The organism is Klebsiella sp. NPDC088457 (assembly GCF_044900465.1).
GTDB lineage: Bacteria > Pseudomonadota > Gammaproteobacteria > Enterobacterales > Enterobacteriaceae > Klebsiella.
Window position 1 is genome coordinate 287428 of record NZ_JBJDNH010000001.1, and the last position, 56137, is coordinate 343564.

Annotated in this window: 56 protein-coding genes and 1 pseudogene (1 of these 57 cut by a window edge); 30 read left to right on the forward strand and 27 right to left on the reverse strand. The window is 56.4% G+C overall.

Annotated elements, in window-relative coordinates; translation table 11 throughout:
• The first annotated feature begins 163 nt into the window (after window positions 1-163).
• Entirely contained in the window at window positions 164-1402 is a 1239-nt protein-coding gene (locus tag ACI2JR_RS01275; protein ID WP_462477649.1) for an MFS transporter, read from the forward strand.
• A gap of 242 nt (window positions 1403-1644) precedes the next feature.
• Window positions 1645-2820: a cupin gene (locus ACI2JR_RS01280; RefSeq protein ID WP_462477650.1), complete on the forward strand. Its 1176-nt coding sequence runs from the start codon at window positions 1645-1647 to the stop codon at window positions 2818-2820.
• A 587-nt stretch (window positions 2821-3407) separates the two neighbouring features.
• Here ACI2JR_RS01280 and ACI2JR_RS01285 read toward each other — a convergent pair.
• The gene (locus ACI2JR_RS01285) at window positions 3408-3890 is read right to left on the reverse strand and encodes a glutathione peroxidase (protein ID WP_132728084.1); all 483 of its coding nucleotides are present in this window, start codon (window positions 3888-3890) and stop codon (window positions 3408-3410) included.
• A 645-nt stretch (window positions 3891-4535) separates the two neighbouring features.
• Here ACI2JR_RS01285 and ACI2JR_RS01290 point away from each other — a divergent pair.
• Window positions 4536-5120 (forward strand): dihydrofolate reductase family protein, encoded by a 585-nt coding sequence (locus ACI2JR_RS01290; RefSeq protein WP_132726318.1) that lies wholly within the window; start codon window positions 4536-4538, stop codon window positions 5118-5120.
• Between the two features lie 479 nt (window positions 5121-5599).
• Here the strand turns inward: ACI2JR_RS01290 and ACI2JR_RS01295 are convergent, their stop codons facing one another.
• Window positions 5600-6655 carry an SDR family oxidoreductase gene (locus tag ACI2JR_RS01295; RefSeq protein WP_462477651.1) on the reverse strand — a complete coding sequence of 352 codons (1056 nt, stop codon included), beginning with the start codon at window positions 6653-6655 and terminating at the stop codon, window positions 5600-5602.
• A 97-nt stretch (window positions 6656-6752) separates the two neighbouring features.
• Here ACI2JR_RS01295 and ACI2JR_RS01300 point away from each other — a divergent pair, with 97 nt between their 5' ends.
• On the forward strand, window positions 6753-7673 hold the full coding sequence (locus ACI2JR_RS01300) for a LysR family transcriptional regulator (protein ID WP_132726320.1): 921 nt from the start codon (window positions 6753-6755) through the stop codon (window positions 7671-7673).
• Here ACI2JR_RS01300 and ACI2JR_RS01305 read toward each other — a convergent pair.
• Both ACI2JR_RS01305 and ACI2JR_RS01310 read right to left on the reverse strand, forming a co-directional pair.
• Window positions 7643-7987 carry a DUF1294 domain-containing protein gene (locus ACI2JR_RS01305; protein ID WP_132726323.1) on the reverse strand — a complete coding sequence of 115 codons (345 nt, stop codon included), beginning with the start codon at window positions 7985-7987 and terminating at the stop codon, window positions 7643-7645. The two genes, ACI2JR_RS01300 and ACI2JR_RS01305, sit on opposite strands and share 31 nt — an antisense overlap.
• 229 nt (window positions 7988-8216) lie before the next feature.
• Window positions 8217-9149 (reverse strand): LysR family transcriptional regulator, encoded by a 933-nt coding sequence (locus ACI2JR_RS01310; RefSeq protein ID WP_462477652.1) that lies wholly within the window; start codon window positions 9147-9149, stop codon window positions 8217-8219.
• Between the two features lie 92 nt (window positions 9150-9241).
• Between ACI2JR_RS01310 and ACI2JR_RS01315 the strand changes: the two genes are divergently transcribed.
• Window positions 9242-9718 carry a GNAT family N-acetyltransferase gene (locus ACI2JR_RS01315; RefSeq protein ID WP_132726328.1) on the forward strand — a complete coding sequence of 159 codons (477 nt, stop codon included), beginning with the start codon at window positions 9242-9244 and terminating at the stop codon, window positions 9716-9718.
• Window positions 9719-9884: 166 nt separating this feature from the next.
• On the opposite strand, the pseudogene alaE reads toward ACI2JR_RS01315, so the two are convergent.
• Window positions 9885-10322: pseudogene (gene alaE / locus ACI2JR_RS01320) on the reverse strand (L-alanine exporter AlaE).
• Window positions 10323-11035: 713 nt separating this feature from the next.
• Here alaE and ACI2JR_RS01325 point away from each other — a divergent pair.
• The gene (locus ACI2JR_RS01325) at window positions 11036-12019 is read left to right on the forward strand and encodes a DUF1852 domain-containing protein (RefSeq protein WP_132726333.1); all 984 of its coding nucleotides are present in this window, start codon (window positions 11036-11038) and stop codon (window positions 12017-12019) included.
• A 27-nt stretch (window positions 12020-12046) separates the two neighbouring features.
• A complete protein-coding gene (locus ACI2JR_RS01330) occupies window positions 12047-13078 on the forward strand; it encodes a methionine synthase (protein ID WP_132726335.1) in 1032 nt (343 codons plus the stop codon).
• A gap of 152 nt (window positions 13079-13230) precedes the next feature.
• Here the strand turns inward: ACI2JR_RS01330 and ACI2JR_RS01335 are convergent, their stop codons facing one another.
• Window positions 13231-14496: a Y-family DNA polymerase gene (locus tag ACI2JR_RS01335; RefSeq protein WP_462477653.1), complete on the reverse strand. Its 1266-nt coding sequence runs from the start codon at window positions 14494-14496 to the stop codon at window positions 13231-13233.
• A 2-nt stretch (window positions 14497-14498) separates the two neighbouring features.
• Window positions 14499-14918 (reverse strand): translesion error-prone DNA polymerase V autoproteolytic subunit, encoded by a 420-nt coding sequence (locus ACI2JR_RS01340; protein WP_462477654.1) that lies wholly within the window; start codon window positions 14916-14918, stop codon window positions 14499-14501.
• 403 nt (window positions 14919-15321) lie between these two features.
• Between ACI2JR_RS01340 and ACI2JR_RS01345 the strand changes: the two genes are divergently transcribed.
• The 3 genes from ACI2JR_RS01345 to ACI2JR_RS01355 all read left to right on the forward strand — a co-directional run bounded on the left by ACI2JR_RS01345 (window position 15322) and on the right by ACI2JR_RS01355 (window position 16542).
• On the forward strand, window positions 15322-15516 hold the full coding sequence (locus ACI2JR_RS01345; RefSeq protein ID WP_132726343.1) for a hypothetical protein: 195 nt from the start codon (window positions 15322-15324) through the stop codon (window positions 15514-15516).
• Window positions 15517-15754: 238 nt separating this feature from the next.
• A complete protein-coding gene (locus ACI2JR_RS01350; protein ID WP_132726345.1) occupies window positions 15755-16045 on the forward strand; it encodes a Bor family protein in 291 nt (96 codons plus the stop codon).
• Between the two features lie 377 nt (window positions 16046-16422).
• Window positions 16423-16542, forward strand: a complete 120-nt coding sequence (locus ACI2JR_RS01355; protein WP_165905644.1) for a small membrane protein — start codon at window positions 16423-16425, stop codon at window positions 16540-16542.
• Window positions 16543-17039: 497 nt separating this feature from the next.
• On the opposite strand, the gene ACI2JR_RS01360 is transcribed toward ACI2JR_RS01355, so the two are convergent.
• On the reverse strand, window positions 17040-18659 hold the full coding sequence (locus tag ACI2JR_RS01360) for an ABC transporter substrate-binding protein (RefSeq protein ID WP_462477655.1): 1620 nt from the start codon (window positions 18657-18659) through the stop codon (window positions 17040-17042).
• A 188-nt stretch (window positions 18660-18847) separates the two neighbouring features.
• On the opposite strand from ACI2JR_RS01360, the gene mpaA reads away from it, so the two are divergent.
• The gene (mpaA, locus tag ACI2JR_RS01365) at window positions 18848-19561 is read left to right on the forward strand and encodes a murein tripeptide amidase MpaA (protein ID WP_132726351.1); all 714 of its coding nucleotides are present in this window, start codon (window positions 18848-18850) and stop codon (window positions 19559-19561) included.
• On the opposite strand, the gene ycjG is transcribed toward mpaA, so the two are convergent.
• On the reverse strand, window positions 19552-20517 hold the full coding sequence (gene ycjG, locus ACI2JR_RS01370; protein ID WP_462477656.1) for an L-Ala-D/L-Glu epimerase: 966 nt from the start codon (window positions 20515-20517) through the stop codon (window positions 19552-19554). The genes mpaA and ycjG overlap by 10 nt on opposite strands.
• Window positions 20518-20620: 103 nt before the next feature.
• Between ycjG and tpx the strand changes: the two genes are divergently transcribed.
• Entirely contained in the window at window positions 20621-21127 is a 507-nt protein-coding gene (tpx, locus tag ACI2JR_RS01375; protein ID WP_462477657.1) for a thiol peroxidase, read from the forward strand.
• Window positions 21128-21187: 60 nt separating this feature from the next.
• On the opposite strand, the gene ACI2JR_RS01380 is transcribed toward tpx, so the two are convergent.
• The 8 genes from ACI2JR_RS01380 to pspA all read right to left on the reverse strand — a co-directional run bounded on the left by ACI2JR_RS01380 (window position 21188) and on the right by pspA (window position 28398).
• The gene (locus tag ACI2JR_RS01380; protein ID WP_165905645.1) at window positions 21188-22258 is read right to left on the reverse strand and encodes an AbrB family transcriptional regulator; all 1071 of its coding nucleotides are present in this window, start codon (window positions 22256-22258) and stop codon (window positions 21188-21190) included.
• 113 nt (window positions 22259-22371) lie between these two features.
• Entirely contained in the window at window positions 22372-23913 is a 1542-nt protein-coding gene (tyrR, locus tag ACI2JR_RS01385) for a transcriptional regulator TyrR (RefSeq protein WP_132726361.1), read from the reverse strand.
• Between the two features lie 198 nt (window positions 23914-24111).
• Window positions 24112-25173, reverse strand: coding sequence for a TIGR01620 family protein (locus ACI2JR_RS01390; protein ID WP_462477658.1), 1062 nt, complete (start codon window positions 25171-25173; stop codon window positions 24112-24114).
• A complete protein-coding gene (locus ACI2JR_RS01395) occupies window positions 25170-26567 on the reverse strand; it encodes a YcjX family GTP-binding protein (protein ID WP_132726367.1) in 1398 nt (465 codons plus the stop codon). Before ACI2JR_RS01395 ends, ACI2JR_RS01390 begins: the two co-directional genes overlap by 4 nt.
• Before the next feature lie 204 nt (window positions 26568-26771).
• Window positions 26772-26990 carry a phage shock protein PspD gene (gene pspD / locus ACI2JR_RS01400; protein ID WP_132726370.1) on the reverse strand — a complete coding sequence of 73 codons (219 nt, stop codon included), beginning with the start codon at window positions 26988-26990 and terminating at the stop codon, window positions 26772-26774.
• 19 nt (window positions 26991-27009) lie between these two features.
• Entirely contained in the window at window positions 27010-27369 is a 360-nt protein-coding gene (gene pspC / locus ACI2JR_RS01405; protein ID WP_132726373.1) for an envelope stress response membrane protein PspC, read from the reverse strand.
• Entirely contained in the window at window positions 27369-27593 is a 225-nt protein-coding gene (gene pspB, locus ACI2JR_RS01410) for an envelope stress response membrane protein PspB (protein ID WP_132726376.1), read from the reverse strand. Before pspB ends, pspC begins: the two co-directional genes overlap by 1 nt.
• 139 nt (window positions 27594-27732) lie before the next feature.
• Complete coding sequence (pspA, locus tag ACI2JR_RS01415; RefSeq protein ID WP_132726379.1) at window positions 27733-28398, reverse strand: phage shock protein PspA; 666 nt, start codon at window positions 28396-28398, stop codon at window positions 27733-27735.
• A 162-nt stretch (window positions 28399-28560) separates the two neighbouring features.
• On the opposite strand from pspA, the gene pspF reads away from it, so the two are divergent.
• Window positions 28561-29547 (forward strand): phage shock protein operon transcriptional activator, encoded by a 987-nt coding sequence (gene pspF, locus ACI2JR_RS01420; RefSeq protein ID WP_165905646.1) that lies wholly within the window; start codon window positions 28561-28563, stop codon window positions 29545-29547.
• On the opposite strand, the gene ACI2JR_RS01425 is transcribed toward pspF, so the two are convergent.
• On the reverse strand, window positions 29538-30929 hold the full coding sequence (locus ACI2JR_RS01425) for an MFS transporter (RefSeq protein ID WP_462477659.1): 1392 nt from the start codon (window positions 30927-30929) through the stop codon (window positions 29538-29540). The genes pspF and ACI2JR_RS01425 overlap by 10 nt on opposite strands.
• Window positions 30930-30955: 26 nt before the next feature.
• Window positions 30956-32125 (reverse strand): M20 aminoacylase family protein, encoded by a 1170-nt coding sequence (locus ACI2JR_RS01430; RefSeq protein ID WP_462477660.1) that lies wholly within the window; start codon window positions 32123-32125, stop codon window positions 30956-30958.
• Between the two features lie 172 nt (window positions 32126-32297).
• Here ACI2JR_RS01430 and ACI2JR_RS01435 point away from each other — a divergent pair, with 172 nt between their 5' ends.
• Window positions 32298-34385, forward strand: coding sequence for a helix-turn-helix transcriptional regulator (locus tag ACI2JR_RS01435; protein ID WP_462477661.1), 2088 nt, complete (start codon window positions 32298-32300; stop codon window positions 34383-34385).
• Here the strand turns inward: ACI2JR_RS01435 and ACI2JR_RS01440 are convergent.
• Entirely contained in the window at window positions 34366-35229 is an 864-nt protein-coding gene (locus ACI2JR_RS01440) for a helix-turn-helix transcriptional regulator (RefSeq protein ID WP_462477662.1), read from the reverse strand. The genes ACI2JR_RS01435 and ACI2JR_RS01440 overlap by 20 nt on opposite strands.
• 97 nt (window positions 35230-35326) lie before the next feature.
• Here ACI2JR_RS01440 and ACI2JR_RS01445 point away from each other — a divergent pair, with 97 nt between their 5' ends.
• The 8 genes from ACI2JR_RS01445 to sapF all read left to right on the forward strand — a co-directional run bounded on the left by ACI2JR_RS01445 (window position 35327) and on the right by sapF (window position 42816).
• Window positions 35327-36217 carry an SDR family oxidoreductase gene (locus ACI2JR_RS01445; RefSeq protein WP_462477663.1) on the forward strand — a complete coding sequence of 297 codons (891 nt, stop codon included), beginning with the start codon at window positions 35327-35329 and terminating at the stop codon, window positions 36215-36217.
• A gap of 143 nt (window positions 36218-36360) precedes the next feature.
• On the forward strand, window positions 36361-36675 hold the full coding sequence (locus ACI2JR_RS01450; protein WP_462477664.1) for a PTS sugar transporter subunit IIB: 315 nt from the start codon (window positions 36361-36363) through the stop codon (window positions 36673-36675).
• 170 nt (window positions 36676-36845) lie between these two features.
• On the forward strand, window positions 36846-37130 hold the full coding sequence (locus tag ACI2JR_RS01455; RefSeq protein WP_132726400.1) for a hypothetical protein: 285 nt from the start codon (window positions 36846-36848) through the stop codon (window positions 37128-37130).
• A 400-nt stretch (window positions 37131-37530) separates the two neighbouring features.
• Window positions 37531-39174: an ABC transporter substrate-binding protein SapA gene (sapA, locus tag ACI2JR_RS01460; protein ID WP_132726403.1), complete on the forward strand. Its 1644-nt coding sequence runs from the start codon at window positions 37531-37533 to the stop codon at window positions 39172-39174.
• Window positions 39171-40136, forward strand: a complete 966-nt coding sequence (sapB, locus tag ACI2JR_RS01465; RefSeq protein ID WP_132726406.1) for a putrescine export ABC transporter permease SapB — start codon at window positions 39171-39173, stop codon at window positions 40134-40136. Before sapA ends, sapB begins: the two co-directional genes overlap by 4 nt.
• Window positions 40123-41013, forward strand: a complete 891-nt coding sequence (gene sapC, locus ACI2JR_RS01470) for a putrescine export ABC transporter permease SapC (RefSeq protein ID WP_132726408.1) — start codon at window positions 40123-40125, stop codon at window positions 41011-41013. Before sapB ends, sapC begins: the two co-directional genes overlap by 14 nt.
• The gene (sapD, locus tag ACI2JR_RS01475; RefSeq protein WP_132726411.1) at window positions 41013-42005 is read left to right on the forward strand and encodes a putrescine export ABC transporter ATP-binding protein SapD; all 993 of its coding nucleotides are present in this window, start codon (window positions 41013-41015) and stop codon (window positions 42003-42005) included. The genes sapC and sapD overlap by 1 nt, the downstream gene beginning before the upstream one ends.
• A 1-nt stretch (window position 42006) precedes the next feature.
• A complete protein-coding gene (sapF, locus tag ACI2JR_RS01480; protein ID WP_132726413.1) occupies window positions 42007-42816 on the forward strand; it encodes a peptide ABC transporter ATP-binding protein SapF in 810 nt (269 codons plus the stop codon).
• A 38-nt stretch (window positions 42817-42854) separates the two neighbouring features.
• On the opposite strand, the gene ACI2JR_RS01485 is transcribed toward sapF, so the two are convergent.
• Window positions 42855-44282: a purine-cytosine permease family protein gene (locus tag ACI2JR_RS01485; RefSeq protein WP_132726416.1), complete on the reverse strand. Its 1428-nt coding sequence runs from the start codon at window positions 44280-44282 to the stop codon at window positions 42855-42857.
• Window positions 44283-44535: 253 nt separating this feature from the next.
• On the opposite strand from ACI2JR_RS01485, the gene ACI2JR_RS01490 reads away from it, so the two are divergent.
• The 7 genes from ACI2JR_RS01490 (at window position 44536) to osmB (ending at window position 51149) form a co-directional block, all read left to right on the forward strand.
• Window positions 44536-45084, forward strand: a complete 549-nt coding sequence (locus tag ACI2JR_RS01490; RefSeq protein WP_462477735.1) for a HutD family protein — start codon at window positions 44536-44538, stop codon at window positions 45082-45084.
• Between the two features lie 220 nt (window positions 45085-45304).
• Window positions 45305-46093: an enoyl-ACP reductase FabI gene (gene fabI / locus ACI2JR_RS01495; RefSeq protein ID WP_132726419.1), complete on the forward strand. Its 789-nt coding sequence runs from the start codon at window positions 45305-45307 to the stop codon at window positions 46091-46093.
• A gap of 196 nt (window positions 46094-46289) precedes the next feature.
• Window positions 46290-47447, forward strand: coding sequence for a CMD domain-containing protein (locus ACI2JR_RS01500; RefSeq protein WP_462477665.1), 1158 nt, complete (start codon window positions 46290-46292; stop codon window positions 47445-47447).
• Between the two features lie 80 nt (window positions 47448-47527).
• Entirely contained in the window at window positions 47528-49462 is a 1935-nt protein-coding gene (locus ACI2JR_RS01505) for an exoribonuclease II (protein ID WP_132726424.1), read from the forward strand.
• Between the two features lie 160 nt (window positions 49463-49622).
• Window positions 49623-49805 (forward strand): YciZ family protein, encoded by a 183-nt coding sequence (locus ACI2JR_RS01510; protein ID WP_131050198.1) that lies wholly within the window; start codon window positions 49623-49625, stop codon window positions 49803-49805.
• 73 nt (window positions 49806-49878) lie between these two features.
• Window positions 49879-50628: a DNA-binding transcriptional regulator YciT gene (locus ACI2JR_RS01515; RefSeq protein WP_462477666.1), complete on the forward strand. Its 750-nt coding sequence runs from the start codon at window positions 49879-49881 to the stop codon at window positions 50626-50628.
• A gap of 302 nt (window positions 50629-50930) precedes the next feature.
• Window positions 50931-51149 carry an osmotically-inducible lipoprotein OsmB gene (gene osmB / locus ACI2JR_RS01520; RefSeq protein WP_026612282.1) on the forward strand — a complete coding sequence of 73 codons (219 nt, stop codon included), beginning with the start codon at window positions 50931-50933 and terminating at the stop codon, window positions 51147-51149.
• Window positions 51150-51247: 98 nt separating this feature from the next.
• Here the strand turns inward: osmB and yciH are convergent, their stop codons facing one another.
• From yciH to pgpB, 5 genes are all read right to left on the reverse strand, one after another.
• On the reverse strand, window positions 51248-51574 hold the full coding sequence (yciH, locus tag ACI2JR_RS01525; RefSeq protein ID WP_132726430.1) for a stress response translation initiation inhibitor YciH: 327 nt from the start codon (window positions 51572-51574) through the stop codon (window positions 51248-51250).
• Entirely contained in the window at window positions 51574-52311 is a 738-nt protein-coding gene (pyrF, locus tag ACI2JR_RS01530) for an orotidine-5'-phosphate decarboxylase (protein ID WP_462477667.1), read from the reverse strand. Before pyrF ends, yciH begins: the two co-directional genes overlap by 1 nt.
• A gap of 193 nt (window positions 52312-52504) precedes the next feature.
• Window positions 52505-53674, reverse strand: coding sequence for a lipopolysaccharide assembly protein LapB (lapB, locus tag ACI2JR_RS01535; RefSeq protein ID WP_132726436.1), 1170 nt, complete (start codon window positions 53672-53674; stop codon window positions 52505-52507).
• A 6-nt stretch (window positions 53675-53680) separates the two neighbouring features.
• Window positions 53681-53989 carry a LapA family protein gene (locus ACI2JR_RS01540; protein WP_004861050.1) on the reverse strand — a complete coding sequence of 103 codons (309 nt, stop codon included), beginning with the start codon at window positions 53987-53989 and terminating at the stop codon, window positions 53681-53683.
• Window positions 53990-54124: 135 nt separating this feature from the next.
• Complete coding sequence (gene pgpB, locus ACI2JR_RS01545) at window positions 54125-54892, reverse strand: phosphatidylglycerophosphatase B (protein ID WP_462477668.1); 768 nt, start codon at window positions 54890-54892, stop codon at window positions 54125-54127.
• Between the two features lie 162 nt (window positions 54893-55054).
• On the opposite strand from pgpB, the gene ribA reads away from it, so the two are divergent.
• Entirely contained in the window at window positions 55055-55645 is a 591-nt protein-coding gene (gene ribA, locus ACI2JR_RS01550; RefSeq protein WP_132726441.1) for a GTP cyclohydrolase II, read from the forward strand.
• A 41-nt stretch (window positions 55646-55686) separates the two neighbouring features.
• Here the strand turns inward: ribA and acnA are convergent, their stop codons facing one another.
• On the reverse strand, window positions 55687-56137 hold the 3' end of the coding sequence (gene acnA, locus ACI2JR_RS01555) for an aconitate hydratase AcnA (RefSeq protein WP_462477669.1). The gene runs 2222 nt beyond the window's last position; only the last 451 of its 2673 coding nucleotides appear in the window; its start codon lies beyond the right edge, outside the window — the gene reads right to left on this strand; the stop codon is at window positions 55687-55689.

The window sequence follows — 56137 nt, forward strand, 5'->3', positions numbered from 1 at the left end:
TACAAACATGAAACCTTCTCGTAACTTCACATCTTGAATACGTATGCAAAACATTTCATACCGTCAATAGTTCCGGAGAGAACAGGAGTCGCCCAAAGGATTGAACCGGTAAACGTCGTACCTGGCTGGTTATAACCCATTACTTTTTAAGAGGTTCAGAACCATGTTTCGAGCACTGTTACGCCGTCGGGAAGCCCGGCTCTTTTTTATCATCAGCGTCCTGTTCTATATCTGCATTCACAGCATCGATGCCTTCCTTGCCCCGATGATGATCAACCAGGGCATCGAGCCACAAATCATGGGCATCATTATGGGTGCGTCCGGGCTGGCTACACTGCTCATTCGTTTCCCGCTGGGTATCATTTCTGATGTGGTAAAAAGTCGGAGGATCTTTATTCAAATCGGTCTGGCGCTGCCGATTATCGCCTGGCCTGTTGCCTGGCTCGAACCGAACGCCGTCACGCTGTATATCGCAAAAGCGGCCGATGGCGTGACGGCGGCGACATGGGTACTGTACAACATCCTGTTCATCCGCTATTTCGACCGCAATGAAGCCCCTGCCGCCGTCGCGCTGCTGGCGCTAGCCGGACCCATCGGTGTGTTTCTTGGCAACTGCATTGGTGCGGTGCTGATCCACTACTTTACTAACAACATCGCCTTTTTCGTCTCCTGCGTCTCTGCGCTGGTGGCATTGTTCCTGACTACCCGCATTCAGGACATTCACGACCCGGTGCAGGCCCCTACCCTGAAAGCCTGTATTACCGGGGCTCGTCAGCAGTTGGCCGACCGTTCCGTCTGGTTGATTGGCATCCTGGCAACTATCGTGATTCTGGTTCCCTTCGCCACCCGTGACACGTTGACAGCCATTTATGCTGAACAGCTCGGCGCACGCGCCGGAATACTGGCGCTGCTCAGCAACATTCATCTTTTGTTTTACGGACTGGCGATCGCCCTGTGCAGTTCCGTTTTTTATCAGCGTCTGGGGCTGGTAAAAACCGCCGTCCTCGGCATCGGACTTCAGGCGATATCTACTTTTGGTATTCCCTTCACCAGCAATATGTATGTCATCTACCTGTGGCAGGCGCTGGCAGGATTCTCCTTCGGGATGGCTTTTGCCGCCTTTATGTCGCTGAGCGTCGTCAATACCACCGCCGATGAGCAATCCACCCGCATGGGGTTATTCCAGACGATTTATTCCTGCGGCATGTTTGCCGGGCCTGTGATGATGGGTGTAATGATGCAACATATTAACCTGTCGTCGGGTTATATCTTGATTGCCGTCCTCTCTGTTATCGCCGCTATCGCCACGCCGCTGTCCGCCCGTTGGGTGTATGCCCGCAAGGCGCAAAAATCAGCCCGGTTGCTAAAAAACGGCGCTTACGCCGCCACGCCGGATCAATAACACATCCTGAAAGGTAACAACTTGTCCCGGTTCGCCGGGAGGGCAACTGACATCTTAAAAAAGTAAGGAGGAACGTATGTCGCGGAAATTAACAACGGCTAAATCCACCGAAGAACGCCAGCAAGCCAACCAGCAAATAAGGGAAAAGGTCCAGCCATGACGTTTCCACAACCCCCTTCTTTTACCCTGCATGGCAAACGTGTGCTGGTCACTGGCGCGTCCGGTTATTAAAAGGAGAACATATGAAAGACATTCATCTTACCCAGATCCAGGCAAGAAGCCGGTTAATCGCTCCCGACGATATGGTGTCCTGCAATCTTGCCTTTATCGATTGCAAGCTGCCCGGCTCACACCTGAAGCAAAACTTTTCGTTTATCGGCCCCGGCGTCACCCAGTCAACTGAGCAGGTAGTGAATATCCCCGAGCCGCACGGGTTTAACATCGGCGCGGCAGCGATGCCAAAAGGGGTGACCAATAACCTGCATCTGCATTTTACGGCGGAGGTGTTCCTGATCCATGAAGGGACATGGCGTTTTCGCTGGGGTGCCAACGGCGAACATGAAGCGGAATTCAGCGCCCCTGCGATTCTCTCCATTCCGACCTGGATCTTCCGCGGATTCACCAACGTCAGTAAAGAAGACACCAGCGGTATGGTATTTACCGTGCTCGGCGGCGACAACACGGGCGGCATCATCTGGCACCCTTCAGTACTCGCAGCCGCCGGTGAGTACGGTATGTATTTGAGCAAAGATAATATGCTAATTACGCAGAAAGCTGGCGACCCGCCGCCTGACCCCGCAACGCTGCTGACACCGCTGTCGGAGGACTATATTGCCGGTCTGCGCGATTACAGCGTTGCAGAGATGCGTAAACGCGCGGTAACCGGCGATGACCGCTGCTGGTCAGCACAGGGGCTGCTGGACTCGGTGCTGCCGGGACACGGCGGCGAAATCGTGCCGGTCATCGGCTTTGGCATTTCACAGGACCGAGATTCCTCCCCTGCCATCACCAGTCCGCACGGTTTTTCCGTCGAATGGCTGCGGCTCGCCGACGATCATGTGGTGGGCCGACACTTATGTCCCGATATTCAGGTGATTATGGTATTTAAGGGCCAACTGGAGGTGATCTGGAACGAGGCCGGCGAAGAAGTTAGCGTCATCGCCCCGGAACGTTCGGTAATTTCCATTCCGGCAAACAGTTGGCGGCGCTACCGCGCGACAGGCGGCAACACCGAATTTATCCTCACCACCCGCGGCGATCAGCGTAAACGTCTCTACTGGGACGAGGAGATCCTGCAACAGGCGAAAAATCATAACCGCTGTCTCGATCCGGATGGTTATGTCGCCGATGCCGACATATTACCCGGCACCGCATGCCGGGCAGGCGCAAAACTGGAAAAATGGCAAGCGGATGCCTGACTGGTCTCATGATGTTAAACACGTTGCTGGCGCAGGTTCTTAACTGCGCCCTTTACATAATAGCTATCGCCGGGATGGCCGGATTTCAGCCAACCTTGGCTCGAATAATGCCACGCCCGCAAAAGCGGTCTTTAAGGGTAAGGGAGAAGAGTGCACCATTGGGGTTGGGAGAGCGTTTTATCAGGTCGCTGGAGTAATAGCCATATTCTACACCACCGCCCCCTTACCGGAGGGCTCATTTGCGTAATGCTCCTGGAAAGTCTTTATACTGTGAATCGAAGAGCGACAAAAGATAGCTTATTCTGACGCAGATTTATTTACGCTTGTGCTTGAGATTCAACTCGCTAATGATGCCAGGAAATACGACATCTACCGGAATGGTAGCATTATTATCATTGCCGCTGGAGTCATCGGCCTGGATAGCCCCATCACAGAGATGCAATCTGCCCGAACATCTATCTGATGCACGAAGAAGAAAGATCTAAAGTGTTGATGTCCACTATGAGCAAGGAGCGGGAGTAATCCTCCCGCGGATAATAAGTTTTTCGCAAGCGCTGAAAAAGTGACTGGTTCGGATGACAAAACACTTAGATTTCAAGTGCAGCAAGGATTGTGGCTTCCATTTTCTCCGGGGTGGTGAACGGTGCAAAACGCTTGAGCGGTTTACCGTCGCGTCCAATCAGAAATTTAGTGAAGTTCCACTTGATCCGCCCCCCCAGCACGCCGGGCAATGCGTTTTTTAGATAACGAAACACCGGGTGCGCGGCGGTGCCGTTGACCTCTACTTTCTCGAACATCGGGAAGCTCACACCGTAGTTAATGTGACATGTCTGCGCGATTTCGTCGGCACCGCCAGGTTCCTGTTTACCGAACTGGTTACAGGGGAAACCAAGCACCACTAAACCCTGGGCGGCGTATTTCTTGTAGAGCGCTTCAAGGCCGCCATATTGTGGTGTGAATCCACAATGGCTAGCGGTATTAACTACCAGAGTCACCTTACCAGCGTAGTCAGCCATAGAAATAACCTGGCCGCCCAGACTGGTGGCTGTCAGTTGATGAAAGGTGGTCATATCGGAATCCTCAAAGCAGAACCAGTTCGACGTCGACATTGCCACATAGCGCGTTGCTGCCAGGGCACCGATCATGGGGAGTAGATCCTGGCCCTGATGACGTGGCAGGTCTGGAATCGTGTGCGATACATCTTTGCAAAGTCGGACGAAAAGAACAACAAACAGGCGACTTTTGGCCTGCTCTTCGTTGATTAACACACCATACTATTAGTTGGGTTCGTTTTGGCACGAAACCAAACATCATGTCATCATCGGACTGCCATGAGCGAAAAGCAGAAGTTGGCACTTATCACACAAATCAGGGTCAATTATCCAATGGGCGTTGTTCCAGAACCGTACTGGTTACTTAGTTCCAGATGTTTCGGGATTAGGGGCTTACCATGGGGAGCAACCAGTTTTTCTCACTGCTTCGTTCTTTTGTTCATCTTGACCCGATACAACTTGAGCGTGCTCAGGAACACCTTCGTCACTACCTCCGGCGTGGTCAGCGGTGGATGGACAAACCAAAGTGACGATACATCTGTTTTTTCCGGATGCGGGAGCACGCAAGATGGCGCTGGTGAAAATTGGTGAGACTGAAGACGGGAACCAAACCCTGGCGCGCCTCGCAGGTTATGCAATCAAAACTTAATCAAAGAGAAAATCATGAGAAAAATAGTTTCCTTTGTCCATGTGTCGCTGGATGGTTTTGTCGCTTCTACCGCCGAGGGCCCGGCAGGTCTGGCCTGGATAAACATAAGCCCCGACTTGTTTGAATACGTGGAGCAGCGGATTCAGCAGACCGACACCGCCTTATATGGGCGTACCACCTACCAGATGATGGAGTCGTACTGGCCAACTGCTGCCGATAAGCCTGACGCCAGCCCGCATGACCATGCGCATTCGCGTTGGTATAAATCTGCCCATAAAGTGGTGTTGTCGAAAACCCTGTTGGAAAAAAATCACCCTAATACGCAAATTATCAGTAACAATTTAAGCGACGAAATCAGCAAGCTCAAGCATAACGCGGGCAGCGAAATCTTAATGTTTGGCAGTCCCTCAGCTACTCACGCGCTAATGGCGGAAAACCTTATCGATGAGTATTGGCTATTCGTCAATCCGATTCTGCTGGGGCAAGGCATTCCCTTGTTCAAAAACATAAAAGACAGAACCTCACTCATGCTGGTGAATAGTAAAGTTTTCCCGTCGGGCGTAGTGTGCCTGCGATACGAGGTGAAACGAAATCAATAATGCAAGGTTCTGATAGTTCTGCAAGAGGAAAAAACCTCCGAACGGCTGCATTTCTGCGAATGAGTGGCCAATCGATGTTTTGCGGTATGTGATCTAACCTAATTGACAGGAGCATCTAAGGGTCAGCAATGTCCGCTTCTGGCACGAAACGGACATGTAACCTGAGCCTAAGGTCCGCCATGAGCGAGAAGCGGGCATTCAGCGTGAAGCCCCTTCCCCACTTCGATACGCTGTATATAAGGGGGCCGTTTAGCCACTCCTTGTGATAATGGCTCTGTGCATAGAGAACATCAATACAGCACCTTGTTACGCCCGCTCCTGACACAAACTATACACATACCGATATGTTTTCTGCTCCGTCTCTGGGTCAAAGCAAATCATGCACTCTCCCCTGACATGCTCTTCTCCGCGCTACGCATCCCTGCCTGAGCCAGGAGCCGGGGATCCACGTCATCGGCAATCCACGGCTCAATGCGTTGTCAGGGGATAATGCGCGCGGCTCTCAGCTGCGTGAACAGGCTGAAAAACATCTCGTCGGTTGCCTGCATACGCGTGAAGCCCGCCCGGCGCAGCTTGCTACCATCGCCAAACATGTCGTAATTCCAGCCAAACACGAAATCGGCAAACTGCCCGTCGTTCAGCTGTAAAATATCCGCTTCCACCAGCCGCTGCCCGGCAAGTTCGCGCCATACCTCACGATAGTCCTTAAACAACTGGTGAAATGACAGCCTGACCGGCGGTGCGGATTCCAGCGCAAACCAGCGCGCGATACGCGGCCACAGCTCGCTCCAGCGCCAGACGTCCCCATTATTCACGTTGAAAGCCTGATTCTCTGCCATCGGCGAGGTCGCTGCCCACAGCGTCGCCTCCGCCAGCAATCCGGCATCAGTATGATCAACGATGCTGTGCCAGGTGTGTTCCGAACCGGGAAAGCGCAGAGGTAAATCCTGAGCCTTACACAGCGAGGCATACAGGGCGATGCTGAGGGCGAGATTCATGGCGTTGCCAGGCACCGCGCTGCCCACTACGCCCGGCCTGATGGCATTCCAGCGCCACCTTTTCCCACGCTGAAAATGGCTGAGCCAGGTGAGCTGTGCGGCATTAAATTCTGCGCCGGGTACGCCGGGATCGCTTTCACGCGCCGGGGTTTTGAACGGACCAAGATGCGCACCATAGACTTTGTATCCCTGCATCAGGCTTACCGTCTGTAGCGGCGCGGTTTGCTCAACGTTACTGACCAGGTTACGCAGCATGGTGACGTTCGGCTCAACCATGTCTGTCCAGTTCGCGGCGTTCACCCAGGCGCTGTAAAAAATATGGCTGATGCCGTTAAGGGGTTGCAATATCTGCGCGCTCTGCCGCTCATCCAGTAAATCGACGTTGACTATCGGAATGTTTGCCGGGTGGGATAGTGCATGGCGACTCAGGCCGATCACCTCCCACTCATTGTCCAGCAGCGTGTTAACCAGCTGCCTGCCGACAATACCGCTGGCGCCGGCGACCAGCGCGACTCTCTGTTGCTGCGTCTTGTTCATGGTATTTCTCCAGATAAGGTGACAGACACAGTGTGATATATTATTTTTTTCACACATATCCCATGAAACTGATGGCACTTATAAGCAGAATCATTAAATGAATAATAAGCTCAATGCCATTGCCACCTTTTTACGCGTCGCAGAAGCCGGCTCCTTTTCTGCGGCCGCCCGCCAGAGCGGTATGAAGCAATCGGCCGTCAGTCAGCAGATAGCCGCCCTTGAGGAGGAACTCGGGGTGGTATTGCTGCACCGTACAACGCGGGTGATGGCGCTGACTGAGCAGGGAGAAAGCTACCGGCGCGATATGCAGCTTTTGCTGGAAGCCATGCGGGAAGCAGAAAGGCGCCTGAACCCTGCCGAGCGCCAATTTCAGGGCAGGGTCCATGTGCAGCTGCCGAGCGGTCTGGGCCAGCGCTTTTTGCCACATCTGCTCGAACTGCAGAAAATGAATCCAGGATTGCACCTGATGCTTTCACTTGATGACCGTATCGCCGAGCTTGTCCCTGAAGGGGTCGATGTCGCGCTGCGGCTGGGCAATGAGCCTCCGCCAACCCATGCGGCGCGCGTGCTGGCGCGTATTGAAACGAGGCTCTTTGCCGCCCCCGGTTTTACGCCGGTTCATTCCGTGAGCGAGCTGGCTGCGCATCCGCACGTGCGTTTCAGCGGCATCGCGCTGGAAGCGCCGCTACGGTTAGTCTCTGCTAATGACACTCTCGACGTGAAAGTGAAGACCGTTTTCCGGGCCAACACCAGTGAAGCGCTGTTACAGGCGCTAGAGGCAGGCATCGGTATCGGTGGCATGCAGCTACCGCTCGCGGTCAAAGCTTTGCAGGCCGGTAGGTTGGTTCCGGTATTACCCGCCTACCGCTTACCTGACCGCTTCCTCTATGCCGTCTATCCCGATGCCCGCTTTATCCCCCAGAGGGTCAGGAGCATCGTCAGCGTGATCGAGCAACTGCTGCCTGAAATCACAGGGAATATCTGTGTTCAGGATGCGGAAAAAGGAGCAAGCTGGTAAACCGCCACCATCGCCGCGATATTCAATAACACACTGACAATAAAGTATGTTTTAAATGGCTGCTTTTGCGTTTTATGGCGAAAGAGCTGTTGACCCGCAATCGCGCCGGCCCACCCACCGACCACCCCAAACAGCAGCAAGGTGGATTCTGGCACTCTGCGCCAGGCCTTACGCGCCGCCATTTTATCCACCCCGTAAATCGCCAGCGTCAGTACGTTGGCGAGCAGGAGCCACATAGCCACGGGATGAGACGTCAAAATACTCCCGATCGCCGCGCAGGCCAGAAGCAAATAACAACAGCGATTGAGATTCATACCATTAGCCACAGCCATTATCAGAAAACGTAGAAGCCGAATTATACGCAATACAGGCAGCCAGAAGAAACCGCTGTACGGGCGCCACAGAAAAGACGGGCATGATTATGATCTGCTACTGCCCCCGGATAATAGGCTTAGCTGGGGATACTGACTCAAACATTACGGTGTCTGCGTCTACGGAGAAAAGCGATGAGTTAACCCCCTGCCCGCTTTAGCATTTCCGCATTCACCGCCCTGACCTGACCTCTGTCGCCAGCGTACGCAGTTTCGCCTTCAGCCAGTTCGTCACGCCTCGCTGGCCGCTCCGTTGATGTGAATAGATCTTCACTTCAAACGGAGGGATCGCGAACGGCAATGAAAAAATCTTGATCTTCGTTGCCACAATCAGCTTCTCAGCGGCAAAACGAGGAATCGCCATCAGCAGGTCGCTTTCCGCAACAATAAACGGCGCGCTGAGCATTGACGGCGTTTTGATCGCTATCTGCCGTGTATACCCCATCTGTTCAAGCTGTAAATCCAGCACTCCCTGCTTCTCATTCCAGGGCGTCACCACGAGGTGCCGCGCGGCAAGATAATCCTCCAGCGTCAGCTGCGTTCGGCGGGTATTGCTGATGGCGACATACTCATCTTCAAACCAGCCGATCTCATCCAGTTCCGGATGCCGGATATCATCCAACGTGCTGAATCCCAGCGCCAGATCCACTTCGCCCGCCAGCAGTTCCGTCAGCGCCGGGCTGTGCGGCAAATAGCATAACTCAAAGCGCAAGCCGGGCGCTTCGTGCTGCAGTTTGTGCATCAGCGCAGGGAAAATACAAAACGCGGTGAAATCCGTAATGGCAATCTGTACACGCTCCGTACTACAGGCGGCTGCAAACTCCGGCTGCGGTGCCAGCTCCTGATTGAGCAATTTCAGCGCCGAAGCAATAGAAGGCGCGAGCTGTGCGGCATACACGCTCGGGGACATCCGGTGGCCTTCCCGGAAAAATAATGGGTCATTGAGAGTGATACGCAGCCGGGACAGCGCATGGCTCAGCGCCGATGTGCTCATCGCCAGTTCATCCGCCGCCAGACGAACGGAACGGTGACGATAAATCGCGTCAAAAACAGGCAGCAGGTTTAAATCAAGGCGCCTCAGCGCCGGATGCATAATATTCATCATTTGGTGATTTCATTGCACTTAATTCTCCTGACAATAACCCTTATGCTTAGCCCCATCAATGTCGACACCATGCAGAAATAACAGGAAAACCAATGAGTATCACAATTCGCCAGGCCCGCCCGGAAGATGCAACGGCAATTTACGATATGATCTATGAGCTGGCGGTGTATGAAAAAGCGCCGGAAGAAGTGGTCACCACGCCGGATGAGATCCGCGAAACGCTCTTTGGCGCCGGCAGTAAAACCGAAGCGTTGATCTGTGAGATGGCAGGCCAGACCGTAGGGTATGCCGTTTTCTTCACCAGCTACTCCACCTGGCTGGGGCGTAACGGTATTTATATGGAAGATTTATACATTTCCCCCGATTATCGCGGCAAAGGCGCGGGAAGAGCGTTGCTGAAAAATATCGCGCAATGCGCAGTAAAACGGCAGTGCGGCCGTCTTGAATGGAGTGTGCTGGACTGGAACCAGCCCGCCATTGATTTTTACCTGAGCATTGGCGCACTGCCGCAGTCTGAATGGGTACGCTATCGTCTGGATGGCGAAGCGCTGCTGAAATTTGCCGAATAAAAGCCTCTTGATATTGCGCCCCCCGCTGAAGCGGGGGGGGGCCTTTTCTGCAATTCCTCACTGCCATTAAAAATGCAGTCTCAGTGATTACTGCATGCAATAATCGGGCGACGTATATTCTGGTTAGTTTAAAGCGCCAATGACCCCTTCCGGCACCAGGCGCCCTTCAGCTGTTCAACGACATAGGTTTACTGCCACCCGGAGGTAAGCCAAACAATTTACGAACCCGGTTAAGAAACGCACCATAAGGGCGTCCGAGAAAGAGCATCATCAAGGCGGCACCGAGAGTGCCCCGGAGCAGGCCGCTTCCCGAAGCGCCGCTGAAAGCAATGATCGCGGCATAGACAGGCACCTAGAAACTGACAAGGGCTACACTGTCCCATAGCAACTGAGACATTCGCCCCTGGCCGGCACGCTTCATTATCCAATCCCGCCATATGCCGTATGGCCTGGCTACCGGAATCATCAGGGCCGCTCCCAACAGGCGGGCATGAAAAACCTGCTCCCACGTCATAGCCGCTATCAGGCGTTCATTAATGATACCCGTTGTCGTGAAAAAGAGGATCAGCGCAACGGTGTCGGCCAAAAATGCCCTCCTGCGCATGGTCTGCTCCTGACGTTGAGGCAAATTACATTTCCTGTCGTTGTGTGGTGATAAACGCGCCCTCACCTAAAGAGAGGCATAAAACTATAGCATACAGGTATCCTTCAGGATGCCCATACCGATGGCGCTTACCATGATTCTAACGGCGCTTTATATCCTTATAATGAGCTCGTTTAAAAAGAAAAAATAGCCACGCAGGTCCGGGGATGTCCGCGGCACTCTTTGGCCTACCGCAGCGTGTCAGAGATTAGTCAAAATCGGAGGTTCCCCCACGCTTTCCCGGATATCCCGTTCGGCTGAAAATGCCACCAGCGCATAGCAAGTTCGCGCCAGGACATCGGGCGGCATAAAAATACGCTGTGAATCTAAGCAATATGAGTAAAACTCAAGTCGCTCTCTTCCAGGCAAGAATGCCCTTCCGGTGACCGGACGCCTGCTCAATTAGCCGCTCCTGCCCATGGATCCCCACGGTGAATCTTACCCGCCGGGCGTTAGCCAACAACGCCACACCGGGTCGCATCCCGGATCATGAAGATGACTCATGTTGTAATGAAATTAAGTCACTTCCACTCATCTAATGACTCAGGCATAAAATATGCATTATCAACTACAGACAATATGAAGATAACTGAATGAGAAAGCCGGAAGAGAAAATCTGGCAAATCAAGAAATAAATTCAGTTTTCCTGGCAGAACTTAGGATACAACATCGCAATGAATAGAAACTTTACATTTACTATTACGCGCAGTGATTTCGATGAAAATTATAACCCTTCAGAAAATACGCGTATTACCACCAACTTTGCCAACCTCGCCCGCGGAAAGAACCGTCAGGAGAACCTGCGCAACACGTTAGTGATGATTGACAATCGTTTCAATACTCTGGCGCATTGGGACAACCCTACAGGCGATCGTTATTCTGTCGAACTTGAAATCATTTCTGTTGAGATGAATATTGGCCTTGAAGACAACGACGCCACCTTCCCGGCGATTGAAATCTTAAAAACTACCATCGTTGATAAGAAAACGAACGCACGCATTGCCGGCATTGTGGGGAACAATTTCTCTTCTTACGTGCGAGATTATGACTTCAGCGTATTGCTGTTAGAGCTCAATAAGAACAAATCCGAATTTAGCGTTCCGGATAACTTTGGCGATTTACATGGCAATATATTCAAACATTTCGTCAACTCACATGAATACCGCGAGAGTTTTAAAAAACCGCCGGTCATATGCCTGAGCGTTTCCAGCAAAAACATCTATCAGCGAACCGGGAATGAGCATCCAGTACTGGGCATCGAATACCAGCAGAATGGTTCTTCTGTGACTGAAAAATACTTCAATAAAATGGGCTTGCAGGTTCGCTATTTCATGCCGAAAAATAGCGTTGCGCCTTTGGCATTTTATTTTTCTGGTGATTTACTGAGTGATTACACCGATCTTGAACTGATCGCTACCATCAGCACGATGGAGACTTTCCAGAAGATTTACCGCCCTGAAATTTACAATGCTAACTCGGCTGCAGGCCAATACTATCAACCAGACCTGAATAACCAGGATCACTCATTGACAAAAATTGTTTATGACCGCGAAGAACGTAGCCAGTTGGCGATTGAGCAGGGAAGATTTACTGAAGAACATTTCATCAAACCCTATAAAACTATTCTTGAGCAATGGTCTGCTAGCTACGCTCTGTGATTAACCCAAAATACAAGGTCATTTATTATGAAAACATTGCTCCCCACCTCAACGGCTGGCAGTTTACCCAAACCTTCCTGGCTTGCGCAACCAGAGACGCTGTGGTCGCCCTGGAAATTGCAAAATGAGGAATTAATTGAGGGAAAACAAGACGCTCTGCGTTTGTCCCTCGAAGATCAATTGCGGGCAGGTATTGATATTGTCAGTGATGGCGAGCAAACGCGTCAGCACTTTGTCACGACGTTTATTGAGCATCTCAGCGGCGTTGATTTTGAGAAACGTCAGATCGTTAAAATTCGTAATCGCTATGATGCGAGCGTCCCGACAGTCGTGGGTGCTGTCGCTCGTCAAAAGCCCGTTTTTGTGGAAGATGCCCGGTTTTTACGGCAGCTCACCAGCCAGCCGATTAAATGGGCCCTGCCAGGGCCGATGACGATGATCGATACGCTTTATGATAGCCACTATAAAAGCCGCGAAAAACTCGCCTGGGAATTCGCCAAAATTCTCAATCAGGAAGCCAAAGAATTAGAGGCTGCCGGTGTCGATATTATCCAGTTTGATGAACCCGCATTTAACGTTTTCTTTGATGAGGTGAATGACTGGGGGATCGCCGCGTTAGAAAGAGCCATTGAAGGGCTGAAATGTGAAACAGCTGTCCATATCTGCTATGGCTATGGCATCAAAGCCAATACCGACTGGAAAAAGACCCTCGGGTCAGAGTGGCGACAATATGAAGAGGCGTTTCCCAAACTGCAGACGTCTAATATCGATATCATCTCCCTGGAATGCCATAACTCGCATGTTCCGATGGATCTGCTTGAACTGATTCGCGGTAAAAAAGTGATGGTAGGGGCCATTGACGTGGCAACCAATACCATAGAGACAGCGGAAGAAGTCGCCAGTACGTTGCGAAAAGCACTGCAGTTTGTCGACGCTGACAAGCTTTATCCCTCAACCAACTGCGGTATGGCCCCCCTGTCCCGTCAGGTCGCTACAGGCAAGCTGCATGCTTTAAGCGCTGGTGCAGAAATCATCCGCCAGGAGCTTGCAACGAAATAACGGCGCTGACTATTCGCTCACGTTTAAAAGAAATTCAGTCCGGGTCAGGCGAGCCGCTCGATCGCCAATTATCCAGCCCCAACCGGGCTGCGCGATTGCCGCGATGAGCGGCAATCGCTGATGAAGAGCGATGAGTCATGAGCTGCGGGTTATCACTTAACCGTAAGCAGCTCGGCATATCGCGTGGTGTATCTCGGCGAGAGCATTTCCCGTTTCATCTGCCATTGCGGCTGAATACCCTGCCCGGCGAAGTAAAGCGTTTCGCGGCCCTCTTTCGCGTTCAGACGATCCAACACCTCCATCAGCTTCTGGCTGTTGTGCCGCGGCGCATTTTCGTCGAACAGATTAAGCTGCGCTACGCCCTGGCTGTAAAAGTCACCCAGCATGACTCCACCTTTCTGATAGCGATGGCCATCTTTCCAGATGGCATCCAGGCAGCGCGTCGCCGCACCGATAATATCCCGGCTGTCCTGTGTCGGCGTCAGCAGTTTAAAAGATGCGCTGTTGCTGTAATACGGATCGTTTTGCGCAAATGGCGAGGTTTTAACAAACGCCGAAATAAAGCGGCAATATTGATGCTCGCTACGCAGTTTCTCCGCCGCCCGGGTGGCGTAGCTGCAAATAGCCTGCCGCATCTCCTCGTATTCCCTAATGTATTGGCTGAAGGAACGGGAACAGATAATCTCCTGTTTTATCGGGGGAAACTCTTCCAGTTCAAGGCATGGCTCGCCGCGTAGCTCCCGCACGGTTCTCTCCAGCACAACGTTGAAATGCTTTCTGATAAACCGAATATCGCTGTCCGCCAGCTGCAATACGGTCTTGATACCCAGGCCTTCCAGTTTTTTCGCGATACGCCGACCGACGCCCCAGACGTCATCAACGTATAATGCCGCCATCAGCTTCCTCTGACGCTCGATATTTGACAGATCCACCACCCCACCGGTCTGCCGTTGCCATTTTTTTGCCGCATGGTTCGCCAGTTTGGCCAGGGTTTTGGTCTGGGCGATACCCACCCCAACCGTCAGATGCGTGCGCTGCAGAACCGTGGCTCTGATTTCACGCCCAAACTCCGCCAGATCGCGACAGTTACGCACGCCGGTGAGGTCACAAAAAATCTCATCAATGGAGTATATTTCGCAGCGGGGAGACATCTCCTCGATAGTGGTCATCACCCGACTGGACATATCCGCGTAGAGTTCATAGTTGCTACTGAAACAAACCACCCCGTGACGCCTGAAGAGATCCTTCAGTTTGAAGTACGGTTCGCCGGTTTTCACCAGAGATTGCGCTTCAGCAGAACGCGCAATAACGCAACCGTCGTTATTTGACAAAACGACCACCGGCCTCCCCTTCAGATCCGGGCGAAATACGGTTTCACAAGAGGCATAGAACGAATTCACATCGCACAGCGCAAACATGATCAGCTCGCAGACTTCACGATGTAGGTCACCACCCCGAAAATGTCCAGACGGTCTTCGCGGCCAATCGCGATCGGCGCATAGGCGCTGTTTTCAGGCTTAAGCATCGCAACGGGATGCAGCAGCAGGCGCTTAACGGTGAATTCGCCATCGACCGCAGCAATAACGATATTGCCATGCTCAGCCTGACGGGAGCTATCCACCACCAGTAAATCCCCTTCGCCAATTCCGGCGTCAATCATTGAATCACCGCTGGATTTCACAAAATAGGTCGCACTCGGGTGCTGAATCATCAGTTCATTCAGGTCAATGCGTCGCTCAACATAATCCTGTGCCGGGCTCGGAAAGCCGCATGAAACAAGATCGCTGAACAAGGGCAATGCCACGATCTGACGTAGCTCGGTAGGTGTGAAAAACGACATGATAATCACCATCAGTAATACTGTATACATATACAGTATTATCGATCGGCGATGGAAATCAAGAGCTGCTTGCGTGATAACGGCGTATCGGTTACGTATGCCGCTGATTTGATAACGACTCTTTTAGACTAATTGCAGGACCAGGCCGCAAGACAAACCGGGCGCAGGAGCAAAGAATACCGTCGTCGGAGCGGGCGACATAACATACCGTTCAGCCAGCGAACCTCTCCACGGACAAAACCGCAGGCAGAAGAAGTGAGCAGAAAAATGGCAAAGAGTAAGACGCATCTGTGGAAATTTTCGCTGATTGGGAGGAGGATAGTCTCTGTAAAGCCGACCGTTATGGGTCATCGTCATCCCGGCATAGTGGCGATATACCCGACAGACTGAACTGGAGATGCTTATGTACTACACGTTAGGAGAGACCACCCTCCATTTTTATCGCTACCAGTGTCGTTTCTACGTCGCCCATTGGGATGGCGGCAACGTGATGACCGAAAAATTCAAACCGTTCATTGCATTGATTAGCGAAAAAACGGGTCTCGATGCAAAGCGCGTCGAAACGGTTGCACGGGACTACTTCAACAACGTTGATTGAACGCCGGTCAGGCAAAATAGCGCGCAGCGACGGAGCAGCCTGCTGGTCCCCCCTGTCCGATGATCTTCGCCCCCCTACAGCATCGGCATATCTGCATACTCAAACCGCTAACGTCGGCTCCAACAGGAACGAGTTAGCGGACTCCCCCCACAAAACAGGTCGGTTGTGAAGCGGACCGTTTAATGTATAGAATTCACCTACCCTGAATCAGGGTTAATTCAACAAGGATAGAGATAAAATGAAAAAGTTAATGATGGTGATTCTGGCAGCAACGGCAATTTCTGGCTGTGCGCAACAAACCTTCTCCGTGAATCAAGGTATTGCCGTTGCGCCTCAGCAGGTCACAACCCACCACTTCTTCGTCAGCGGGATCGGCCAGTCAAAACAAATCGACGCCGCTCAGGTCTGCGGTGGTGCGGATAAAGTGGTACGTACCGAAGTCCAGCAGACGTTTGTCGATGGGCTGCTCGGTTTTGTGACCTTAGGAATTTATACTCCGCGCGATGCGCGTGTGTATTGCGCTAAATAAGCCCCTGCAGCAGGCATCCTTTGGTGTCTGCTGTCTCTCTTCATCTTAAGCTTTCCATCGCCGACTTCCTGTCGGTTTCCATTTACTTTTTAGTCAGATAGTCCCTGCCAGCAACAACCTTTTTACATTCTGCTAAACTTCTGCTAAATAATAGTAGGTTCGGTGTTTTTAAGTAAAAAATCCATTCCCTATTGCCATAACATGCTATACCACTTCGGGGGCATTAGCATTAAACTCCACAAAATAGACGTCAGCAGTATTAAAAATACTTTTCTTCTGAGCTCTCAAAATATTTCATTAGGATTTTTCTTAATCCAGGAGTAGATTCCATTTCATAAAAGCAATAATGTCCATAAACTTCCCGGGGAATAAACCACATGGCAAACTTACTCTTTTTAGTATTGGCAATAGTATTACTTCTGGTTGCTGTTTTTTCTCTCGTTTCCTACATCAGGGACAGAAAAAAACAGCAGTTTACGTTTAAAAAACGACGCTAAGCGCGACAAAAACGGCTGAGACGACTGCCGGCATCTTCTCTGGGTTCATGCCGCTTAACTCCTGTGACCTGACATTAACGATAGTTATCGCCGCAGACATCGCATCACCATTTTCTCTATCGGATATGTCAGGTCATGGCGCAATAGCGATATTAAGCATAAGTAAAGCCAATAATGAATATTACCCATCCCCGTCATACTTCAGGTTGCATGCGCGTTGGCTTTGTTACCCGACTCATCCATGAGACTCGCCCTTACGGGCCGCCTTCCTGCCACTCGAATTATTTAGGGTATAGATAAGCCATTTATTTTTCTGCTCATCAACGGTATATATTCCAGGGCTGACGATTGCGTATTACCTCGCTCAGTGACTTCATGCACCACTCGCCTCTTTTTTATGCACAATAGCGTTACACGTTGTGAATGGCTAATGCCGCAAAAAAAGAATGGCGCGGTAAACCGCGCCATGATGGGATTCAGGAAATAACCGCAGATGTCTACTGATGCTTCACAATATACATCGTGCGGCTATAGGCCACGTCCTCCGGGTTGGTAATCGGGTACCCTTTCAGCCACGTCTTAATCAACCGCCCGTTGGTGTACTGGTAAATCGGGGCGATGGGCGCTTTACCCATGATGATTTTTTCCGCCGCATTGTAATCATCGTTGCGCGCTTTATCCGAGGTTTCCTGTGCTGCCTGGCTCAGGATCTTGTCATAGGCCGGATCGTTAAAGCGGGAGATGTTACCGCTATGGCTGGAGGTCAGCAGCGACAGGAAGGTGGAAGGCTCATTATAATCCCCAACCCACGACGCGCGAATGACATCGAAATTACCGGTATTGCGGCTATCGATATAGGTTTTCCACTCCTGATTCTGCAGCTTGACGTCGACGCCGAGGTTCTTCTTCCACATCGACGCCACCGCGATGGCAATTTTCTGATGGTTTTCCGAGGTGTTATACAGCAGCTTCAGCTGTAACGGGCGTCCAGGGCCGTAACCTGCCGCCTGCAATAACGCCTTCGCCTGGGCATTCAGCTCGGCCTGGCTCATACTTTCCATCTGCGATGGCTCCGGCGTAAAGCCTGCCGTGACGTCCGGCGTAAAGTGCCATGCCGGTTTTTCTCCGGTCCCCAGCACCTTCTCCGCCATCAAACGGCGATCGATGGTCATGCTTAACGCCAGACGTACGCGTTCATCGGCGGTAGGCCCTTTCCGGGTGTTAAACGCGTAGTAGTAGGTGCCCAGCTGCGGCGGGGTATACACCTGCCCGGGGATATCTTTCAGCAACTTCTGGTACAGATTTTTCGGGAAAGATTCGGTGATATCAATATCGCCGGCCAGGTAGCGTTTCGTCGCCGATGACTCCTGATTGATCGGCACGAAAGTCACCTGCTGGATAACCGTCTTCGCGTTATCCCAGTAGTGGCCATTCGGAACGACCACCAGTTTTTCGTTTACCACGCGGTCTTTTAAGACATAGGCCCCGTTGCCAACCAGGCTACCCGGACGCGTCCAGTTGGCGCCGCTCTCGACGTTGGCTTTCTGTACCGGATAAAACGCGAAGCTGGCCGTCAGCTTGCTGAACCACGGCAGCGGCTTGTCCAGCTGTACGCGCAGGGTGCGGCCATCCACGGCGGTCACTCCCAGCGTATCCGGCGCCGCTTTACCATCGATAATATTCTGCGCATTGGTTATCCCCGCCAGCGCGGCGAACCAGGCAAATGGCGAGGTCGTTTTCGGGTCGACCAGCCGCTGCCAGCTGTAGACGAAGTCCTGCGCCGTCACCGGCGAACCGTCCGACCAGCGCGCGTTATCACGCAGGGTAAAGCTCCAGACGCGGTTATCGTTGCTCTGCCAGCGGGTCGCCACGCCGGGGATAATATTGCCTTTGGCGTCCTGATTGACTAACCCTTCGAAAAGATCGCGAATCACCTGAATTTCCGGCAGACCAACGGCTTTAGCGGGATCCAATGATGCGGGTTCATCTTTAATATGCCGTACCAGCAGCTGCTTTTCGGCTAATACGGTTCCCGGGGGAACATCCGCCGCCCAGGCCAGAGAAGAAACGCTGGCTAACCACAGCGCGCCGCATGTCAATGTGACAGGATACTTCATGAGATCCCCTTTAAAATAAAAAAACCAGAGCTGGCAGAGCGATAATTATTTGTTTCATCACCTGAAATTGCAAACGGCTTGTGATAGAAAATTGACCTGTATTCTGATTTAACCGCCTCAGGAAACTATTTGATTCCGGGGCGCTTTTACACAACACTGCAGAAAATAACCTGCTAACAGGATGCCCTATGCCCGTTTCTCGTCCCCGCCCTCTGCGCGGTGCCTTCCCGCCCGGCACCCAACGCTATGGTCAGTCACACCTTGGCGCGCCACTACTGTGGTTCCCGGCACCGCTGGCGGACAGCCGCAGCGGCCTGATTCTTGCCGGTACCCATGGCGATGAAAACTCCTCGATCGTGACGCTTTCCTGTGCGCTACGCACGCTAAAACCGGAATTGCGTCGCCATCATGTCGTCCTGGCGGTGAACCCTGACGGCTGCCAGCTGGGGCTACGCGCCAACGCCCGCGGCGTCGATCTTAACCGCAATTTTCCGGCGGCTAACTGGAAGGAAGGGGAAACGGTCTATCGCTGGAATAGCGCGGCGGAACAGCGCGACGTGGTCCTGCTGACCGGCGAAAAACCCGCCTCAGAACCGGAGACGCAGGCCCTGTGCCAGCTGATCCATCAGATCCACCCGGCGTGGGTGGTGTCGTTTCACGATCCCCTGGCCTGCATTGAAGATCCCGGCCACAGCGAGCTGGGTCAGTGGCTGGCCGACGCCTTTGCGCTACCGCTGGTGAGCAGCGTCGGTTACGAAACTCCCGGATCTTTTGGCAGCTGGTGCGCCGATATCGGCCTGCCCTGCATTACCGCCGAGTTTCCGCCCATCTCAGCCGACGAGGCCACGGAAAAGCACCTGTCGGCGATGACTGACCTGCTGCACTGGCATACTCAAAGGTGAAGTACCCCGGTGCTGAAATGCAGCGCCGGTTCAACATCCACCGCCAGCCAGGTCGGGCCATCCAGATCGGCAAAGCGGGCCAGCGGCGCCAGCGGGAGCGCCGCGGAAATGGCCCGCGAGGTGCAAAGCATGCAGCCAAGCATGCGTTCAAACCCCAGCTGTTCCGCCTCCTGCGCCAGAAACAGCGCCTCGGTCAGGCCGCCGGTTTTATCGAGCTTGATATTCACCATCTCATAGCGTCCGCGCAGCTTCGGCAGACTGGCACGGGTGTGGCAGTTCTCATCGGCGCAGATCGGCAGCGGGTGGATAAAGTTCGTCAGCGCATCGTCGGCATCCGCCGGGAGCGGCTGTTCCAGCATCGCCACGCCAATATCCGCCAGCAGCTGGCAGCGTGCCGCCAGGCCATCGCTGTGCCAGGATTCATTGGCATCGACAATCAGCGTCGCCTCCGGCACCGTATTACGAATGGCGATCAGCCGTTCGCTGATCAGATGGTCATCCAGCTTCACCTTCAGCAGCATGGCGCCCTTTTGCCATAGCGCCGCGGCGCTGGCCGCCATCTGTTCGGCTGTGCCAATCACCACCGTCTGCGCCGTCACCACCCGGTTGGGAAGCGCCACGCCAAGCAGTTGTGGAAGGGTTTTACCCACGCTGCGGGCCTGCAAATCCCATAATGCGCAATCCACGGCGTTGCGCGCCGCCCCGGCCGGCAGCAGATGCTGAAGCTGTTCGCGGGTCGCGCCGTTTTCCAGCTGCTCGCCGATGGTAAGGATCTGGGCCATCACCGAGGCAATGCTCTCACCATAGCGCGGATACGGCGTACACTCCCCCACGCCCTTCACCCCGTTCTCTTCCACTTCCACCACCACCACCTTCGCCTCGCTGCGGCTGCCGCGGGCAATCACAAAAGGCGTATGCAGCGGCCAGGCTTCTTCATAGACTCGCAGGTTTCGCATTCCCAGGTTCCTCCAGGGGAAACATTAAATAGGATTTGCCGTGCCGATAACGGATGTCATACACTACCCGTGACGTTAACTATATGTAAACAGGAAGATAAACATGTCACAAACCGTGCATTTCCAGGGCAACCCCGTTTCTGTTCAGGGCACCATTCCGCAGGCAGGCGCGACAGCGCAGCCGTTTACGCTGGTCGCCAAAGATCTCTCTGACGTCGCGCTGAGCCAGTTCGCCGGCAAACGTAAAGTACTGAACATTTTCCCGAGCATCGATACCGGCGTTTGCGCGGCATCGGTACGTAAATTCAACCAACTGGCATCCGAGCTGGATAACACCGTTGTGCTGTGCATCTCTGCCGACCTGCCGTTCGCCCAGTCGCGCTTCTGCGGCGCGGAAGGCCTGAACAATGTCGTCACCCTGTCCACCCTGCGCGCGCCGCAGTTCCTGGCAGATTACGGCGTCGCGATCTCCGCTGGCCCGCTGGCCGGTCTGGCCGCGCGTGCGGTGGTGGTTATTGATGAAAATGACCAGGTTGTTTACAGCCAGCTGGTCAACGAAATCACCGAAGAGCCGGACTACGACGCGGCGCTGGCCTCGCTGAAAGGCTAATCGCGCCCTACTCGCCGGGTCAGGAGCGGCCTCCCTTACCCGGCTATGCTAAGCCTCCGTTTAGCGGAGGCTTTTTTCTTTCCGCGGCGCATAGCGGGAAATAAATCGCGCAATCGCCGGGCCGGTCAGCAGAATAGTGAACAGCCGCAAGGTCTGCATCGCCATGATAAACGATATGTCAGCCCGGGTGCCGGCGGCAATAATCGCCACCGTATCCAGCCCGCCGGGGCTGGTGGCCAGATAGGCGGTCATAAAATCGAGCGGCAGCACCCGCGTCAGCCCCAGGGCCATCAGCGCGCAGAGCAGGATCAGACCGATAATGGAGGCGATAATCTGCGGCAGCGTCTTCAGGGCCAGCAAGAAGATCTCTTTATTAAACTTTAGCCCAACGCTCCAGCCAATGGCGGCATAAGCCAGCGCCAGCAGCCATTCCGGCAGTTCCAGCATCAGCCAGCCTTCCCCCTGCACCACCGCGCCCGCCAGCATCGGGAATAGCATCGCCCCGGAAGGGAAACGCATTCTCAGCCCCAGCCAGCCGGCCGCCCCCGTCAGCAGCAGCGTCCACGGCAGCTGCCACGTGATCGGCGGAAACCAGACGATCTGCTGGGTCAGCGCCTGGGCATCGCCGCCTAAAGCAAAACGCACCACCAGCGCCGCCGCCCCGGCGACAAACAGCACCCGCAGATACTGCATCAGGGCGACCAGCCGCACATCGGCGCCGTAATCCTGGGCCATCACCACCATTGCCGACGCGCCGCCCGGCGAGCTTCCCCATGCGCCGGTCGCCCCGGGTAGCGCGCTGTAACGCACCAGCAGCCACCCCGCCAGCGCGCTAACGACAAGCGTGGAGACGAGAATCAACAGGACCAGCGGCCAGTGGCCGAGAAGGACGCCAAAGATAGAGGGGGTCAGCGTGCGGGCAATCATGCAGCCAATAATCGCCTGCGCGGCAATAAAAAAAGGACGGGAGACGCGAATATTCGCCCCGCGCAGGCTCAAGGTTATCCCGGCGATCATCGGCCCCAGCAGCAGCGCCGCGGGCAGATGAAACCAGAACAACACAAACGAGAGCCCGGCAGAGAGTGCCAGCAGTTTCATCCACTGAAGCAGATGACCAGGCGAAGTTGACATCCGTATTCCTGGAAAAAATGAATAAAAACGGAGTATATACAGAATTGCGCGCCAGGCAGAACCCCCTTTTGCACAAAGCAGACACCGGCCGCGGGCGCAGCCGGTGGGGAGAACTACTCTTCGCCTTTCTTCTGGCTCAGGCCATATTCGCGCAGCTTGTTGGCAATCGCGGTATGCGATACTCCGAGGCGCCGGGCCAGCTTGCGCGTGCTGGGGAAGCTGCGGTACAGCTGGGTGAGCACCGAGCGCTCGAAGCGGCGGGTAATATCGTCCAGCGACCCCTCCATCGCCTCTTCGCCGACCGGTAACGAGGCGACATCGTGGTCCGGCAACAGGATGTCCTGCGGCCGTATCTCAAAGCCTTCCAGCTGGGTCAGCGCCCGATACACCGCATTCTTCAGCTGACGAACGTTGCCGGGCCAGCTATAGCGCGTCAGGACCGTACTGAGATCGGCGGAAAGCTTCGGCCGCGGGATCCCCTGCTCGTCGGCAAAGCGGGCGACAAACAGCTCAGTCAGCGGAATGATATCCTGCGGGCAGTCGCGTAGCGGCGGCAGGTAGAGGGTGAGCACATTGAGGCGATAGTACAGATCCTCGCGGAACAGCCCCTTCTGTACCAGCTCGACCAGGTTTTTCTGCGTCGCGCAGATCACCCGCACATCGACGTGAACCTCGTGATCTTCGCCCACCCGGCGGAAGGTGCCGTCATTGAGGAAACGCAGCAGCTTGGTCTGCATCCGCGGCGACATTTCACCAATTTCATCCAGCAGCACCGAGCCGCCGTTAGCCTGCTCAAAGAAGCCTTTTTTCCCCTGAATGGCATCGCCAAACAGCTCGCTTTCGACGGCATCCTCCGGGATGGATCCGCAGTTCAGCGCCAGATAGGGTTTGCTGGCCCGCGGGCTGGCCAGATGGCAGGCGTGGGCCAGCAAATCTTTACCGGTGCCGGTGTCGCCGACGATCAGCAGCGGCGCGCTGAGCATCGCCAGCTTGCGGGCCTGCTCGACGACATGGCGCATTTTCGGGCCAACGGCAAGGATTTGGCTGAAGGCGCTGGTATCCTGCGTCGTCATGGTTTGCAGCTGACGGCCCATACGCACGGTGGAGCGCAGCATCGCCACCGCTCCGGTCAGCACCCGCTCACCGTGTTCGCCTTCCAGATAGACCGGGGTGATTTCCAGGACGAAGTTCTGCCCGTTGACCACCACATGTTCGCTGTGCGACTCCTGCGGGCCGCTCTCCAGCCAGCGCGGGATGTTAAAATCGGTAATCAATTGCGCCACCGGATGATTACGCAGCCGCTCCTGGCTCTGCGCAAACAGCTGACAGCTGGCGGGGTTCGCCAGCTCGACCTTGCCTTTGGTATCCAGCGACAGCACCGGCTCCGGCATCGCCACCAGCAGCGCGCTGAGCGCCAGGTGTTCACGCTCCGACGGCATCCACGGCACGGTACGCACGTCGGTCACCCCGGAGATACGACGGATTTCCGCCATCAGGCTGCTGAAGCTGGCAAACTCCAGCTCGGCGAAATTGAGATAAATTCGGCCAACAGGATCAATGTCAATGCCGCGCAGATCGATCCCGCGGAGCACCAGCAAATCGAGTAATTCACGAGTCAGACCAAGACGGTCTTCACAAAAGACTTCAAGACGCATGGGAGTTTTCACCCTAAAAAGGCCAATGACGGATGAATAATAGGACAGTTATTTGCTGGCGTGAAGATAGCTGTCAACAATTATTGACAGCATGGCGGAAAAACGGCCGTTGTGGCGTAAAGCTATACCTTCAGCGACGCATTTCAGCGTCAGGGATAGTAAAAAGCCGTCGCTTCTCCGCGACGGCGATAAACGGAATTACTTCTCCGCGCTGGCTTTGCTTTTCTGCAGGGTCTCTTTCAGCTGGCCGATCAGTTCGCGACGGAAATCCCCCAGTCGCGGTTTATCCTCGGCGATCCACGGTAGCGGCCGGCACAGCTCCATCGCTTTAATCCCCAGGCGCGCGGTCAGTAACCCGGCGCCGATGCCCTGCGCCGCACGGGCCGACAGCCTGGCCGCCAGATCCTGCGACATCCAGTCCATGCCCACCTCCCGTACCAGCTCGCTGGCGCCGGCAAAGGCGATATTGAGCAACACCAGGCGGAACAGGCGCAGACGACTGTAATAACCCAGCTCAATGCCGTACAGCGCGGCGATACGGTTGATCAGGCGTAAATTACGCCAGGCGATAAACGCCATATCCACCAGCGCCAGCGGGCTGACGGCGATCATCAGGGTTGATTCCGCCGCCGAGCGGCTGATTTCCCGCCGCGCCTGCGCATCCAGCACCGACTGCACCAGCTGCGCATACAGGCTGACCACTTCGCGATCGTTCTGCGTTTCATGAATCGCCGCGTACCAGCGCTGCAGCGCCGGATGCGCCTGGTCCAGGCTGGCCTGCTGCGCCAGTTTCTCGCAAAACGCCCGCCCTTTCCCGACCGCGTGGCTGTGCATCAGGTCCCGGGCCTCATCGCGCTCATGGGCGCGCTGGCGCAGGCGCCACAGCCGCCGCCATTCGGTGGCGACCGAGCCCACGCCGGCGCCGATAATCAGCGCCCCGGCGGCACAGCCGCCCAGCGCAATCCAGTCCTGGGTCTGCCAGGCGCTCAGGGTCCACTGTACGCCCTGCGCCACCACGCTGACGCCAAAAATAGCCAGCCCGGCGCTGACCATCCGACGCCATAAACTGCGTTTCGGCCGCAGTACCGATTCCACTACCGCTTCCGCCGCTCCGTCTTCCTCCTCCAGGGCATCGAGCCGCGCCGGGGCAAACTTTTCCGCCTCCAGGTCGTCAAAAGCGCGGGCAGATTTTAGCGCATCTATTTTCGCCGCTTCCAGCGGTCCGTCGAAGTCGATACGCGGTTTTAACGGTTCGCTCATCGCAATTTATCTCCAATCAAAAATTCCAGCGCGGCATCCAGGCGAATATGCGGCAGCGGCTTATCAACGTCCATGACCCGCGGGCGGAAGTTCTCAAACTGGAACCCCTGCTGCTGCCAGAACGCCTGACCCGGCAGGCGGGCCGGCACCTCGCCGGGGTAGATAGTCAGCGGCTGGCCGTCGCTCAGCCGGTCGCCGCGCAGGGCGGGGATTTTCTCGCCGTTGACCTCAATCAGCCCGCTCTGCGTCGCCTGAATCGACGCCAGCCCCAGGCAGTCCATACTGATGCCTTCGAACGCGGCATTTTGCCAGGCGTCCTGAATCAGCTGTTGCAGCAGGGAAACCATATTGCCGTGCTGATCGACGGTGACGTGGTCGGCTTTGGTCGCGGCAAACAGCAGCTTGTCGATCACCGGGGAAAACAGACGGCGGAACAGGGTTCGCTGACCGTAATGGAAGCTCTGCATCAGCTGAGTCAGCGCCAGACGCATATCGTTGAAGGCCTGCGGCCCGCTGTTCAGCGGCTGCAGGCAGTCCACCAGCACAATCTGGCGGTCAAAACGCAGGAAGTGGTCTTTGTAAAAGCCCTTAACCACTTTTTCGCAGTAATATTTAAAGCGTTCGCGCAGCATTCCGGCGTTGCTGTGTTTATCCGCCTGGGCGAGCTTCGCCTCGCCGATGGCGTCAACATCCGGCCACGGGAAAAACTGCAGCGCCGGCGCGCCGGCCATATCGCCGGGCAGCACAAAGCGCCCCGGCTGAATAAAGTGCAGCCCTTCACGTTTGCAGGCGTGCAGGTACTCCGTCCACGCGGCGGCGATCTCCGCCAGCCGGTTTTCCTCCGCCGGGGCCAGCGGATCCAGGCCTGCGCACAGCTGACGCCAGCGCGCGGACCACTCTTCACGCTGCCCCTGCAGCAGACCGGTCATCTGTCGCGACCAGCTGAGATAATCCTGCGCCAGCATCGGTAAATCGAGCAGCCACTCCCCCGGATAATCGACGATTTCCAGGTACAAGGTAGAGGTGTCTTTAAAGTGGCGCAGCAGCGATTCGCTGGAGCGGTAGCGCAGCGCCAGACGGATTTCACTCACCCCGCGGGTGGGCGTCGGCCAGACCGGCGGCGCCCCATACAGCTGCGCCAGCCCTTCGTCATAGGTAAAGCGCGGAATGCCGAAATCACGCTGCGGAACGCGTTTGACGCCCAGCAGGCGCTCTTCGCGCGCCGCGCTCAACAACGGCAGTCGCGCCCCGGAATGAATATTCAGCAGTTGATTCACCAGCGCGGTGATAAAGGCGGTTTTCCCGCTGCGGCTCAGGCCGGTGACCGCCAGACGCAAATGCCGGTCAACACCCCGGTTGACCAGCGCATTGAATTCAGTTTTGAGTCGCTTCATTGCCATCCCGTTATGCGTTGAAGGAAAGTGCTGTGATTATAAGCTATTAGGTGAGGATAAGCCGAATATATCGCGGTCGTTCTGCGGGCAGTTCGTCGTGGTCGGCGGCGCGACATCCTCGCGCAGAGCGCGCTGTACTGCCGTCATTTTGTATACCGCCTCACCCCATTTTCAAAAAATACCGCGCCCTCTCCCCGTGGCGCCTTATTTCATGCTGCGGGTAAGACGGCGCGCCAGACGGCTGAGCAACGGCTCAAGGGCCACCGCCAGCAGCATCTTCAGCGGCCGACGCGCCACCGATTTCACCGCCCAGCCGGCAACGCCCGCCGGGCCATAACGTAATGCGGTCAGCAGAACCAGCTTACCCGCGATTTTCAGACCGGGTTTCACTTTTTGCCCGGTCTGCTGCCAATTGATGTTCATGCGTGACCTCAGTTGTCAGTTACAGCTGGCGAAAACGGCTGCGCAGCGTAAAGGTATCGGACGTGACGTAACGTTCCATTTCGCGCAGGCGGCGTTCACTGGCCGCCAGCTCGCGGTCCGCCTCCGCCAGCAGCTCACCGCTGGAGGGGCTTTTCTCGCCGTAAAGTTCGCTTTCCGGCATCGGGTCAAGCGCGAAAGTGAGGATGATGTACGCCACCACCACAAAGAAAAACAGGCCAAAAATCATCGCCAGCACGGTAATCAATCGCACCAGTTTGACCGGCACATCCAGGTACTGCGCAATCCCGGCGCAGACGCCCTTGACCATGCCGCGCTGCGGCACGCGCCACAGCTTTTTATTCAGATCCAGTCCGCCCATTATTTGTCTCTCCAGTTCGGATGTTCGGCATCCAGAATGTCTTCCAGCGTCTGAATACGCTCGCGCATGCGCTTAGCGTCATCGGTCAACTGCAACAAACGCTGCTGTTCATTCTGCGACAGGCTGCCGTTCGCAGTGCGGTTGTTGTAATGCAGCCAGAGCCACACCGGTAAAACAAACAGCACAAACAGCGTCAGGGGTATGGCAATAAAAAGCGTACTCATGTGTACTCCTTACAGTGAGTGAGCGGCGGCGCATGACAGCGCCGCATCGCGTCATCCTTCAGCTGGCCTGGTCGGTGGCGGTCTCCGCTGGCGGGATGACCGCCTTATCCGCGCCGGCTAAAGGAATGCGCGTATTTCATTAGTTATTTTGATTCATTTTGCTTTTCAACGCCGCCAGCTGGGCGCTGATTTCATCGTCCGCTTTCAGGTCGGCAAACTGCTGGTCCAGCGTTTTCTGTTTGCCGAAACCATGGCTTTCTGCCTCGGCTTCCATGTGATCGATGCGGCGTTCGAAGGACTCAAACCGCGCCATCGCTTCATCAATTTTACCACTGTCCAGCTGACGACGAACGTCGCGGGAAGAGCTGGCCGCCTGATGACGCAGGGTCAATGCCTGCTGGCGAGCGCGCGTTTCGCTCAGTTTGTTTTCCAGCTCGCCAATCTCTTTCTTCATCCGGGTCAGCGTTTCATCAACCATCTGCGCTTCATTTTCCAGGCTGGCGATGAGATCGGTCAGCTTCTGTTTTTCGATCAGCGCCGCACGGGCCAGATCTTCTTTGTCTTTGCGCAGCGCCAGCTCGGCTTTTTCCTGCCACTCGGCCTGCTGGGCCAGCGCTTGTTCAATCCGGCGACTCAGCTGTTTCTTTTCCGCCAGCGCGCGCGCCGAGGTCGAACGCACTTCAACCAGCGTATCCTCCATCTCCTGGATCATCAGTCGCACCAGCTTCTGCGGATCTTCCGCTTTCTCCAGCAGGGAGTTGATGTTGGCGTTCACGATGTCGGCAAAACGAGAAAAAATACCCATAATTTAAGTCCTCATAGTTCTGATATCAGGCCGCGGCCTGCGTCGATACTTGCGGATACTAATACAAATCCCGTGCCAGTTTTTTATCTTGTTGATTTTAAAAGATGTGGTTGTTATCTGCACAGCGGGTTGCTACAGTGACCTGGTGAATCACACGACTAAATGGCGAATTTCATCATGGCTGAATACAAGGATAACCTGCTCGGCGAAGCCAACAGCTTTCTCGAGGTGCTGGAGCAGGTTTCACGGCTGGCGCCGCTGGATAAGCCGGTGCTGGTTATCGGCGAACGCGGCACCGGTAAAGAGCTTATCGCCAATCGTCTGCACTTTCTCTCATCGCGCTGGCAGGGACCGTTCATCTCTCTCAACTGCGCGGCGCTGAATGAAAACCTGCTCGATACTGAACTGTTTGGCCATGAGGCCGGGGCATTTACCGGCGCCAGCAAACGCCATCCGGGGCGGTTTGAGCGCGCCGACGGCGGCACGCTGTTTCTGGATGAACTGGCGACGGCGCCGATGCTGGTGCAGGAAAAGCTGCTGCGGGTGATTGAATATGGCGAACTGGAGCGCGTCGGCGGCAGTCAGCCGCTACAGGTCAACGTGCGGCTGGTGTGTGCGACCAATGCCGACCTGCCGCAGATGGTGGCAGCGGGCCAATTTCGCGCCGACCTGCTCGACCGCCTGGCGTTTGACGTGGTACACCTGCCGCCGCTGCGCGAACGACAGAGCGACATCATGCTGCTGGCGAATCAGTTCGCCATCCAGATGTGCCGGGAACTTGGGCTGCCGCTGTTCCCGGGCTTCAGCGAGCGCGCCACGCAGACGCTGCTCGGCTACCGCTGGCCGGGCAACATTCGCGAGCTAAAAAACGTGGTGGAGCGCTCCGTCTATCGCCACGGCACCAGCGACAGCGAACTGGATAACATCATCATCAACCCTTTTCATCAGCAACAGCCAGCGCCTGCCGCTGTCGCCGTCCCGGACGAGCCAGCGTTGCCGCTGGATCTGCGCGCCTTCCAGCTCCGGCAAGAAAAAAGCCTGCTGCAGGCCAGCCTCCAGCAGGCGAAGTACAATCAGAAACAGGCGGCAGATTTGCTCGGGTTAACCTACCACCAGCTGCGGGCGCTGCTGAAAAAGCATCAGCTCTGAGGCGTACGCGGCAGCATCAGGGCGCTGACCACCATCGCCCCCAGGCACAGCGCCGCGTTAAACCACAGCGCATACTGCGCCGCGCTGGCCATACCGAGGGGTAAAAATAGCGCAAAAAGTGACGCCGTCACCGCAATGCCCATCGCCCCGCCCAGCGAGCTGCCCATCTTGTAAACACCTGAAGCAACGCCGATTTTGCTTTCCGGCGCGTTGGAAACCGCGGTATCCGTCGACGGAGTGGCATAGCAGCCCAGCCCGAGGCCAAACAGCACGTTGCTGAGAAACACCGTCACGATGTAGACCGACTTATCAAGAAAGGTACAGGAGATAAACAGGATCGCGACGGCGGTAACCACCGGTCCGGTCATCATCGGCAGCCGGGCCCCGTAACGCTGCAGCAGCTTTTCCCCGACCCGGATCATCGCCAGCACGGTGACCAGATATCCCAGGGTCATCACTCCGGTTTCCAGCGGGCTCATATTGTGCCCCTTCTGTAGCCAGATGCTGGCGATCATCATCGTGCCGATCGCGCCGTTGAGCATAAAGTTCGACAGCACGGCGGCACCGTAGGCCCGGTTACGAAACAGGGCAAAATCGATCAGCGCCGCGTCCCCTTTGCGCAACCCGCTGCGGATAAAATAGCTCGCCGACAGCAGCGAACCGGCAAGCATCGTCAGCGACAGGCCGCTGCTCCAGCCCCAGCCGTGCCCTTTACTGATAAACAGATTCAACAGTACCAGCGAAATAATCAGGCTCAACAGGCCGCTGATATCCAGCTTCTGCCGCTGGGCGCTTTGGCTGCGGCTTTCCGGCGTGCCGCGGAGCAGCAGCAGAGCCGCCAGCGCGACGGCGATCGAAAAAACAAAGATCCAGCGCCAGCCGAGGCCGGTCGCGATCGCGCCGCCAACGAAGGAACACAAACCGCTGCCGCCCCACGAGCCGATGACCCAGAAGCTTACCGCGCGCTGCCGCGCCTTGCCTTCATACCACGTTTTAATCAGCGCCAGGGTCGCCGGCATGATGCAGGCCGCCGACAGCCCCTGCAAAACGCGCCCGGTCAGAAACAGCCCTGGCCCCTGGGCCAGCACCAGCAGCGCGCTGCCGATAATACTTAACAGCAAGCCGATATGGGTCATACGCATGCGGCCAAACTTATCCGACAGCCCGCCGCTGGCGACCACAAAGCAGCCGCTGAATAAGGCGCTCAGGCTAACGGCTAACGTCAGCGTCTCGAGGGAAATATCCAGGCTGCTTTTCATCGCCGGAACGACATTAATCACCGACTGGGCAAACAGCCAGAAGGTCAAAACGCTCAAAACAATTCCCGCCAGCAGGCGGTCGGTGCCCACAAACGGTGATTCGGCCAGAGATACGGAACTCATTATTCGATCCTCCCCGTTGCGGATGGTTAACGCAGATAATGTTCTGTCAGGGCGCACCACAGCGCCGCGCCCTTGAGCAGGATCCGGTCGTTAAAATCGTATCCGGGGTTATGCACCATGCAGCGCTCCGCCTCGTCCCCGGCGCCGATAGTGAAGTAGCAACCGTTGGGATTATGCTCGAGCATAAAGGCAAAATCTTCGCTGCCCATAAACGGTTTCACCTCACCCACCAGCTCCGCGCCGAACAGCGCCGTCGCCACGCTACGCACCATCTCATTGGCGACGGGATCGTTTCTGAGCACCGGGCTGCCGTTAACGTGGGTCAACGTGGCGCTGGCGTTAAAGCTTTCCGCCTGGGCGACGGCAATATCGTGGATCCGCTGCAGGACCGTCTCGCGCACCTGCTCGTTCAGGGTGCGTACCGTCAGCTTCATCAGCACCTTATCGTTAATGATGTTCGGCGCATGCCCGGCCTGAATACTGCCGACGGTGACCACCGCCGCCTCAAATGGCGAGATATTGCGCGAGACGATAGATTGCAGTGCGAGGGTGATATGGCAGGCCACCAGCGTGGCGTCGACGGTATGTTCCGGCACCGCGCCGTGGCCGCCTATGCCTTTTACTTCAATATGCAGGGTATCCGAGGAGGCCATCATCGCGCCGTCGCGCAGGCCAATTTTGCCCAGCGCCTGTCCCGGCATGTTGTGCAGGCCGAAAAGGGTATCGCAGGGGAATTGATCGAATAGCCCATCTTCCACCATCACCCGGCCGCCGTACAGCAGCTCTTCGGCAGGCTGAAAAATCAGATGCAGCGTGCCGTTAAACTGACGCGTGCGCGCCAGATACTCTGCGGCGTACAGCAGCGTGGTGGTATGCCCGTCATGACCGCAGCCATGAAAACGGCCATCGACCAGGCTGACCCAGGCTTTGCCGCTCGCTTCCTGCATCGGTAAGGCGTCCATGTCCGCCCGCAGACCGAGACGACGTTCGCCGTTGCCCACCTTTAAGGTCCCGACCACCCCGGTCCCCGCCAGACCGCGATGTACGTCATAGCCCCATTCGCTCAGCAGACGGGCGACTTCATCGCTGGTTTTATGTTCTTCGAAGCCGATCTCCGGCTGCTGATGGAAGCGGCGGCGCAGGGCAATAAACTGCTCTTCATTAACCTGTAATGCCTCAATAAGTGGATGCGTCATTTTTGTTATCCCTTTGTTGTGTTTGCGCGACACTTTCGAGTTTATGCTGCCTTATTGGCTTTAAAGTGCTGTTTTTTGTTTTATATTGACGGATTATTAATGAGTGTTTTTCATACAAATCGGTTATGACAAAAAATAACCTGTTATTTTTTGTCCTGCAGAGGAGACCACGGTGGAGCACCATTCAGGGGATTTTGGCGTCGCGGTGCGCGACATTCGTCACTACAGTCAGCCGGAGAGCGATGCGCTGACGCTGCTGTGGGTTCTCGAAGGCCAGCTTGAGCTGCACGACGGCGACCTGAAACAGCGGCTATCGCCGGACGAACTGACGATAGTCAACCGCCACCATCGCTGGAGCCTGCATGCGCCGGCCGCCAACGCGGTCATGCTGCTGACCCTCTCCGGCGGCTGGCTGACGCGCCTCGACGGCGATTTTTTTACCGTCGACTACCGGGTTAGCGCCGAAACGCGCGACGCCGATGCCAATCTGCGCCGCCTGATGCGCCAGCTGTTAGTCGTTGAACTGGTTAATCACCAGGCCCGCTATCGCCTGGAGGCTAACCGCTGGCTCAGCGAAATAGCCCTGCTGCTGGCCACCCGCTTCAGCCAGCCCATTGCCTCCGGCCCCCGGCGCGGGGCGGATAGCTGGAGCCGCCGTATTACCCGGGTGGTGGCGCGCATCGACGCCAGCTACCAGCGTCGGCTCTCGCTGCATGAAATCGCCGCAGCGGAACTGGTCTCCGAAGCCTGGCTGTCGCGTCTGTTTCGCAAAGAGGTCGGCATGAGCTTTATGCAGTATCTCACCGCGTTACGCCTGAACAAGGCGGCCGGGCAGCTCATCGCCACCCGTAAACCGGTACAGCAGATTGCCCTGGAACACGGGTTTGCCAGTACCCGCATTATGAGCGACCTGTTTAAACGCCTGCATGGGTTAACGCCGCGCCAGTTCCGCCAGCAGCATCCGCAGGTTGTCCTTGAGGCCGCGCGTCCGCGCGCCAGCCAGGCCGAGGTCTGGCAGCCGGTCGCCGTCGAGCGTCTGTACGCCCGGTTGAATGAACCGGAGAGCAGCGGCTGGGACAACCCGCCGCCGCCGCTGAGCCCGCAGCAGACCCGCCAGATTGACCTGCGCCAGCTCCCTGCCCGCGCGGCGTCGTTACGCCATACCCGCATGGTGGTAACGGTGCGTGAACTGGATGATTTACTACGAGAAGATGTCCGTCACGAACTGGAACGGCTGCACGAAACGCTGCCGGTCTACGCCATTGATATCCACGATCCCTTTCTCAGCAGCCGGCTGTTCGCCACCGGCTGGGACGATCCGCAGATGGCGGGCTACGCCTGCTGGTATAATCTGCAGCACATTTTCAGCTGGCTGGCGAAAATGGGCTGGGGGGTGATTCTGCATACCGGGATCACCACCCGCTGCGATTTGCTACAGCGCTTTCTCCGCCTCGCCGCTGACCATTTCCCTGCGGCAACCCTCGCCAGCTGGCGGTTTGTCTGGCACTGGTCGCCGCAGGCCAGCGAAGAGGCGCGCCAGCACGCCTGGCGGCAGCAGCGCGAGGTCCTGCGGGCCTCGTTGCCGCAGCCGCAGCTGGGGGTCTGGCATCGCTTCCCGGAAAACGCCATTGACGACGATCCCCTGCTGCAATCGCCGATTCCTGGCGAAGCCGATTTCCTCGCCTGCCAGGCCGACGCCAACGAACTACTGGATCTCGCTCAGCTGGATAGCAGTAAGCTGGCCGCAAGCGAAAACTACCCGGTGCATAAACTACGCCAGATCCACAGCGCCCTGCGCCAGCGTCAGCTGACCCTTCCCCTGTGGCTGCTCTCGTGGCTATGGCGACGGCTGCGGGGGGAAGTGCTGGTCAATGATAAAAACCTGCTGCTGTTGCGCCACAACGGGCACTATCAGCTGCTGTTACGCAATACGGTGGTGTTCAACCCCTGGCTCTCCAGCGAAGAGGCCTTTATCCAGCGTTTCAGTCAGCCCTACAGCATTCAGCTGTCCGGTCTTGAAGCGGGACGCTGGCGGATTAAGCAGCATCTGTTCGATCGGCACCACGGGGCATTATTCCCGCTCTTTGAAGCCTTTCGCAGCCACAGCGGCCCGGACGAGGAGGGTTATCAATGGCTAATGCACAAGGCCAGGCCGGACCTGAGCGTCTCAGAGGAGAGGCCGGATACCCGCTGGCAGATCGTCGACTCGCTGGAGAGTAACGCCCTGGCGCTGTATGAGTTCACCCCGCTGAATGGATAACGGCATCATCTGCGCAGGTGGGCGTGGGTTGATTCACCCACGCCTGAATTTTAATCCGGCTCTCTTCGCTGGCCGGATTAAAGACCAGCATGTTGAGATCCGGGCGCCCTTCAACGGCAAAGGTGGAAAACTCCAGCTCAATCATACCGATCTGCGGGTGCTGCATCCGCTTAAAGCCTTCACCATGCCCGGCAACATCGTTGCTCCGCCAGAAGGCGCCAAATTCCGCGCTCTGGCCCGAAAGCTCAGCGATCAGTCGTTCGGTATCGGGCGAGTTACCCACCCGCGCCACATCGGCGCGAAAGGCGCTGACAATAAGGCGCGCTACGGACTGCCAGTCTTCCAGCACGCTCCGCGCCTGGCTATCGGTAAACAGGCGGCGCAGGATATTGCGCTCCGCCAGCGGCAGCTGGGCGTAATCCGTCAGCACACGGGCCGCGGCATGGTTCCACGCAATAACGTCCCAGGTGGCGGTTTTGACGATCGCCGGCACGGGAAACGCATCGATAACCCGCTGTAACCGCGGGGTAATATCATCCGAGACAATCAGCCGGGTTTCCGGAGGATGACCAAATGCCAGAATAAACAGATGATCGCGTTCCGGCGTGGTCAGCCGCAGGCCGCTGGCAATACGCCCCAGCACCTCCCGCGACGGCGCGCCCCCGCGTCCCTGCTCCAGCCAAGTGTACCAGGTCGGGCTGATGTTCGCCAGCTGGGCCACCTCTTCACGCCGTAGCCCGGGCGTGCGCCGACGGCCGGGCTGAAAGCCGAACGTTGCCGGGTCGAGTCGCCCGCGTCGCGCCCGCAAAAATTCACCAAGTGCATGTGTTGAAGAGTCAGTCATCGTCAGCCTGTTAGTATTTATACCCTGATAATGTCTCTACTTTTATAGTATCCCGATAAGACTACCATAGCCTGGATACTCATTCTGGAGGTAGATCATGCGAATTTTTCTCACCGGTGCGACCGGTTTTATCGGCTCACGCATTCTCAGCGAACTGCGGGCCGCCGGGCATCAGGTCACCGGCCTGGCCCGTTCAGATGCCAGCGCCCTCGCGCTGCAGGCGGCGGGCGCCGAGGTGCAGCGCGGTACGCTGGAGGCTCCCGACTCGCTACTGGCGGCGGTTGAGGCCAGCGATGCGGTTATCCATACGGCCTTCGATCATGATTTCAGCCGCTTTGTGGCGAACTGCGACAAGGACCGCCGGGTCATTCTCGCGATCGGTGAGGCGCTGAAAGGCAGCCGCCGCCCGCTGCTCATCACCTCAGGGACCGCCATGGGCGATACGGGCAACGGGCAGCCCGCCAGCGAACGGCACTTTAACTCCGCGCACCCTAACCCGCGCGCCGCCTCCGAGCTGGCCGGCAATCAGCTGCTGGAGGCCGGTGTCGATGTGCGGGTGGTACGGTTGCCTCAGGTTCATGACACCACCCGTCAGGGATTATTGAGCTACTACATTGAACATGCGGCTGAAAAAGGGATCGTGGCGGTCGTCGGTGACGGTAGCAACTGCTGGTCGGCGGCGCACGTCAGCGATGTGGCGGAACTGTACCGTCGGGTGCTGGAGCTGGGAGAAACCGGCATGCGCTATCATGCCGTTGATGAAGAAGCCATCGCCTCTTTGCGCATCGCCGAGGTCGTGGCGGAAAAGCTCCACCTCCCTCTGCAATCCCTGACGAGCGAAGAGGCCGCGGTGCATTTCGGTTGGTTTGCCGCCTTTGCCGGGATGGATCTGCGGGCAACATCCGCCTGGACCCGCCAGCAGCTTGGCTGGCAGCCGACCGGTCCTCAGCTGCTTGACGAGCTGCGAAACGGCCATTATAAAAAGTGACGTCGTCACAAAAAGTGCGGCCACCTGGCGCGGCGGCACTTTTTTTATTACCCGCGGGAATGTGCAACAACCTTGATGCAGGACGTATTTTCCCCGCCTGAGGCGGCATACTGTAGACACGGAACTCCATCGAGGATCAAACCGTGAAAAAATTACTGATATGCTGCTTGTCTGGCGAAACAGCGACCATCCTGGCGAAGAAAATGCAAAAAATAGCGGATGTCCAGGGGGTGAATCTGTTAATCAGCGCCGTGGGTCTGGAAAATGTCCTGAGCGTGCTCCCGGCCTACCACGGCCTGTTGGTTGCGCCGCATATTCAATACAAAATCAATGAACTTACTCAGGCATTAACCCATGACCAGCAAATTGCGGTCGTTGAAAGCTTACCCTATGCCTCATTTGATGGTGATAAGGTGCTGAAGTTTGCTCTGTCGCGGATGTCTCATTCGCTCACCTGACACCCCATGTCGCGGTGAATTTGCCGGGCAATGCGGGCTCGCCTCCGGGCACCGGCCCGCATTGTATTGCTGCGCCAGGGTCCCGTGATAGTTAATAATTTGTAACTGGTAAGATGTGCCAATGTGAATTATAGTCTGCGCCATCATCGTTCAATGGACTGAAAACGCACATGATTCCGGTTAATATTCATACTCTTAGTCGCTATGCGGCACACGTCAGTTTGACCCATACCATGAAAAGCCATCGTTCTCCCGCCCTCTCGGTAATGATGATTTTCTCTGATTTATGTATCCGTTCAACCCGCGATGCCTATCGCGAGCAGGGCTGGAAAATTAGCGAGAAACGCAGCGGCATGGTGCTGCGAACGTTTGTCGCCACCCATCACGGCGGCAGTGAGATCGAAATTACCCCCAAAGACTATATTGCCCGTTATAACCGCTTACTTCCGCTGTAAGCGCCGGGGAATAAACAGCTAACTGGAGAAACCGGCAATAAAAAGATACCATGTTTCATTATCCGCCCCACGCCGCATAAACAGGCTGAGAAACGTCTAAAAGAGCAGCATACCCTCAGGTCTTTGATGAATATCAATCCGTCGCCCCCGATGAAGCATCACGATCGTTCCGCCTTGCGCTGGTGCAAGCTTTGTACGTTTATTCAGAGGGATGGCGGATAAAAACACCTGCTGGCTTTCCGAGGTATACTCGAAGTAGTTATGCGCGATGAATGCGCAGCGCTGGAGTAGCGCAATTGCGTAGCAGTCGACTGCATTGTTCCTGTGAGCGTTTAAGGTGATGGAATATGTCATTGAATATTAATAAGATAGAGCATTGCTCTATAACCATAAAAACATTATGCGCCTGAAATTATCCTCTCTCCTGGCAGCGGCAGCCCTGCTGTGTGGACAGGCTATCGCCGCGCCCACGCTACCCGCGAATGCCGATATTCGCGATAGCGGCTTTGTTTACTGCGTTAACGGTCAGGTGAATACCTTTAACCCGCAAAAAGTCAGCAGCGGTCTGATTGTCGATACTTTAGCCGCCCAGCTGTACGATCGGCTGCTGGATGTCGACCCGTATACCTATCGTCTGGTGCCTGAACTGGCCGAAAGCTGGGAGGTACTGGATAACGGCGCCACCTACCGCTTCCATCTGCGTAGCCACGTGCCCTTTCAGTCGACGTCATGGTTTAAACCCACCCGCGCTTTTAATGCCGACGATGTGATTTTCACCTTCAGTCGTATTTTTAACCGTGACGACCCGTGGCATAGCGTCAACGGCAGCAGCTTCCCCTATTTCGACAGTTTGCAGTTCGCCGACAGCGTTGAAAGCGTGCGCAAGCTGGATAATCAAACCGTCGAGTTTCGCCTGAAACGCCCGGATGCCTCGTTCCTCTGGCACCTGGCGACCCACTACGCCTCGGTGATGTCCGCTGAATATGGCGCGCAGCTCAGCAAAACCGATCGTCAGGAGCTACTTGACCGCCAGCCGGTGGGAACCGGTCCGTTCCAGCTGGAGGAGTACCGTGCCGGCCAGTACGTGCGTCTGCAGCGCCATCCGGGCTACTGGCGCGGTAAGCCGCTGATGCCGCAGGTGGTGGTGGATCTGGGTTCCGGGGGGACCGGCCGCCTGTCGAAGCTGCTGACCGGGGAGTGCGACGTTCTGGCCTGGCCCGCCGCCAGCCAGTTGACGATTTTGCGTGACGATCCGCGCCTGCGCCTGACGCTGCGCCCGGGGATGAATATCGCCTGGCTGGCATTCAACACCGCCAGACCGCCGCTGGATAAACCGGAAGTGCGCCATGCGCTGGCGCTGGCCATCAATAACCAGCGTCTGATGCAGTCCATTTATTACGGTACGGCAGAAACCGCCGCCTCGATGCTACCGCGCGCCTCCTGGGCCTACGATAACGAGGCTAAAATTACCGAATACAACCCGGCGGAAGCCCGCGCCCGGCTTAAAGCGCTGGGGCTGGAAAAACTGACGCTTAAGCTGTGGGTCCCTACCAGCTCCCAGGCCTGGAACCCCAGCCCGCTGAAGACCGCCGAGCTGATTCAGGCGGATATGGCGCAGATTGGCGTGAAGGTCATTATCGTGCCGGTAGAGGGTCGCTTCCAGGAGGCCCGATTGATGGATATGAACCACGATCTGACGCTTTCCGGTTGGGCAACGGACAGTAACGATCCGGATAGCTTTTTCCGCCCGCTGCTGAGCTGCGCGGCCATTGCCTCGCAAACCAACTTCGCCCACTGGTGTAACCGGGAATTCGATGAGGTGCTGCAAAAGGCATTGCGCTCCCAGCAGCTGGCTTCGCGCATCGATGCCTATAAAGAGGCGCAGCATATTCTCGCCCGCGAGCTGCCGGTGCTGCCGCTGGCCTCTTCGCTGCGTCTGCAGGCCTATCGCTACGATATGAAAGGTCTGATCCTGAGTCCGTTTGGCAACGCCTCCTTTGCGGGCGTCTCGCGGGAGAAAAAAGACGAGGTGAAAAAACCATGATTATTTTTACCCTCCGCCGCCTGCTGCTGCTGCTGGTCACGCTCTTTTTCCTGACCTTTGTCGGCTTCAGCCTGAGCTATTTTACCCCGCACGCTCCGCTGCAGGGCGCCTCGTTATGGAACGCCTGGCAGTTCTGGTTCAGCGGACTGCTGCACTGGGATTTCGGCGTCTCCAGCATTAACGGCCAGCTGATTGCAGAGCAGCTAAAAGAGGTTTTCCCGGCGACCATGGAGCTGTGTATCCTCGCGTTTGGCTTTGCACTGCTGATTGGCATCCCCGTCGGTATGCTGGCGGGCATCATGCGCAACAAATGGCCCGATACCCTGATCAGCGCTCTGGCGCTACTCGGTTTTTCGATCCCCGTTTTCTGGCTGGCGCTGCTGCTGACGCTGTTTTTCTCCCTGACTCTCGGCTGGTTCCCGGTCTCCGGGCGCTTCGATCTGCTGTACGAGGTGAAAACGGTCACCGGTTTTGCGCTGATTGACGCCTGGCTCTCCGACTCGCCGTGGCGCCATGAAATGATCGTCAGCGCCGTGCGCCATATGGTGCTGCCGGTACTGACGCTGGCCGTCGCGCCGACCACCGAAGTGATCCGCCTGATGCGCATCAGCACCAGCGAAGTGTATGACACCAACTACGTCAAAGCCGCCGCCACCCGCGGCGTTTCGCGGCGGACGATTTTACATCGCCACGTCCTGCACAACGCCCTGCCGCCGGTTATCCCGCGTCTTGGGCTGCAGTTTTCGACCATGCTGACCCTGGCGATGATCACCGAAATGGTCTTCAGCTGGCCGGGGCTGGGCCGCTGGCTGATCAACGCGATCCGCCAGCAGGACTATGCCGCTATCTCGGCAGGAGTGATGGTTATCGGTGCGCTGGTTATTACCGTGAACGTGATATCAGATATTCTGGGTGCCATGGCTAACCCGTTGAAACATAAGGAATGGTATGCCCTACGATAGCGTTTATCTGGAAAAGCGCCCGCCGGGAGCGCTGCGTACCGTATGGCGGAAATTCTACGGCGACACCACCGCGATGATCGGTCTGTACGGCTGCGCCGGTCTGGTGCTGCTGTGCATCTGCGGCAGTTGGTTTGCCCCTTATGGTATCGATCAGCAGTTTCTTGGCTACCAGCTGCTGCCGCCGTCGTGGTCGCGCTATGGTGAAGTGTCCTTCTTCCTCGGGACCGACGATCTTGGGCGCGATGTTCTGAGCCGCCTGCTGAGCGGCGCGGCCCCCACAGTGGGCGGCGCTTTTGTCGTCACTTTCGCCGCCACGCTGTTCGGGCTGGCGCTCGGGGTCATTGCCGGGTCGACGCACGGCCTGCTCTCCGCGATGCTGAACCATATTCTCGATACCCTGCTGTCGATTCCGTCGCTGCTGCTGGCGATTATCGTCGTCGCCTTTGCCGGGCCGAACCTGGGCCATGCAATGTTCGCCGTCTGGCTGGCGCTGCTGCCGCGTATCGTGCGTTCGGTCTATAGCATGGTGCATGACGAACTGGAAAAAGAGTACGTGATCGCCGCCCGCCTCGACGGCGCAACCACCCTGAATATTCTGTGGTTTGCGGTCCTGCCGAATATCGCCTCCGGGCTGGTGACCGAAATAACCCGCGCGCTGTCGATGGCGATCCTCGATATCGCCGCCCTCGGCTTCCTCGACCTCGGGGCCCAGCTTCCCTCTCCGGAATGGGGCGCGATGCTGGGCGACGCGCTGGAGCTGATTTACGTGGCGCCGTGGACGGTGATGCTGCCCGGGGCGGCGATTATGATCAGCGTCCTGTTGGTCAATTTGCTGGGCGACGGTATCCGCCGCGCAATTATCGCCGGGGTGGAATAATGCCGTTACTCGATATTCGCAATTTAACCATTGAATTTAAAACCAACGAAGGGTGGGTCAAAGCCGTCGATCGCGTCAGCCTGACCCTCGCGGAAGGCGAAATTCGCGGGCTGGTGGGCGAGTCCGGCTCCGGTAAGAGCTTAATCGCCAAAGCGATCTGCGGCGTCACCAAAGACAACTGGCGGGTCACCGCCGACCGCATGCGCTTCGATGATATCGACCTGCTGCGTCTCTCCAATCGCGAACGTCGTAAGCTGATTGGCCACAACGTGTCGATGATTTTCCAGGAGCCGCAGTCCTGTCTCGACCCTTCCGAGCGTATCGGCCTGCAGTTAACGCAGAATATCCCCGGCTGGACCTTTAAGGGCCGCTGGTGGCAGCGCGTGGGCTGGCGCAAACGCCGGGCGATCGAGCTGCTGCACCGCGTTGGCATCAAGGATCACAAAGATGCCATGCGCAGTTTCCCCTACGAATTAACCGACGGGGAGTGCCAGAAGGTGATGATTGCCATCGCCCTCGCCAACCAGCCGCGTCTGCTGATCGCCGACGAGCCGACCAACGCCATGGAACCAACGACGCAGGCGCAAATTATCCGCCTGCTCACCCGGTTGAACCAGAACAACAACACCACCATTTTGCTGATCAGTCACGATATGCAAATGCTCAGTAAATGGGCGAATAAAATCAACGTCATGTACTGCGGACAAACGGTGGAGACGGCCCCCAGCGAGGAGCTGGTGACCACGCCGCACCATCCCTATACCCAGGCATTAATCCGCGCAATTCCCGATTTTGGCAGCGCCTTGCCGCATAAAAGCCGCCTGAATACCCTGCCGGGGGCCATCCCGCTGCTTGAGCAACTGCCGATCGGCTGTCGCCTCGGGCCGCGCTGCCCGTACGCTCAGCGCGAGTGTATCGAAACGCCGCGCCTGACCGGCGCCAGAACGCATTTGTTCGCCTGTCATTTCCCGCTGAACATGGAGAAAGAGTGAAATGGTCGAAACATTGCTCGAAGTCCGCAATCTGAGTAAGACCTTTCGCTACCGTACGGGCTGGTTTCATCGGCAGATGGTGGAAGCGGTCAAACCGCTGAGTTTTACCCTGCGTGAACGGCAGACGCTGGCGATCATCGGGGAAAACGGATCCGGCAAGTCTACCCTGGCGAAAATGCTGGCGGGAATGATTGAGCCGACCTCCGGCGAACTGCTGATTGACGATCATCCGCTGGAATTTGGCGATTACTCGTTCCGCAGCCAGCGGATTCGCATGATCTTTCAGGATCCCTCAACCTCACTGAATCCACGCCAGCGGATTTCGCAGATCCTCGACTTCCCGCTGCGCCTGAATACCGACCTTGAGCCGGAGGCGCGGGAGAAACAGATTATCGAGACGTTACGCATGGTGGGCCTGCTGCCGGACCATGTCAGCTACTATCCGCATATGCTGGCCCCGGGGCAGAAACAGCGCCTGGGGCTGGCCCGCGCGCTGATCCTGCGCCCGAAAGTAATTATCTGCGACGAGGCCCTGGCCTCGCTGGATATGTCGATGCGTTCGCAGCTGATCAACCTGATGCTGGAGCTGCAGGAAAAACAGGGTATTTCATATATCTACGTCACCCAGCATCTGGGGATGATGAAGCATATCAGCGACCAGGTGCTGGTGATGCATCAGGGCGAAGTGGTGGAGCGCGGCAGTACCGCCGATGTGCTGGCGTCGCCGCTGCACGACCTCACCCGGCGGCTGATTGCCGGGCATTTCGGCGAGGCGCTCACCGCCGATGCCTGGCGTAAAGACGGAAAATAATCGGCCGTCGCCCCGGCAGGCTCGCCCTGCCGGGGAGATTAATCCGGGAATACGCTTTGCGCCGGCAGCACCCGGCGGTCAAAACGACGCAGCGCGTAATAGAGCACGCCGGTGCCGAACCAGCCGATCATCCACGAAACATCATTTCCGGCAAACAGCCATGTCAGCGAACCGTGATACAGCGGGTTCTCAATAAACGGCAGCTGGATAAGCACGCCTGCCACATAAACCGTAATCGCATAGAGATTCCAGTAACCGTAGCGCTGTTGCGGATCGGAGAGCGCGGGAATATCCACGGCCCCCGCCGAGATCAGGTAGTAGTCGGTTAAACTGATCGCGCTCCATGGCACGAAGAACGCCAGCAGGAAGAGCAGGAAATGGGTGAAGTTCTTTAAAAATGCCGGCTCGCTCAATAGCGCAATCACGCACGATATGGCGACCATCAGCACCACAAAAGTCATCCGCGTCCGCTTCGACAGCGAGGTCTGACGGCGAAAACCGGAGACGATAGTGCTCAGCGACATAAAGCTACCGTAGGCATTGAGAGTGGTAAAGGTGATTTTGCCAAAGCAGATCGCGAAGTAAATCACCATCGCCATCACCTGGCTTTTTCCCAGGCCGACAATAAAGCTCACCTCATGCCCGGGAAACGCGCTGCCGGCGATGGCTGCCGTCAGAACGCCCAGCGTCATAGATGCCTGCGTGCCGAGGACCGTACCGCTAAAGACGCAAAAAAAGGTTTTTACGCCGGGGACATTTTTCGGGAGATAGCGTGAATAGTCGGAAACATAGGGGCAAAATGCAATCTGCCACGATGAAGAGAGCGACACGGCCAGTAAAAACATCGGCAGCGAGAAATGGTTATCCTGCGCGATCGCCTGCAGGTTAGCGGAGAGCAGCAGGGTCGCGAACAAATAGACGAACGCTAACACCCCAACAATACTCGCCACTTTGCCCAGTTTGTGGATCACGCGATAGCCCAGGACCGCAATGACGATAATAATCGCGCTGAACAGCAGCATCCCGGCGACGTTGGAAATCGACAGCAGCCTGGCCATCGCCTGACCGGCCAGCACGGTGCCGCTGGCGGAGAAGCCCACGTACATCACGCAAACCAGCACCAGCGGCACCACGGCGCCGAAAACGCCAAACTGCGCCCGGCTGATAATCATCTGCGGTAAGCCCAGACGCGGCCCCTGCAGCGCATGCAGCGACATCACCGCCGCGCCCAGCACCTGCCCCAGCAGCAGCCCAATCAGCGACCACACGACGTCGCCACCGAGCACCACCGCCAGCGCGCCGGTGACAATCGCGGTAATCTGCAGATTACCGCCAAACCACAGCGTAAATTGACTAAAAGGATGTCCATGCCTTTCGCGCTCGGGAATATAATCGATCGAACGCGTTTCCGTTAAGCCCTGCTGATGATGCTGTGACTGCCCTTCTGTTGACGAAAAAGAAGACATAGTTTCCTCGCTATAACCGGTATTTCAACCACCTCAGGACCTTACTTCCCTGAACCCATCGCCACAGGTCCGCTCATATGACAGCTCATGTATATACAAGCATTGACAAGCGGACGCACCGTGAGCATGATGAATTTGTGATGGGTATGTAAATTTTTGTATGTATAAAAGTAACCAGATGGCAACATTACATCAACAATCACGCGGTGCCAGCCGCGTCCTCTCCCTGCAGTCAGCAAAGGCGTAGCGTATGATGATCGTTCCTTTCCAGCTCTCTTCCCTTTCCGTCACCCCCTGGAAAAACGGCGGCGGTGAAACACGTGAAATCGTCAGCGTTGCCTCTCCCGATCCCGATGCGCCGTTTCTCTGGCGCGCCAGTATCGCCACCTTACAAAACGACGGGCCGTTCTCGCCTTTCATCGGTATTGACCGGGTCATTACCTTAATCGAAGGCCAGCCGCTTTGGCTGCTTGGCGAGGGGATCCACCACCACCTGGCGCGATGGCAGCCGTGGGCTTTTTGCGGGGAATGGGCGCTGCGCAGCGAAGGGATTGTCGCACCGGGGCTGGATTTCAACATAATGACCCAGCGCACCCGGGCCGCCGCGGAGGTCAGCGTGATCTCCGCCGCCCAGCAGGCCGGCAGCGAAGGCGTGGCCTATGTCCTGGCAGGAAGCTGGTTGTTGGCCGGGAAGCGCTATGAGGCCCGAGCCGGGATCGTATGGTCGTCGCTATCGCCGGGCGAACTGGTTCCGCTCGCTGCGGATGCCCGCCTTCTGCTGGCCCGCATTACCCGTCGTTAGCACCTTCTTACCCGGCCAAACAGCGCCAAACGGCGCCTGCTATCCGGTGATATACTGGAGGGGTACGGTCGCCATTACGCGTTAAGACACGAAAATAGCGTGACACAAGGGGTCGTCAGTGGGATATAATTCTCGGCTAAATTTGAGTTATTTTGAAATAACAATCTTAACCCAATGATTGTTAAAGTAAAAATAAGCAATAACGATAAGGATTAAAGCTATGGGTTTTCTTTCCGGTAAACGCATTCTGGTCACTGGCGTTGCCAGCAAACTGTCCATCGCCTACGGTATTGCGCAAGCAATGCACCGTGAAGGGGCTGAACTGGCGTTCACCTATCAGAACGACAAACTGAAAGGTCGTGTGGAAGAATTTGCTGCGGCACTGGGTTCCAACATCGTGCTGCCGTGCGACGTGGCTGAAGATGAGAGCATTGCGTCTCTGTTCACTGAACTGTCCAAAGTCTGGCCGAAATTTGACGGTTTCGTTCACTCGATCGGTTTCGCACCGGCTGACCAGCTGGACGGCGACTACGTTAACGCGGTGACCCGCGAAGGTTTCAAAATCGCCCACGACATCAGCGCCTACAGCTTCGTGGCGATGGCGAAAGCCTGCCGCGAGATGCTGAACCCGGGCTCCGCCCTGCTGACGCTCTCCTACCTTGGCGCTGAGCGCGCGATCCCGAACTACAACGTGATGGGTCTGGCGAAAGCCTCTCTGGAAGCCAACGTGCGCTACATGGCGAATGCGATGGGTCCGGAAGGCGTGCGCGTCAACGCCATCTCTGCGGGTCCAATCCGGACTCTGGCCGCATCCGGCATTAAAGATTTCCGTAAAATGCTGGCGCACTGCGAAGCGGTAACCCCGATTCGTCGCACCGTGACTATTGAAGACGTGGGCAACAGCGCCGCCTTCCTGTGTTCCGACCTGTCTGCCGGTATCTCCGGTGAAGTCGTTCACGTTGATGGCGGTTTCAGCATCGCGGCAATGAACGAACTGGAACTGAAATAAGTTCCTTTCCCTCCTCACGCCCGTGAGGAGGGGTCTTCTTCGCCGCATCTCGCGGTACACATTCCCCCCTGTTATTCCAATCAGCTATTTGTTAGCACGTATCAATATTTTCTCCTGCTTCAGGGTTACGCCAGGATAGTTATGCATATATGGCCCACGGAAGTGCGGCTGGACACATACCCATCAAGGAACGCCCATGGAGCAACGCCGCGTTTATGGCAAAAACCACTGGTATCATGAAACCCAGTCAACAATCTGCCCGGTGGATGTATTGCCGCTCGTCCCGGAAGCCGCCCATGTCGAAGACCGTTTTCTCCTCGACCTGACATTACCGGAAGAGTGGCTGCATGCGCACGCCGGGTGGCTGGCGCCCGCGCGATGTCTGGCCGATGCCCTTTTCCCATCGTCAGTTGTCGTTAACCGCCTGCAAACCTTCAGCGCCTACGACCGCCTGAGTACGGCGCTGACCGTCGCCCAGGTGTACGGCGTGCAGCGCCTGTGCAACCACTATGCCGCGCGGCTGGCGCCGCTGCCGGGCCCGGACTCCTCCCGCGAGAGCAACCGCCGTCTGGCGCAAATCACCCAATATGCCCGTCAGTTGGCCGGCTCTCCGTCGGTGATTACCGACCTCTCCCGCAGCCAGCTGGATGAAGTCGGGCTGACCAGCCGCGACATTATCCTGATGAATCAGATTATTGGTTTTGTCGGCTTCCAGGCTCGCGCCATCGCCGCCTTTCATGCCACCCTCGGCTACCCGGTACGCTGGATGCCGGGGATGCCGCAACAAGAAGATGCCCCGGCAGAACTTTTTTCCGCCCATCCGGTGAGCTGGACGCCCGACGTCAACGATAGCGATTTACGCTATGCCAGCGATGAACGACAGGCGCTGCTGGCCGACTGGCAGCTGCATCCGGGTTTATCGGAGCTGGCGCCGCTGCTGGCCGCTCAGGAAGCGGTACTCAAGGCCCAGAACGCGTTACTCAGCCAGTTAAGCGCCAGACAGCCCTTTGCTGCGCTGGTGGCGCTGGTCGCGGCACGGATCAACGGTAGCGTCAGCTGCTTCAACGCCTGGGCCGAGCAGTGGTCAGGGGCGCCGGAATTTGCTGATGCCTTACGTCATGACGATCGGGCGCTGGCGCTCTGGCAACAGCGGTATCCCGCCGAACGCGCGGTTTCCCAGGCGGTAGAACTTTTAACCCGCGCGCCTGACCGGTTCAGCGCCGCGCAATTAACTCCCCTCACGGAATACGGGCTTTCGCGCGATCGGGTTATCGATATTCTGGCGTGGTGCGGGCTGTGTGGCTGGATGAATCGTCTGAAAATCGCCCTCGGGAATGTTCGTCAACAGACGTAAAATGCCAAACATCGCTTGCTGCAACAGGCATTATCGCGTAAAAATGTCAGCCGCTCTTTTAGCCACGAAAATACCTAATTATGTTTCAGGACAACCCGCTGCTAGCGCAGCTTAAACAGCAACTGCATGCTCAGACTCCTCGCGTTGAAGGCGTCGTTAAGGGTACGGAAAAAGGCTTTGGCTTCCTCGAAGTCGATGCGCAGAAAAGTTACTTTATTCCGCCGCCGCAAATGAAAAAAGTGATGCATGGCGACCGTATCAGCGCCGTGATCCACACTGAAAAAGATCGTGAAAGCGCCGAACCGGAAGAATTAATTGAACCTTTCCTGACCCGTTTCGTCGGTAAAGTGCATAAGAAAGACGATCGGCTATCTATCGTTCCCGATCATCCGCTGCTGAAAGACGCCATTCCTTGCCGCGCCGATCGCGGCGTAAACCATGACTTTAAAGAGGGTGACTGGGCCGTTGCGGAAATGCGCCGTCATCCGCTGAAAGGCGATCGCGGTTTTTATGCCGAACTGACTCAGTTCATCACCTTCAGTGACGATCATTTTGTTCCGTGGTGGGTGACGCTGGCACGCCATAATCTGGAAAAAGAAGCGCCGGACGGCGTGGCGACCGAAATGCAGGACGAAGGTCTGCAACGCCGTGATTTAACGGCGCTGGAATTCGTGACCATCGACAGCGCCAGCACCGAAGATATGGACGATGCGCTGTATGTCGCAGCGGCCGCTGACGGCAAGCTGCATCTGACCGTCGCGATTGCCGACCCGACCGCCTGGATCGCCGAAGGCAGTAAGCTGGATAACGCTGCGAAAATCCGCGCCTTCACCAACTATCTGCCGGGCTTTAACATTCCGATGCTGCCGCGTGAACTGTCTGACGACCTGTGCTCGCTGCGGGCGAATGAAGTGCGCCCGGTTCTGGCCTGCCGCATGATTCTGACCGCTGACGGTACCATTGAAGACGATATCGAATTCTTTGCCGCCACCATCGAGTCAAAAGCGAAACTGGCCTACGACAACGTCTCCGACTGGCTGGAAAATACCGGCAGCTGGCAGCCGGAAAACGACGCTATCGCTCAGCAGATTAAGCTGCTGCAGGACGTCTGTCTGCGCCGTAGCGAATGGCGTAAAGCCCATGCGCTGGTGTTCAAAGACCGTCCGGACTACCGTTTCGTGCTGGGTGAGAAAGGCGAAGTGCTGGACATTGTTGCCGAACCGCGCCGCATCGCCAACCGCATCGTTGAAGAGTCGATGATCGCGGCAAACATCTGCGCCGCTCGCGTTCTGCGCGACAAGCTGGGCTTTGGTGTGTACAACGTGCATACCGGCTTTGATCCGGCGAATACGGAGCAGCTGGCAACCCTGCTGAAGACCCACGACGTACACGTTGATCCGGTAGAAGTGCTGACACTAAACGGTTTCTGCAAACTGCGCCGCGAGCTGGATGCGCAGCCGTCTGGTTTCCTCGACAGCCGCATTCGCCGCTTCCAGTCTTACGCAGAGATCAGCACCGAGCCTGGCCCGCACTTCGGCCTTGGCCTCGAAGCCTACGCCACCTGGACCTCACCGATTCGTAAATACGGCGACATGATTAACCATCGCCTGCTGAAAGCCATCATCAAAGGTGAAACGGCCTCTCGCCCACAGGATGAGATCGCCGTGCAGATGGCCGAACGTCGCCGCCTGAACCGCATGGCCGAGCGCGATGTGGGAGACTGGCTGTACGCCCGTTACCTGAATCCACAGGCCGGTACCGACACCCGTTTTGCAGCCGAAATTATCGATATCAGCCGCGGCGGGATGCGCGTGCGCCTGGTGGATAACGGCGCCGTGGCCTTTATTCCGGCACCGTTCCTCCACGCCGTGCGCGACGAACTGGTCTGCAGCCAGGAAAACGGCACCGTGCAGATCAAAGGTGAAACCGTCTATAAGGTGACTGACGTTATCGACGTCAAGATTGCCGAAGTGCGGATGGAAACGCGCAGCGTTATCGCCCGTCCGTTCGCCTGATCGCTCTCCTCAGCGGCTCCCGACCCCGGGAGCCGCATTTTTTCCACCTTTCCCCGCTCATTTATCACAGATGATTTAGGTTCTGCGATCTTTTCACTTCTCTTTTTCATCCGTTTTTTGCATCATTGATTTCATTCGTTTTTGTAACCAGGATAATGCTATGTCTGATCTGAATGCCCGCCTGCTCGCCCAACGTATCGATACCGTGCTGGATATTCTGGTTGCCGGAGATTATCACTCCGCGATTCATAATCTTGAGATCCTTAAAGCCGAGCTTCAGGCGCTTGCCAGCGATGAACCGGAAGCAAAACCCGGCCAGCCGAAAGCGCCCTGGGAAATCTGAGCGCCCACATCGCCGCAACCGGCCCACTGGCGCCGATTGCCAGCCAAATAGCCCCCCTAACTGTGATGTTGCTATGAACGCCCGACAACAAAGTATTTTGCAAATGGTCATCGATAAAGGCCGCATGAGCGTGGCCGACCTCGCGAAAATGACCGGAGTCTCTGAAGTCACGATTCGTCAGGATTTAAATCTGCTGGAAAAGCAGAGCTATCTGCGTCGGACCCACGGCTTTGCCGTTCCGCTGGACAGCGAAGATGTCGAAACCCGCATGATGACCCACTTCTCGATCAAACGTGGGCTGGCGATGCGCGCAGCGAACCTCGTCGCCTCCGGCGAGACGGTATTTATCGAAAACGGCAGCTGTAACGCCCTGCTCGCCCGTGCGCTTGCCGAGCGCGGCGATATCACCATTATTACCGTCAGCAGCTATATCGCCCATCTGCTTAAAGAGACGCCGGGGGAAGTGATTCTGCTCGGTGGGATCTACCAGAAGCGCAGTGAAAGCATGGTTGGCCCGCTCACAAGGCAGTTTATTCAGCAGGTTCATTTCAGCAAAGCTTTTATCGGTATCGATGGCTGGCAGCCGGAGACCGGTTTTACCGGGCGGGATATGATGCGTGCGGATGTGGTTAACGCGGTCCTGGAAAAAGGCTGTGAAGCGATTGTGCTAAGCGATAGCTCGAAATTCAGCGTCGTCCACCCTTATCCGCTCGGGCCGGTGGGCCGTTTTAACCGTATCATTACCGATGACAGCCTGAACGATGCCGTGCGTCAACAGCTGACGGAAAGTGGTTTAATCGTCGATATCGTTAAATTTTCCTGATTGCTGTCGTTTCTCTGCTTACCTCTTTTCTCATTTTCCTGCGGCCACCCCATGTGGGCGCAGGCCGCGCCACTCCACGTCTGAGAGTATTCCGAGGGTGCAATTAAGAGTTTTTACCTGCCGGTAAAATTAAAAAAAAGTAGAATTAATATTAGCGATATAACAGGAAGTGACTATCACCTGCGTGATTAAAGTAACACCTGCGCAACGCAAGTTTCATGGAAAAGAACTTTAAGGTATAGCCTCATGCTATGCTTTAAGTAAGTAGTATCCATGAATAGATTATTCAGGAGAAAAATATGATGACTTCAATGAGCAAAAAAATGGCTGCGGCGGTACTGGCTGTTACGGTGGTAATGTCTCTGAGCGCGTGTTCCCACTGGTCTAAACGCGATCGCAACACCGCCATCGGCGCGGGCGCCGGTGCACTGGGCGGCGCGGTATTAACCGATGGTAGCACTCTGGGTACCCTCGGCGGCGCGGCAGTTGGCGGGATTATTGGCCATCAGGTTGGTAAGTAAGGTTTAAAGCAGACCACATATAAATATAACCCGCATTAGCCGACTTTAGCACCAGCAAAGAATCAAGGCCACGGTGGTTACCGTGGCCTTGTTGTTTATTAACCGCCCGCCAGCTTCACTTTCATGCCTTTGGCTTCGAGAAGGGATTTCAGCAGATCTCGCTTATCCCCCTGAATTTCAATCACGCCATCTTTCACTGCGCCGCCGCAGCCGCATTTCTTTTTCAGCTCCGCGGCCAGTTTGGCCAGAGCGTCATCATCCAGGTCAACGCCAGTAATCAGGCAAACGCCCTTGCCTTTGCGGCCGCTGGTCTGACGCTGAATTCGCACGATGCCATCCCCCTTCGGACGCGCAGCAACCTGCTTCGGCTCAGCGATGCGCCCGCTTTCGGTCGAGTAGACCAGACGGCTATTAGAATCAGCCATTATGCCCCCTTCTTCAGCGACGCATTGATCGCGCGTAAGGTCGCAGCCGGGTCGGCAGACTGAGTCACCGGACGTCCGATTACCATGTAATCAACGCCCGCTTCCTGCGCCTGCTCCGGCGTCATAATACGCCGCTGGTCGCCGGCATCGCTGCCCTGTGGACGAATACCGGGCGTGACCAGCTTAAACGCCTGTCCCAGCTCCTGTTTGAAGCGTGCCGCTTCTTGCGCCGAACACACCACCCCGTCCAGCCCGCAGCGCTGCGTTAACGCCGCCAGTTTTGCCGCATGATCGGCGGGTGAAAGCGTAATACCCAGATCCTGCAGATCGCTGGCTTCCATGCTGGTCAGCACGGTTACGGCAATCAGCAGCGGCGCGTCTTTAGCAAACGGCAGCAGCGCTTCTCGCGCGGCGGTCATCATCCGCGCGCCGCCGGAGGCGTGAACATTGACCATCCAGACGCCAAGGTCCGCCGCTGCGGCCACCGCGCGCGCGGTAGTGTTCGGGATATCGTGAAACTTGAGGTCGAGAAAAACTTCAAAACCACGCTGCTGCAGGTCGCCAACAAACTGCGGGCCCAGCAGCGTAAACATCTCTTTGCCGACCTTCAGACGGCAGTCGCGCGGGTCGATGCGGTCAACAAACGCCAGCGCTTTGTCGCGGTTATCGTAATCGAGGGCAACAACAACGGGAGAGGATGTGACAACGCGAGGGGAAGAAGAAGCAGTAGACGTCATGACCAGACCTTAATTGTTGATAGGCGCCGCTTTGGCGCAAAAAAGGTAAACGGGCAGCATTCTACCTGCGATGGCGGGAAATTGACAGGCTGCTTTTTACCTCCTGCCCGGCGATACCGGCTCTGCGGTTTCAGTAGGCGAGTGATAAAAAACCAAGAGTATGTTGTAACTAAAGCGAGGCTTTTTTTAGGCGCTACTGCCCGTCGAGACCGCGAATGGGCTTGATCGTCGACCATGAACGGCAGGATGGACAGTGCCAGTACAGGGTATGGGCCGTGAAGCCGCATTTTTGGCAACGGTAGCGCGGCTTGCTGCGTACCTGCTCGCCCACCATATTGCGCAGCACGCCCAGGCTCTCCTTGGCGCGCCCCTCTTCGGCTTCATTGAGGTGGTAATCCATCAATTTATGGAACACCCGCATCGTCGGGTGGCGCTCCAGCTGGCGGGTGACGTAGCTTTGCGCCGCTTCGATACCTTCACGCTGCTCAAGGATTTGCGCCAGCATCAGCTCCGCGGTGGCGCCGGTGTTTTCATCAACGCAGCGGCGCAAAAAGGTTTCCCACTCATCGAGTTTGCCCAGCTGCTGATAGCAGGTCTGAAGCATCTCGAGCGTTTCGCCGACCAGCTCTTTATCCTGGTTAATAACCCGCTGCAGGCTCTCAACCGCTTTCGCGTAATCGCCCTTCTCCATCCACACCCGGCCTATCATAATCGAGACGCGGGCGCTGTTACGGTCAGCCGCCGCGCCCTTTTTCAATAGCGTCATGGCTTTATCCATGTCGCTGTTGGCCATCTGCTGCAGCGCCAGCTCGCACCAGAAGTTAGCGATATCGCCCCGGTGCTTTTCTTTACCCAGCTTCACCAGGCGCTCGGCGACCTCAATAGCAGACTGCCAGTCGCTGGTAGCCTGATAGATTTGCAGCAGCTGCTGCAGCGCGCTGAGGCGGAAATCGGTTTCGTCCACCAGCTGTTTGAACATATCCTCCGCGCGATCGTAGAGACCGGCGGCCATATAGTCACGCCCCAGCTGCTGGACAGCCAGCAGCCGCTGATCGTAGGTCAGCGAAGCGCTTTCCATCAGGCTTTGGTGAATGCGAATGGCCCGGTCAACCTCGCCGCGCGAGCGAAACAGATTCCCCAGCGTCAGGTGGGCCTCAACGGTACCGGTATCCTCTTTCAGCATGTCGAGGAACAGGTCCACGGCTTTATCCTGCTGATTGCTCAGCAGGAAGTTAACCCCGGTCACATAGTCACGTGACAGGCGGCTCGCGTCGTCCTGTTTGGACTGTTGTGCACTTCTGCGCCCCATATACCAGCCATAAGCAGCGGCCACGGGCAAAAGCAGAAACAACAACTCCAGCATAAATGATTATTCCTTCACCGCAGGGACACCTGCGTCGGCCGGCGCGGCGTTTGTTGGTGCAATCTGATGTTCAAGGCGCTTAATCTTACGTTCGGCACGAACCAGAGAAACGCGAACCCGCAGCCAGAAAAGGCCGCAAATCAGCCAGCCAATAGCAAACCCGGCGGCAAAGAGCACGGCCAGCAATGTGGAAATACGAAATTCACCCTGCGCGAGCAAATAATTGAACGTGACCAGTTGATCGTTTTGCGCACCTAATGTCACGGAGATGACGAAAATCGCTAATACCAGTAAGAAAATAAGTAAATATTTCACACGACGTCCCGTTATGTGGGTTGAGCGAAGAAATCCCGCGTTCAGCCCTATAAAGTATCATTTTCACTGCAGGGGTGAAATGGAAAAGCACGGCACCTCTACAGGATATGCGGCCGGTTGGCGCCAAAATCAACTTTAGCCCTGTTTTATCGTCCGTTTCTTAATATCCTGCGCCTCTTCGCCAGGCGGGGTGAGCGGGCCGCACAGACGTTGTGTCAGCCAGGTGGCCACGGTCACCAGTAGCCAGGAGATAAGCGTGGCGACAATCAAATCTTGCGGCCAGTGCATGCCCAGCGCCAGGCGGCTGCCCATCACCGCGGTGGCCCACGTCAGCAGCGCGGCCATGGTCAACCAGCGCCGCCGCGGCCACAACAGCCCTACGCCGAGTAACGCCCAGCTGGCGGCAAACATGGTGTGCCCTGACGGAAAAGCAAAACCGGTCTCTTTTTGCCAGTGCTTACGCAGGAATTTGGGAATCTCCCGCTCCTGCGCCAACTGTTCATGCACCAGTTTAGCGCGTTCTTTGCGTTTTAACGCGTAGAATTGATCGACCGGCACCTGTTGCGTCTTTTCCAGCCATACCACAAAAGGACGCGGCTCCTGCATCTGCCCTTTGATCCACGACTTAATGCCCTGGCCCAGCAGAATCGCCGCCGCCAGAATCATAAACAGCACCACGGCGGCGCGCAGACGAAAGCGTAAACACCACAAAAACCAGCCGCATAACAGCGTGTGGGTGATAATGCCCCACGGCTGGGTCACGCTTTCGGTAATCCAGTACAGCAGCGTTAACCAGCCTTCCTGAAGGCCTGGCTGCCACTTCCAGCCGGATGTCCATACCGCAGCGGGCATAACGATCAGTAGCGCCGCAGCGATGGCGGTTCGTCTGGCAATCGACAGCATCTCATCTCCTTATCTGTTCACCCGACTATCATAACGGAAAGTGGTTCGTTTGTGCGCTTTACGCGCAGGCAGCCGTGCGCAATTAGGAGAACGTCAGGGCATTGTGGCAAAATAGCGGCAAACAGAAGCACATTCAGGTGCTGACAGAATCTGGAGAATCACATGCAGCTTAAACGTGTGGCAGAAGCCAAACTGCCAACCCCCTGGGGCGATTTCCTGATGGTGGGTTTTGAAGAACTGGCAACCGGACAGGATCATGTCGCGCTGGTATTCGGCGATATTTCGGGCCAGTCGCCCGTCCTGGCGCGCGTACACTCTGAGTGCTTAACGGGCGATGCCCTTTTTAGTCTGCGTTGTGATTGTGGTTTTCAGCTGGAAGCGGCGCTGTCGCATATTGCCGAAGAGGGGCGCGGGATTCTGCTGTACCATCGTCAGGAAGGCCGCAACATCGGTCTGCTGAATAAAATCCGCGCCTACGCATTGCAGGATCAAGGTTATGACACCGTGGAAGCGAACCACCAGCTGGGCTTTGCCGCGGATGAGCGCGACTTTACGCTGTGCGCCGATATGTTCAAACTGCTCAACGTCGAGCAGGTCCGCCTGCTGACCAACAACCCGAAAAAAGTGGAAATTCTGACCGAGGCCGGGATTAACATCGTTGAACGCGTGCCGCTGATCGTCGGACGCAACCCGAAAAATGCCCACTATCTGGACACCAAGGCCGCCAAGATGGGGCACCTGTTGAATAAATAGTTCGCCAGCATGAAAAAGGGCCAGCCGACGCTGGCCTTTTTTTACAGCATATTGCGGATCACATAGTGCAGAATACCGTCATTCTGATAGTAGGTCAGCTCGGTTGCGGTATCGATACGGCAGCGGCAGTTAATCACCTCTTGCGTACCGTCCGTCCGCGTTAAGGTCAGCGGAACGGTCGCACCTGGCTGTAAGGCCTGCAGATGGCTGATATCAATCCGCTCCTCTCCGCTCAGCCCCAGCGTTTTACGCGTCACGCCCTGCGGGAACTCCAGCGGCAGGATCCCCATCCCAATCAGGTTAGAGCGGTGAATACGTTCGAATGACTCGGCGATCACCACCCGCACGCCCAGCAGACGCGGACCTTTCGCCGCCCAGTCGCGGCTGGAACCGGAGCCATACTCTTTCCCGGCCACGACCGCCAGCGGAACCCCTTCATCCTTATACAGCATTGCCGCGTCATAAATCGCTATCGGTTCACTGCCCGGCAGA

Bases quoted from the DNA above. Each gene is read 5' to 3' on its own strand.
- ACI2JR_RS01310 (WP_462477652.1), bottom strand. From the start codon at position 9,149: ATGATGAATATTATGCATCCGGCGCTGAGGCGCCTTGATTTAAACCTG.
- ACI2JR_RS01455 (WP_132726400.1), top strand. From the start codon at position 36,846: ATGATTCCGGTTAATATTCATACTCTTAGTCGCTATGCGGCACACGTC.
- lapB (WP_132726436.1), bottom strand. From the start codon at position 53,674: ATGCTGGAGTTGTTGTTTCTGCTTTTGCCCGTGGCCGCTGCTTATGGC.
- mpaA (WP_132726351.1), top strand. From the start codon at position 18,848: ATGCCCGTTTCTCGTCCCCGCCCTCTGCGCGGTGCCTTCCCGCCCGGC.
- ribA (WP_132726441.1), top strand. From the start codon at position 55,055: ATGCAGCTTAAACGTGTGGCAGAAGCCAAACTGCCAACCCCCTGGGGC.
- yciH (WP_132726430.1), bottom strand. From the start codon at position 51,574: ATGGCTGATTCTAATAGCCGTCTGGTCTACTCGACCGAAAGCGGGCGC.
- ACI2JR_RS01345 (WP_132726343.1), top strand. From the start codon at position 15,322: ATGTACTACACGTTAGGAGAGACCACCCTCCATTTTTATCGCTACCAG.
- ycjG (WP_462477656.1), bottom strand. From the start codon at position 20,517: ATGCGAAACCTGCGAGTCTATGAAGAAGCCTGGCCGCTGCATACGCCT.
- ACI2JR_RS01515 (WP_462477666.1), top strand. From the start codon at position 49,879: ATGAACGCCCGACAACAAAGTATTTTGCAAATGGTCATCGATAAAGGC.
- ACI2JR_RS01305 (WP_132726323.1), bottom strand. From the start codon at position 7,987: ATGAATCTCAATCGCTGTTGTTATTTGCTTCTGGCCTGCGCGGCGATC.
- ACI2JR_RS01290 (WP_132726318.1), top strand. From the start codon at position 4,536: ATGAGAAAAATAGTTTCCTTTGTCCATGTGTCGCTGGATGGTTTTGTC.
- sapB (WP_132726406.1), top strand. From the start codon at position 39,171: ATGATTATTTTTACCCTCCGCCGCCTGCTGCTGCTGCTGGTCACGCTC.
- pyrF (WP_462477667.1), bottom strand. From the start codon at position 52,311: ATGACGTCTACTGCTTCTTCTTCCCCTCGCGTTGTCACATCCTCTCCC.
- sapD (WP_132726411.1), top strand. From the start codon at position 41,013: ATGCCGTTACTCGATATTCGCAATTTAACCATTGAATTTAAAACCAAC.
- ACI2JR_RS01445 (WP_462477663.1), top strand. From the start codon at position 35,327: ATGCGAATTTTTCTCACCGGTGCGACCGGTTTTATCGGCTCACGCATT.
- ACI2JR_RS01350 (WP_132726345.1), top strand. From the start codon at position 15,755: ATGAAAAAGTTAATGATGGTGATTCTGGCAGCAACGGCAATTTCTGGC.
- ACI2JR_RS01490 (WP_462477735.1), top strand. From the start codon at position 44,536: ATGATCGTTCCTTTCCAGCTCTCTTCCCTTTCCGTCACCCCCTGGAAA.
- pspB (WP_132726376.1), bottom strand. From the start codon at position 27,593: ATGAGTACGCTTTTTATTGCCATACCCCTGACGCTGTTTGTGCTGTTT.
- ACI2JR_RS01390 (WP_462477658.1), bottom strand. From the start codon at position 25,173: ATGAGCGAACCGTTAAAACCGCGTATCGACTTCGACGGACCGCTGGAA.
- tyrR (WP_132726361.1), bottom strand. From the start codon at position 23,913: ATGCGTCTTGAAGTCTTTTGTGAAGACCGTCTTGGTCTGACTCGTGAA.
- ACI2JR_RS01505 (WP_132726424.1), top strand. From the start codon at position 47,528: ATGTTTCAGGACAACCCGCTGCTAGCGCAGCTTAAACAGCAACTGCAT.
- osmB (WP_026612282.1), top strand. From the start codon at position 50,931: ATGACTTCAATGAGCAAAAAAATGGCTGCGGCGGTACTGGCTGTTACG.
- fabI (WP_132726419.1), top strand. From the start codon at position 45,305: ATGGGTTTTCTTTCCGGTAAACGCATTCTGGTCACTGGCGTTGCCAGC.
- sapC (WP_132726408.1), top strand. From the start codon at position 40,123: ATGCCCTACGATAGCGTTTATCTGGAAAAGCGCCCGCCGGGAGCGCTG.
- ACI2JR_RS01430 (WP_462477660.1), bottom strand. From the start codon at position 32,125: ATGACGCATCCACTTATTGAGGCATTACAGGTTAATGAAGAGCAGTTT.
- ACI2JR_RS01300 (WP_132726320.1), top strand. From the start codon at position 6,753: ATGAATAATAAGCTCAATGCCATTGCCACCTTTTTACGCGTCGCAGAA.
- ACI2JR_RS01440 (WP_462477662.1), bottom strand. From the start codon at position 35,229: ATGACTGACTCTTCAACACATGCACTTGGTGAATTTTTGCGGGCGCGA.
- ACI2JR_RS01425 (WP_462477659.1), bottom strand. From the start codon at position 30,929: ATGAGTTCCGTATCTCTGGCCGAATCACCGTTTGTGGGCACCGACCGC.
- ACI2JR_RS01275 (WP_462477649.1), top strand. From the start codon at position 164: ATGTTTCGAGCACTGTTACGCCGTCGGGAAGCCCGGCTCTTTTTTATC.
- pspD (WP_132726370.1), bottom strand. From the start codon at position 26,990: ATGAACATCAATTGGCAGCAGACCGGGCAAAAAGTGAAACCCGGTCTG.
- pspF (WP_165905646.1), top strand. From the start codon at position 28,561: ATGGCGAATTTCATCATGGCTGAATACAAGGATAACCTGCTCGGCGAA.
- ACI2JR_RS01380 (WP_165905645.1), bottom strand. From the start codon at position 22,258: ATGTCAACTTCGCCTGGTCATCTGCTTCAGTGGATGAAACTGCTGGCA.
- ACI2JR_RS01285 (WP_132728084.1), bottom strand. From the start codon at position 3,890: ATGACCACCTTTCATCAACTGACAGCCACCAGTCTGGGCGGCCAGGTT.
- sapF (WP_132726413.1), top strand. From the start codon at position 42,007: ATGGTCGAAACATTGCTCGAAGTCCGCAATCTGAGTAAGACCTTTCGC.
- sapA (WP_132726403.1), top strand. From the start codon at position 37,531: ATGCGCCTGAAATTATCCTCTCTCCTGGCAGCGGCAGCCCTGCTGTGT.
- ACI2JR_RS01330 (WP_132726335.1), top strand. From the start codon at position 12,047: ATGAAAACATTGCTCCCCACCTCAACGGCTGGCAGTTTACCCAAACCT.
- ACI2JR_RS01360 (WP_462477655.1), bottom strand. From the start codon at position 18,659: ATGAAGTATCCTGTCACATTGACATGCGGCGCGCTGTGGTTAGCCAGC.
- ACI2JR_RS01325 (WP_132726333.1), top strand. From the start codon at position 11,036: ATGAATAGAAACTTTACATTTACTATTACGCGCAGTGATTTCGATGAA.
- ACI2JR_RS01355 (WP_165905644.1), top strand. From the start codon at position 16,423: ATGGCAAACTTACTCTTTTTAGTATTGGCAATAGTATTACTTCTGGTT.
- ACI2JR_RS01500 (WP_462477665.1), top strand. From the start codon at position 46,290: ATGGAGCAACGCCGCGTTTATGGCAAAAACCACTGGTATCATGAAACC.
- ACI2JR_RS01335 (WP_462477653.1), bottom strand. From the start codon at position 14,496: ATGTTTGCGCTGTGCGATGTGAATTCGTTCTATGCCTCTTGTGAAACC.
- pgpB (WP_462477668.1), bottom strand. From the start codon at position 54,892: ATGCTGTCGATTGCCAGACGAACCGCCATCGCTGCGGCGCTACTGATC.
- ACI2JR_RS01395 (WP_132726367.1), bottom strand. From the start codon at position 26,567: ATGAAGCGACTCAAAACTGAATTCAATGCGCTGGTCAACCGGGGTGTT.
- ACI2JR_RS01510 (WP_131050198.1), top strand. From the start codon at position 49,623: ATGTCTGATCTGAATGCCCGCCTGCTCGCCCAACGTATCGATACCGTG.
- ACI2JR_RS01295 (WP_462477651.1), bottom strand. From the start codon at position 6,655: ATGAACAAGACGCAGCAACAGAGAGTCGCGCTGGTCGCCGGCGCCAGC.
- ACI2JR_RS01280 (WP_462477650.1), top strand. From the start codon at position 1,645: ATGAAAGACATTCATCTTACCCAGATCCAGGCAAGAAGCCGGTTAATC.
- tpx (WP_462477657.1), top strand. From the start codon at position 20,621: ATGTCACAAACCGTGCATTTCCAGGGCAACCCCGTTTCTGTTCAGGGC.
- ACI2JR_RS01340 (WP_462477654.1), bottom strand. From the start codon at position 14,918: ATGTCGTTTTTCACACCTACCGAGCTACGTCAGATCGTGGCATTGCCC.
- ACI2JR_RS01315 (WP_132726328.1), top strand. From the start codon at position 9,242: ATGAGTATCACAATTCGCCAGGCCCGCCCGGAAGATGCAACGGCAATT.
- pspA (WP_132726379.1), bottom strand. From the start codon at position 28,398: ATGGGTATTTTTTCTCGTTTTGCCGACATCGTGAACGCCAACATCAAC.
- ACI2JR_RS01485 (WP_132726416.1), bottom strand. From the start codon at position 44,282: ATGTCTTCTTTTTCGTCAACAGAAGGGCAGTCACAGCATCATCAGCAG.
- pspC (WP_132726373.1), bottom strand. From the start codon at position 27,369: ATGGGCGGACTGGATCTGAATAAAAAGCTGTGGCGCGTGCCGCAGCGC.